Here is a 44,668-nt window from a genome sequence, read left to right as displayed (position 1 = left end):
GGGGGGAGCCGCACCATTGTGCGCGCCGCGCTGGCGCGGCTTGCGGCCGAGGGGCTGGTCGAACTGCGCCGTAATCGCGGCGCCGCGGTGGCGACGCCGAGCTGGAGCGAGGCAAGGGACATCTTCGATGTCCGGATCGGCCTCGAGCGTCTGGTGGTGGCGCGGCTCGCCGGCCGGCTGACGCGCGAGCAGATCAAGCAGCTCAAGCAACACGTCGACGCCGAAGAGGCGGCGCGCGGCAGCAACATGCCGCTGTCGATCCGGCTGGCGACGGACTTTCACATCAAGCTGGCCGAGATGACGGGCAATCCGGTGCTCGCGCGCTATGTCAGCGAAGTCGCCTCGCGCTGCGGGCTGATCCTGGCGCGCTACAGCCGGCCCCATTCGTCGGATTGCGCGGTGAGCGAGCATCGCGCGCTGATCGCGGCGTTGTCGTCCAATGACGTTCCGGCCGCGATGGAGCTGATGGATCATCATCTCGATGCGGTGGCCGATCGGGCGATGATCTTCGAACACCGACCGCCGGAACGCGACATCCAGGAGATCCTGGCGCCTTATGCGAAGGAGGCCGCGCAAGTGAAGGGCAAGAAGGCCGCGAAGAGGAGCTAACCCCGCTCCGCAGCGTCATTGCGAGGAGCGCAGCGACGAAGCAATCCAGCGCCGTGCACGGCGCTTCTGGATTGCTTCGCTTCGCTCGCAATGACGGGGAGAAGTGGTCGCGCTGTCTCGTCAGCCTTTGCGATGCTGTGAATTCGGCCGAAGCGCCTTCTACGCTTCGATCCCCTTCTGCGTCAGCAGCCGCTCGGCGCTGTCGTTCCAGACGTCCATCTTGACGATCTTGCCGCCGCGGACAACGAAGCGATCGACGTAGCGGTTACCTTCGAATGGCGTGCCGTCGGGCCATTCGCCGTACAGCGTGCCGGTGTTGTACACGACGGTCTCGCCGTCGCCGGGCGCGACGTCGGTGCGCTCCATCTTCTTCTTCACCCATTTGTAACGCATGGCGTTGAACGCCGTGGCGTCGCGCGGATGCGAAAACTTACGCCCGCCCGTGAAGGTGATGGCGACGTCCGCCGCCATGAAGGTCGCCGCCGTTTCCGGATCGGGGATCATCGAGGCGACCAGAAAGCGTTCGACCAGCGCGGCCGCCGCGTCGGTATCGTCGGCCGGCGAGGGCGTCGGGGCCGGTTGAGCGTGAGACATGAGGACTTCTCCATGGTCTGTATGATGGCCCAATCAAAGCAAACAGGGTGCCAAGATCGTATCCGTTCCAGTCCAGAATTGTATACGATCTGGGCGGCCGCTGTCTGCATGTTGAGCAGTCACGGGCCCTGAAGCTGCGATTTGACGGGCTTTCCCGAGAGTCTGCGGCGATTCCGCCCCGCCGCCTTCTGGCACACCGCTTGCTAGCTCTAGCCTGCATCCATTGGAGAGAGGGCCGTGAGCATGTTCGCATTGCCGAGAATTTCGCGCCGCTTGCTGATTGCCGCAGGCGCAACGTCGTTGGCGCTGGCCGCGGTGCCGGCATTCGCGCAGGAGACCGTGAAGGTCGGGCTGGTCGCGGCGATGTCCGGCCAATCGGCCAAGTCGGGCGAGGCAATCGTCCGCGGCCTGTCGCTGGCGATCGACGAGATCAACGCCAAGGGCGGCGTGCTCGGCAAGAAGGTCGAGCTGGTAGTGCGCGACGATGAAAGCAACCCTGCCAAAGGCGTGATCGCGGCGCGCGAGCTGGTGCAGCGCGAGAAGGTGGTGGCGTATTTCGGTGGCATCGATACGCCGGTGTCGATGGCGATCGTGCCGTTCGCTAACCAGTCCAAGGTTCCGTTCATCGGCGTCTGGACCGCGGGCACGCCGATCACCCGCAACGGCGCCGCCGAGAACTACGTATTCCGCGTCTCCGCCGTCGACGCGCTGGTCGACGTCGCGCTGGTCGACTACGCGGTCAAGAAGTATTCGGCCAAGAAGCCGGGGATGATCCTGATCAACAATCCCTGGGGCGAGTCCAACGAAGCCGGGCTGAAAGCCGCGCTGGCCGCCAAGAACATGCCGAACGCCGGTGTCGAGAAATTCGAAGGCGGCGACGTCGATTTGGTACCGCAGCTCACCCGGCTGAAGGACGCCGGAGCCGACGCGCTGTTCATGGTCGCCAACGTGGCGCCATCCGCACAGGTGGTGAAATCGCTCGACCGCATGGGCTGGAACGTGCCGGTGGTGTCGCATTGGGGGCCCGCTGGCGGCCGTTTCACCGAGCTGGCCGGCCCGAGCGCCGAGAAGGTGCACTTCATCCAGACCTTCAGCTTCTCCGGCAACCCCAGCCCGAAGGCGGCCGCGGTGCTCGATGCGCTGAAGGCGAAGTACCCGCAGATCAAATCGGCCGCCGATGTCACGCCCGCCGTCGGCATCGCCAACGCTTATGACGCCATGCATCTCACCGCGCTGGCGATCGCCAAGGCCGGCTCGACCGACGGCACCAAGATCCGCGACGGCTTCTACGAGATCGGCAGCTATGACGGCCTGATCAAGAGCTATGCGAAGCCCTTCACCAAGGACAACCACGACGCCCTGTCGCCCTCGGACTACATCTTCACCTACTTCAAGGGCGACGAAATCCTGCCGCTGACGAATTGAGTGGATGAAGGCTGACGTCACCCAAGTTCGTCATTCCGGGATGTCCCTGCGTCGGCGCAGCCGACGAAGGGGCAGGCCCGGAATCCATACTCCCTGTGGTTGAGTTGAGGCACAGCGTCGTGACGCCTGCGTTCAACACGAGCACAGGGGATATGGATTCCGGGCTCGCGCTTCGCGCGCCCCGGAATGACGAACGATAGTTTGTAGTTGCGACAACCCTTACGGACCCCCATGCTCGCTTCCGCCATCATCTCGGGTATCGGCCTCGGCAGCATGTACGGGCTGATCGCGCTTGGCTTTCACATCACCTATGTGGTGTCGAGCACCGTGAACTTCGCGCAGGGCTCGGCGATGATGCTGGGCGCCGTGCTGGGCTACACCTTCGGCATCCGCTATGGCTGGCCGATGCCGCTCGCGGTGCTGGCGGCGCTTGCCTGTTGTGCGCTGGTCGGGCTGGTGATCGAGCGCTTCCTGGTGCGGCCGTTCGTGGCGCGCGGCTCCAATGCCTGGCTGATGGCGACGGTCGCAGCCGGGATTGTGCTCGACAACATCGTGCTGTTCACCTTCGGCAAGGAGCCGCGTGGTTTTCCGTCGGCGCTGGCGAGCCAGCCGATCCGCATTTTTGGCGCCGGCGTCTACCCGCTGCAGTTGATCATTCCGCTGGTCGGGATCGGTTGCGCGCTGGCGCTGCATCTGCTGCTGCGCCACACGCGGCGAGGCAAGACGCTGCTCGCGGTGGTGCAGAACCCAGATGCGGCGCGGCTGATGGGCATCAACGTCAACCGCACCATCGCCATCTCGTTCATGGTCTCGACCGCGCTTGCCGGTCTCGCTGGCATTCTGATCGCGCCGTTGTTCAGCGTCAGCTCGGAGATGGGCACGCTGTTCGGCATCAAGGCGTTCGCCGTCGCGATCCTTGGCGGCATGGGCTCGGCCTGGGGCGTGGTGATGGCGGGGCTGGTCTACGGATTGATCGAAGCGCTCGTCACATCGTTCCTCGGCTCGGTCTATACCCAGATCGTGGTGTTCTCGGTCGTCATCCTGGCGCTGGCGCTGATGCCGAACGGGCTGTTCGGCCGCGCCGCGATCAACAAGGTCTGACCATGCAGCCGCGATCATCCTTGCGCGCCTACGCGATGCCCGCCGCGATCCTGCTGCTGACGCTGGCGGCTGCGCTCTACGCCGCGCGGGCCGACGGCTACGCGCCGTTCGTGCTGGCGATGGTGGCGCTGACTTGCGTGGTCGGCGTCGGCCTCAACATCCTGGTCGGCCTCACCGGGCAGATCTCGCTTGGCCATGTCGGCTTCTACGCGATCGGCGCCTATACGGTGGCGATCCTGACGCTGCAGGGACTGAGCTTCTGGCTGGCGCTGCCGCTGGCCGGACTGATCGCCGGCGCCATCGGCCTGCTGCTGTCGCTGCCAGCGCTGCGCGTCACCGGGCCGTATCTGGCGATGATCACCATCGCGTTCGCCTTCATCGTGCAGCATCTCAGCATCGAATGGCGCGGCGTCACCGGCGGCTCCAACGGGCTGATGGGCTTGCCGCCGCCCGCGATCGGCGGCCATGTCTTCACCGAACGCGAGATGGCGCTGCTGGCGATCGGCCTCGCCGGCGCAGCGACGTACTTTTTCTATCGGCTTGCCGGCTCGGCGTGGGGCAGGGCGATGGTCGCGGTGCGCGACGCCGAAGTTGCGGCGCGCTCGATCGGCCTCAATCCGGTCACCGTCAAGGCCGCGGCCTTCATGCTGTCGGCGGTGTTCACCGGGCTCGCTGGCGGCATCTTCGCGTCGCTGCTCGCCTTCGTGGCGCCGGACTCGTTTCCGTTCTCGCAGTCGATCCTGTTCCTGTTCGCCTGCGTAGTCGGCGGCGCCGGCTGGGTGTTCGGCCCGGCGGTTGGCGCTGCAATCACCGTGGTGCTGCCGGAACTGCTGTCGCAGCTCGCCGAGTATCGGCTGCTGTTCTTCGGCGCGTTGCTGCTGGCGGTGCTGTGGCTGGCGCCGGAAGGCGTGCTCGGCACGTTGGCAAGGCTGGTGCGGCGAACTGACCCGCGGCCGGCGACACCGGGCGATGTCGGCGCTTATTTGGCCGACGTGTCGAGCAAGCATGCGCTTGATGTCAGCCAGATCGGCATCAGCTTCGGCGGCATCAAGGCGGCTTCGAACGTATCGTTTGCGTCGCAGCCCGGGCAGGTCACCAGCGTGATCGGTCCGAACGGCGCCGGCAAGACCACCGTGCTCAACATGATCGGCGGCTTCTACAAGCCGGACAGCGGCAGCATCCGGCTCGGCGGCGATGAGCTCGCCGGCGCGCCGGCCTGGCGGGTGGCGCGCGCCGGCATCGGGCGCACCTATCAGACCACCAAGCTGTTCGACACCATGAGCGTGCTCGACAACGTGCTGATCGCGATGCGCGGCGGCCGGCTCGGCTCGATGGTGAGCACCGCTGCGACTGCCGCCGATGAGGCCGCAGCCGAGGCTTTGATCGCCTTCGTCGGCTATCGCGGCCCGCTCGCCGCCATCGCCGGCGACCTGCCGCATGTCGACCGGCGCCTCGTCGAGATCGCTCGCACGCTGGCGATGCGGCCGCGCGTGCTGCTGCTCGACGAGCCCGCCGCGGGCCTGATGGCGTCCGATAAAGACTCGCTAAGCGGGCTGCTCCGCCGCATCGCCGATCTCGGCATCGCCGTCATTCTGGTCGAGCACGACATGCGGCTGGTGATGGGCATCTCCGACCATATCGTGGTGCTGGACGCCGGCACGCCGATCGCCGCCGGCACGCCGGACATGATCCGCCGCGATCCGAAAGTGCTGGCCGCCTATCTCGGCGGCGCCGAGATGCGGGCGCGGGGCCGCGACGCGCCCTGGGACGGCTCGCGCGATGCGGTGCTGACCGCGATCAATCTCGTTGCCGGTTATGGCGCCGCGCCGGTGCTGTCCGACCTCAATCTCGAAGTCCGGCCCGGCGAGATGGTCGCGGTGATCGGCGCGAACGGCGCCGGCAAGTCGACGATGATGCGCGCGCTGGCCGGCCTGCTGCGGCCGGTCGACGGCGACGTGATTCTCGACAACGAGCGTATCGACAAGATCGCCGCGCACCGCATCGCCGCGCGCGGCCTCGCTCTGGTGCCGGAAGGCCGGCAGGTGTTTCCCGAGCTCAGCGTCTACGACAATCTCGAACTCGGCGCCAACACGCGTAGCAATGTCGACTACGCGGCCGAGATCGAGGCGGTGCTGAAGCGGTTTCCACGGCTGCGCGAGCGGCTGCACGGACGGGCAGGGCTTCTGTCCGGCGGCGAGCAGCAGATGCTGGCGATCGCGCGCGGCATGATGGCCAAGCCGCGCATCCTGCTGCTCGACGAGCCGTCGCTCGGCTTAGCGCCGGCGATGATCAACGAACTCTACGACGTGCTGGCCGATCTGCGCGACGAGGGCATCACCATTCTGCTGGTCGACCAGATCGCGGTGCTGGCGCTGGCGGTGGCCGACCGCGGCTATGTGATCGACAGCGGCAAGATCGTCCGAAACGACAGCGCCGCGGCGCTTGCCAGCGATCCCGAGGTCGAGGCCGCGTATCTCGGTCATGTGTCGTAGCGGGCAATTGCCTCGTGTCCCGGACGCGGTGCGGCATACTTATGCCGCTCCGCAGATCCGGGACCCCGGTGACTTTCAGGCCAACAAACCGGGACCCCGGATCTGCGACGTAAGACTTGGTCTTGCATCGCGTCCGGGGAACGGTTCGAACTAATCAAACTTCAGGGATAATTCGATGACGTTCGATCTCATTCTCCGCAACGCCGCCATCGTCGATCGCGAAGGCCGCGCCGATATCGGCATCAAGGCCGGGCGGTTTGCGGCGATCGAAGCGGGACTGCCGAACGACGGCGCGCCGGATCAGGATTGCGGCGGGCGTCTCGTCGTGCCGGGCTTTGTCGAGACCCACATCCATCTCGATAAATCCTGCCTGCTCGGCCGCTGCAATTGCGAGATGGGCACGCTGGACGAGGCGATCGCCGAGGTGGTGAAAGCCAAGAAGGCGTTCACCGAGGAGGACGTGTACCAGCGTGCGTCGCTGACACTGGAGAAGGCGATCAAGCACGGCACTAATCGAATTCGTACTCATGTCGAGGTCGATCCGCGCGTTGGCCTCACCAGCTTTCGCGCGCTGAAGCAGCTCAAGGCGGACTACGCCTGGGCGGTCGATCTGCAGCTCTGCGTGTTTCCGCAGGAGGGGCTGCTCGATGATCCGGGCTGCGACGAGGTGATGCTGCAGGCGTTGCGCGAGGGTGCCGACGTGGTCGGCGGCGCGCCCTATATGGATAAGGACTCGCACGGCCAGATCGATCGCATCTTCGCGATGGCCAAGGAGTTCGACATCGATATCGACTTCCATCTCGATTTCGGCCTCGATCCGGCGCATCTCGATCTCGATGAGGTTTGCCGCATGACGGACGCAACCGGATGGGGCGGCCGCGTTGCGATCGGCCACGTCACCAAGCTGTCAGCGATGCCGACCGCTGCGTTCGAGGCGGCTGCGGATCGCCTGGCCTCCGCCGGCGTCGCCGTCACCGTGCTGCCCGCGACCGACCTGTTTCTCACCGGCCGCGACAGCGATGCCAACGTGCCGCGCGGCGTGACGCCGGCGCACCGGCTGCGCGCGCGCGGCGTCAACGCCAACATCTCGACCAACAACGTGCTCAACCCGTTCACGCCGTTCGGCGACTGCTCGCTGATGCGGATGATCAATCTCTACGCCAACGTGACGCAGGTCGGCGCCACCGCCGAACTCGCCGGCTGCCTCGACATGGTAACGTCGGCCTCGGCGCGGCTGCTGAATCTGAAGGACTACGGCACCGCGATCGGCAACCCGGCCGATCTCGTCGTGCTGGACTGCGTCACCAAGGCCCAGGCGGTGTGCGAGATCGCGCAGCCGCTGTTCGGCCTCAAGCGCGGCGTGCGGACATTCGACAAACCCGCCGCGATGTTGCACAAGCCGAACTGATTTCGCCGCGGCGACACCACCAACACCGACGGAGACACGATGCCGGTCGACGACACGCTGGATGCGTTCTGTGCGCATGGACTGATCGAACGCCAGACGCAGCAGCACGGGCCGCTGGCCGGGCTGAATTTCGCCGTGAAGGATTTCTTCGACGTCGCCGGCGTGCCGACCGGCGCCGGCAGCCCGGAATGGCTGGCGACGCATCCGGTGCCCGCGCGCTCTGCGCCGGTGGTCGATCGGCTGCTCAAGGCCGGCGGCAAGATGGTCGGCAAAACTCACACCGACGAGATGGCGTGGAGTCTGAACGGCGAGAACGCTCATTACGGCACGCCGATCAATCCGGCCGCGCCGGGCCGCATCCCGGGCGGCTCGTCGAGTGGTTCGGCGGCGGCGACGGCCGGCAAGCTGGTCGACTTCGCGCTCGGCTCCGACACCGGCGGCTCGGTGCGGCTGCCGGCGAGCTATTGCGGCATCTATGGCATTCGCACGACGCACGGCCGTCTTCCGCTCGACGGCGCCGTGCCGCTGGCGCCGAGCTACGACACCGTGGGCTGGTTTGCGCGCAGCGCCGAGTTGATGGCGACGATCGGCAACGTGCTGCTCGACGACGTCCGCGCGCCGCGGCGGCCGTCGCGCGTGCTGATCGCGCAGGATCTGTTCGCCGCGATTGAGCCGCGCGTCGCCGAAGCGCTGCAGCCCGGCCTCAAACGGCTGACTGCGTTGCTCGGCACGCCGACGCCGGTCGATGTCGTCGGCGACGAACGGGCTGCGTGGCGCAACGCGTTTCGCGTGCTGCAGTCACGCGACGCCTGGGCGGCACATGGCGCGTGGGTGACCGAGGTGAAGCCGGCGTTCGGGCCCGGCGTGAAGGAGCGTTTTGCGGCTGCCGCAGTGATGGCGCCTGCCGAGATCGCCGACGCCGAAGCTCTGCGCCAGCGCATCACGGCGAAGATGCTGGGGCTGATCGAGGACGCGGTGCTGATCGCGCCGACCGCGCCCGGCATCGCGCCGCTGCGCAATTCCTCCGGCGATGCGCTCGAAGCCTTCCGCGCGCGCTCGATCGAGCTCTTGTGCCCCGCAGGCCATGCCGGCCTGCCGCAACTATCGCTGCCGCTGGCGACGCTCGACGGCTGTCCGCTCGGTCTGTCGTTGATCGGCGGCCGCGGCTGCGATGAGGATCTGCTGGCGATTGCCGCCGAACTCGAACGCGCAGGCTGACAGGCCTACGCCGGCGTGTGCCGCGCCTGGATGCGCGCCGCTGGATGCGGCGCGCCATGGCGGCTCCAGGAGTGCATCTGCCCGACCGACGCAGCTCCACATAGAGGGATCATTAACGCGGCGGTCCTAGTTTCGAGGTGCCTGGATCTAGTCGTGGAACACTGCCGGATCGCCGATGAGGGAAGACCCTGCTGCTTCGCAACTGTCGGACGAGGCACGCATACGACTCTATGATCGGGCTCTGCATGCCGCCGGCATCGGGGTTTGGGAATGCGACCTCGATACCGAGCGCCTGAGCTGGACCACTGGCGTCTACGACATCTTCGGCTATCCGGCGGGCAATCCGTTGCGACGCGCCGCCATCGTCGACCTCTACTTCGATGAGTCCCGGCGCAACATGGAGCTGGCGCGTGCCGAGGTGATCCGCAGCGGTCGCCCGGTCACCATCGATACCGAGATCAGAACCTGGCGCGGCGAAAGCCGCTGGATGCGTCTGTCGATCAACGCAGCGCGCGACGGCGGACGGCCGGTGCGGATCTTCGGCGCCAAACAGGACGTCACCTCCGACCGGCAAGCGATCGAGCGTCTCCGGCTCCAGGCCGAAACCGATCCTCTCACCGGGTTGGCCAATCGCGCGATCTTCCAGGCGCGCTACCGCGAGGTCGTGGGCGACAGCCTGAATCACGGCTTCGCCTCGGCGCTCGTTTTGATCGACCTCGACGGCTTCAAGGAACTCAACGATACGCTCGGCCATCTGGCCGGAGACGCATGCCTGTGCGAGGTCGCGCAACGTCTGCGGCGGGCCTTCCGCAATGCCGGCCTGGTCGGCCGGCTCGGCGGCGACGAGTTCGCCATCATCCTGCGGGCGCCGCGCAGTCCGACGCGGATCGCCGAGGTGTTGCAGCACACCATCTTGATGCTCAGCCGGCCGCTGTTCTGGAACGGCCATCGCATCGAGGTCAGCGCCTCGATCGGCGCCGCTTTGGTCGGCCGCCCGCATCGCAGGCGGATCGCCGACCTGTTCGAAGAAGCCGACCTCGCGCTCTACCAGGCCAAGGCCGCCGGCCGGAATCGCGTGCATCTGATCGGAGACGAGGCCCAGAGCCGGGCGGCGTAGCGCGGAACTGCCCGAGCTTCGCAACGATCCCTGCGTCCAGCGCCGGGCAGCCCACAGGCCATTTCGTCAGCACTGCAACCGGAGCGTCGGGCCGCTAGGCGTAGGATCGGAATGGCGCACCCGACACGATTCGAACGTGTGACCTTTGCCTTCGGAGGGCAACGCTCTATCCAGCTGAGCTACGGGTGCGTGCCCCGTTCCTGTAGCCGATTGGCGGCGGATCGGCAACGGGGACGAAAAACGATTGTTCTTCAAGGCGTACCCCGTGAGGCAAGGGTCGCGCGCTCGAATCGCGTCGGATATGCTGCGGAACGGGCGTCACAACGCGGCTGAGCCGGGGCTGCGGTGGTGCCACCTAGAAGGGGGCGGATGGAGTCTTCGCTGGCGCGCCAGTGCCGTAGCAGATCCTGGTCCTAAGAGCCCTCATACGCTCGTCTCAATAGGGGCTGCGCCCTGGCAAAGTCATCCATGTTTTTCAGAGACAGCTCGAGGTTGCCTGTGCCGAAATGTCCGATCTTGGTAACGTCACGAGAGAAGCCGTCTTCGAGATCTACAGTTTTAGGGTCCAGCCGTAGGTAGAGAGTGACCACCTTCACCTGCGGGTAAATTTCGGCGCAAGTGAAATTCTTCAGACGTTTGAACGCGATATAGAATTTCAGTTCCTTGACCTGGACGTCATCTCCTAATCCGATGAGATACTGACGAACGGCTTCAAAGAGGTCTCTCAGCTCTGGTGGGGATCGTTGAAGCTTATAGTCGATCCGAGAGTTAGCATAAGGATCCTCAGGCGCATTTTCGCGCTCGTTAGGCGGTTCGGGGCTTTCTGGTAAGTTTGCGGCCGGCACAGCTGATTTGGCCTGCTTCGGTGCGTGCACCAATTCAAGCATCAGCAGGCCGGTGTCGAAACGTCGGTAGCGGATCAGCTCGATGTTTCGCGCGATCTGTTTGACGGCGTGCTGATCGTAGCGCGTGAAGTCGCCGGCGATACAGATCAAACGCGGCGCGCTCCAGTCGACTTCGTTCGCGGTCTTGCTTCCCAGTTTTTCCATCACCAGCCACTGAAATTCCTTGCGATGGTCGAGCAGCCAATCGAGGTAGAACAGCCCTTGATTGATGACGTTCTCGTTCACCGCTCGCTTGAATTCGATGATGACGGGGCAATCGTCTTCATCGAGTCCGAGAGTGTCGATGCGGCCGCCGTGAACAGTTCCGGTGGAATGCTCGCTCGCTAGAAACCGAATGCCGAGTAGTTGCTCGAGATTGGCTTCAAAGAGATTCTGCAGTGATTTTTCGACTTGCAGGGCCTGACCGGGGACCTCGTGCACCAATTCATGGTCGATCCTGAAAAGCTTTACGTCACTCATAGCGGCTTCCAATTTCATGCTTTTGCGAAATTTGGGCTGTCGAAACCCTGCTACGCCACCGCGCTCTCGTTCAGCATTTCGATCTTCGAAAACAGTTGCGTCACCCGCTCGTCGCCGAACAGGTCGTCCGGTCCGGTCGGTGCCACGTATGTGAACGGCGGCTCGTAAAGCAAGCCCGGGTCCATGATCCCTTGGTCGGTCAGGTGCTCGACCACCATGTTGATGAATTCGATCTGCGCCGCGGAGGCGGTTCCGCTGTCGAGGAAATCGCCGAAGGCTTCCGTGACGGCGGCGCGGTCGAGGCCAATGAGCGAGCGGACGAAGCGACCGAAGCCTTGGCTGACGTCGCGGGCGCGTTCGATGTCGCCGGCCTCTCCGATGCCGGCGTCGAGCAGCATCTTCTCCAGCTCAGTCAGGTCGGTCGCAGTCAGCGGCTTGCCTTGGCGCAGCTTGTGGAGGGCGATGTGGTCCTCGTGGGCCTTCAGAAAATGCCGTGCCTTGCGCTTGAACTGGGCGAAGTCGACGGCGCCGACCTGCGGCAACTCGTGTTCGACACCATCGCCGATCTCGTCGGTGAAGTTGGAATACACCACCGCCTTCTTCGAGCGCTCGATGTGCTGCACCAGATCGCGCAGCCGCAGCCGCACCAATTCGAATAGTGGGACGGTGACGCCCTCCCACCACTGATCGGTCTGGATCTCCTCGATCAGCTCGGCGCGCTGGGCGATCGCCGGGATGCCGGTCTGCTCCTCCAGGGCCGACGCAATTTCGATAAGCTGCTTCTTCAAAGTGGCGAAGCGCTTGGAGCCCTTGAGCAGCGCCAGTTCGAGGCCGAACATCAGCAGGTCGAAGCGCTTGGCTTCTTCAACGCCGAGATCCTGCGCCGAAGGTAGCGGCGCAATGTCGGTGGTCAGCTCGGTGCGGGTCTGTTCGTCGAGCGTCGCCCAGCTTTCCGGCTTGGCGTATTTCTCGACCGTGCGGCGCAGCCGGCGAACGATGAAGTTGTCGAGGTTGAGCCCGCTCACCGCGTCCTGCAGCACATGCAGCGCGTCGGCGCGGATCTCGGTCTCGCTCGGCGGCGCATCGTCGCCGGCCTGATAGGGCGTCTGCGGCGCTTCGGCGAGTTCGCCGGCTTTCGCGTGCTTCTTGTCGAGCGCGCCGATCAGGTCGAGCCGGGCAGCGAACAGCCGTTCCGATAGCGATTTCGCCGCGCTCGCTTCCTTCAGCTCCGGATTGGCGCCGAAGAATTCGAGGTTCTGGCAGTAGTCGAAGACGCGGAAGAATTCCTTGTCCTGGCCGGGGCCGAACAAGTCCGGGCACAGCCGTGTGCCGCGGCCCATCATCTGCCAGAACTTGGTCTTGGAGCGCACCTGCTTGAAGAACACCAGATTGACCACCTCGGGCACGTCGATGCCGGTGTCGAGCATGTCGACCGAGATCGCGATGTGCGGATTGGCGGTCTTCTTGGAAAAATCGTCGATCAGCGTCTGCGCGTAGGCGCCGCTGTCATAGGTGATGACCCGGGCGAAATGCCCGGCGAGGTGCGGATAGGCGGCGTTGAAGCGCTTCTCGATGAACAGCGCATGCGCCTGGTTCTTCGCAAAAATGATGGTTTTGCCGAGCCGGTCGCCGCCCTCGACCTTGACGCCGTTTTGCATCAAGTGCGCGATCACCTTGTCGATGGTGTCCTGGTTGAACAGCCATTTATTGACCTCGGCGGCCTCGACGCTGTCGGGGATGTCCTCCTCGCCCCATTCCAGGCTGTCCCACTGATCCTTCTCGTCGTCGCTGAGATCGTCGTAGCGCAGGCCGTCGCGGACGAATTTCAGCGGCACCGAGATCGCCACCGGCGGCACCAGCACGCCTTCTTCGATCGCCTCGTCGAGCGAATAGGCGTCGGTCGGCACGCCGTCTTCGAGGTCGAACAGCGAGTAGGTGTTCTTGTCGATCTCGTCCTTCGGCGTCGCCGTCAGCCCGATCAGGAACGAGTCGAAATATTCAAAGATCGCGCGGTAGCGCTGATAGACCGAGCGGTGCGCCTCGTCGATCACGATCAGGTCGAAATGGCCGGGACCGAACTTGACGGTGCCGTCCTGCTTACCGTCGATCAGGTTCATCATCGTCGGATAGGTCGACAGGAACACCCTTCCGTCGCTGGTGCGCTGGGTGACGAGGTTGACCGGCGCCGAGTCCGGCAGATGCGCCTTGAAGGCGCCGGTGGCCTGGTTCACCAGCGCGATACGGTCGGCGAGGAACAGCACGCGCTTGACCCAGCCGGCGCGCATCAGCAGGTCGACCAGCGCGATCACCGTCCGGGTCTTGCCGGAGCCGGTCGCCATCACCAGCAGCGCTTTACGCTCGCCGTCCGCTTCAAAATGCTTGGCGATGGCGCGGATCGCGCGCTGCTGATACGGCCGCTTGTGGCCGGCGATACCCAAGTTGATCTTCGTCTCGGCGAGCTTGGCGCGGCCGGTCCGGCGCTGGATCAACAGCTCAAGTTCGTCACGCTTGTAGAAGCCACCGATCTGCCGCGGCGGGGTGCGGGTGTCGTCCCAGATCCAGTGCTCGTAGCCGTTGGAATAGAAGATCACCGGGCGCTGGCCGTAGCGCGCCTCCAGGCAATCGGCGTAGAGCTTGGCCTGCTGCTGGCCCTGGCGGGCGTCCTTGCGGGTGCGCTTGGCCTCGACCAGGCCGAGCGGTTTGCCGTCGGCGCCCCACAGCACGTAGTCGACGAAGCCGACGCCTTGCTCGTTCGGCATGCCCTCGACGCGGAATTCCAGATCGTCCGGATGGTCGAGCGTCCAGCCGGCTTCGCGCAGATAGTGGTCGATGAAGCGGTCGCGGGTCTCGGCCTCGTTGTAATCGTGGGCGTCCGGCGTCGCCTCGGCGGCCTTGCGGGCGCTCGCGACCTCGGCACGCAGCGCCTTCAATTCGTCGTCGAGGTTCTGCTTGTCGGCGAGTAGTTTGGTCAGTTCGCCGTTCTTGGCGTCGAGCGCGGCCTGCTGCGCCTTGATATGGCTGAACGCCTTCTTCAGCGCCTCGTCGCGGCGCGTCAGCACCGCGGCGTCGAAGGCGAGCTTCGGGTCGGGCTTGGCTTGTCGCGCATAAGTGCGGGCGAGCCAGAAGCAGACGTGAAACAGCTCCTTCACGGCGCCGGCGGCGTCGCCGGGTTTGATCGCCTTCTCCTCGTGCACCGCGCGGTTGCGCAGCGAATTGATGTATTTGGCCTTCGTGAACACCGCCTCGCCGGCGGCCTTCTTGAACGTCGGCTCGTGCAGCAGCGCCGCGATATTGTCCTGATACGGCAGCTTCAGCGCGGGGTCGCTGCGAAACGCCCACTTCACCGCGACCTCCACCGCCTTGCCGGCGAAGAACGCCGCCGCGGTCGGGTCACTCGCCGCATGCCGCTCCGCCGCCACCGCCGCCTCGTGCACGGTGGGGAATTCCAGGCTGAGGAAGGCGAAGTTGGACATTGGCGGGGCTTGCTTCAGGCCGCGTCGGCGATGGCGCGGATTTCGAGATGCACGCCGGTTTCGCTCTGCAGCACGCCGATGACGCCGAGCAGGTTTTCGGCGGTCGGGTTGCCGGACGGCCCGAACATCCTCATCAGGCTCTTCTGCGGCCGCCCGAGGGCGGCGCTCAGACGTTCGAAGCCGATGGTGGCGTTGATGTAGTCGCGGATCGCGGCCCGCCCGGCGTCGATCTCGCCGGCGAGCAGGGTCTGGATCGCCTCCTCGAATAGCGCTTTGCGAAACGCCGGGTCACGCGCCGCGCGGGCCTGCACGGTATCGCGGAAATCGCGGGTCAGCGGCATCGGTCAGCCTCTCTTGTCGGCCTTGCGGCTCTTGTAGTCGCGCCACCGCCGCAGCGCGGCGGCGATGTCTTTCTGTTGGCGTCGCTTGGTGCCGCCGCCGAGCAGGATCACCAGCACCCGGCCGTCCCAGCCAAAGTAAATTCGATAGCCAGGCCCGCGGTCGATCCTGAGTTCGGCGGCACCGTCTCCGATCGGCTTGACGTTGGAAATGTTGCCGTCGCCGAGGCGGCCGATGGCCGTCGTGACGACCGCCGCCGCCTGCGGATCGAGGCCGTCGAACCAGTGCCGGAACGGGCTTTCATCGTCCTCCGTGACGTATTCGACGATCCGGATCATATGGTGCCTTATACGTTACCATATTGCAACCCGTGGGCGAATTTTCAAGCGTGGTTTCACCGCCACCTCGACCGCCTTGCCGGCAAAGAACGCCGCGGCGGTTGGATCGGATGCCGCATGCCGCTCCGCCGCCACCGCCGCCTCGTGCACGGTGGGGAATTCGGCGGAGAGGAAGGCGAAGTTGGACATGCGAGTGTCCGATCAGAGCTGGCCGGAAAAGGCACGGTGTTGGAGAGAGAAGAAGAGCGCTTCTGACTTAGAAAGGCTGTTGCGCTGCTCCGCCTTCTGGGAAGTGAACTTGCTCGCAATACATGAGAATTTACGCTGCAAATCGGAAGGTGGGCACATAACAAGGACCTGTTCAAGTCGAGACTTGCTTACCAAGCCCTTCATTCCGCCAGTGGATGCGTTTTGAATGAGCCGCTTCCCTGCTCGGATCTGATGATACAAGAATAGAACGTCGATATCGGTCGATATAAGAGCATTGATCTGCTGATTGAAAGATACCTCCCTGTCAGTCAGGGCAGCATTCCCAATAGAGTTGGGGCTTCCTGCGATGCAGGTGATTAGGATGGAGCCGCGAGGGGCTATGCGAGCCTTGGATTTGGCCGCTTCGGATAGACGCTCGGCTGCCTCGCTGACATACTGCTCCTCTGGATTGATGTTGTCAGATTTGATCCATTCAATAAACGAGCCGAAGTTTTCTGAGTTCTCTCTTGGAGGCGTATTTCCTGTTACGACCTTGCATACGTGACTGATTGGTGCTTGCCGCCAAGACTTTGGATTAACGACTGGGTCACCGAATCGCTCCAGGAAGACGGATAGCAAAGCTTCATCGATCAACTCTATCGCCCGCTTGCGCTTGCGGCGCAGCGCATCCGCCTTGTCCAGGATCGCCGCGATCCGCCGCTGCTCGTCGAGCGGGGGGAGCGGCACAAAGACTGTCTCGACGAATGATCGACCTATCCCTCCGACAGTCGCGCCGCGAAAGTCCTTCAGAATTTCGTGCTTTCCACGCGGCGAGGCCAAGTAGCGAAAGATGTATTTGGAATCTGCTTCGTGAGGCTTAACAGATAGTCGGAAAACATGTTCATTTATCGCAGCTTCGTGGAAAGGAAAGTCGTCGTTTACGAAGCTTGTCTTTCCCGTTGTGGCGCCGTCTTTGACGATAAGGATGTCGCCTGGCGAAACACGGCCACCCGGGAGTTTTTCGTAGAATTCCTTTGGAATTCTCTTCGGATTTTTAAATGAAAAGGAGCCATCGTCAGCTAAGTGCTCGGCGCCAAGACTCATCACTTCGCCCGTATCAGCCGATGCGCCGCCCTTTGGCCGAGCGCCGCTTTCTAACTCCGCCACGAGTTGGCCGAGCGCGACATCAAAGTTCACAGCATCGCCTCCAGCTCATCCAGCCCGTCCGCGATCTCCTGCTCCAGCGCCTTCAATTCGGCGATGATCTCCTTCGGCGGGCGGTGCTCGGCGGCCTCATGCACCACCTCCTTGTAGCGGTTGAGCGACAAATCGTAGCCAGCCGCGGCGATCTCGGCTTTCGGCACGCAGAAGCTCTGCGCGGTGCGCGGGCGGTCGCGCTCGGCGGTGGCGCGCTGTTTCCAGCGCGTGGCGATGTCCGGCAGATTGTTCTTGCCGTGCTCGGCGGCGTCGAGTTTGGCGTTCGGGCCGATCTTCTCCGCCGGTAGCAGCGGATTTCGCTTGTCGTCGAGCGACAGGCCGTCGGCCTGGCAATCGTAGAACCAAACGTGATCGGTGCCGCCCGAATTGGTCTTGGTGAACAGCACGATCGCGGTCGAGACGCCGGCATAGGGCCGGAACACTCCGGACGGCAGCTTGACGATGCCGTCGAGCCGGTGGTTCTCGACCAGCATCTTGCGGATCGCCTTGTGGGCGGTCGAGGAGCCGAACAAAACCCCGTCCGGCACGATCACCGCCGCGCGCCCGCCGGGCTTCAAGAGCTTCAGGAATAGCGCCATGAACAACAGCTCGGTCTTCTTGGTCTTGACGACGCTGCGCAGGTCCTTCGCGGTGGTCTCGTAATCGAGCGAGCCGGCGAACGGCGGATTGGCGAGCACGAGGCTGTAGCGGTCGGCGTCGCCGCCGTGCTCCTGGCTGAGCGAATCCTTGTAGCGTATGTCGGGGTCTTCGACGCCGTGCAGCGTCATGTTCATCGAGCCGATCCGCAGCATGGTGCTGTCGAAATCGAAGCCGTGGAACATCTCCTGATTGAAATGGTCGCGCGTCTCGGCGTCGTGAAACAGTTTGGGATGGTTGTCGCGCAGATATTCGCCGGCCGAGACCAGGAAGCCGCAGGTGCCGCAGGCCGGATCGACGATCACGTCTTTCGGGGTCGGCGCAGTCATCTCGACCATCAGCGCGATGATGTGGCGCGGGGTGCGGAACTGGCCGTTCTGGCCGGCGGTGGCGATCTTCGCCAGCATGTATTCGTAGAGATCGCCCTTGGTGTCGCGATCCTCCATCGGGATATCGGCGAGCAGGTCGACCACCTTGGCCAGCAGCGCCGGCGTCGGAATGGTGAAGCGCGCGTCCTTCATATGGGTGGCGTGCGCGCTACCCTTCTCGCCCATGTCGCGCAGGAACGGGAAGACGTGTTCGGCGACAAGGTTAAACATCGTCGCCGGATCGCGGTTCTTCAGCCGCGACCAACGCAACTCCTCGTAAGCCACGCCGCCGCGACCGCCGCGACCGTCCTTGCCCTCGGGGAAGATCCGCCGCGCCATCGGCTTCTTCAGCCGGTTGGCCTTGTTCTCCTCGCGGGTATGCGCCTCGTCGAGCCCGCGGATGAACAGCAGATAGGTGATCTGCTCGATCACCTCGATCGGGTTGGCGATCCCGCCCGCCCAGAACGCATTCCAAACATTATCGATTTTCGACCGCAGCTCGCCCGTCAGCATTCCAATCCCCCGAGTCAGGGGAGGAATTTAGAGGGCGCCGAGCGGGGAGGGAAGACGCAGCAAAGGTCGTATGCAACCGGCAGGCGAAGCATGGCTTGCGGCCGGCTTTGGTTACGGCGTGCGCCGTGCGCTCTTCACTCCGCCGGCACGATCATCTTGCCGATCGGCCACAGCGCGATGCCGGCGAGTTTGAGGTGGGCCCAGGCGAATGGGATGCCGATGATGGTGACGGCGAGCAGGACGGCCGTGACCAGGTGGCCGAGCGCCAGCCACCAGCCGGCGAACACGAACCAGATGATGTTGCCGAGCACGCCCAGCGGCCCGGTGCCGAGGTCGTCGCGGCCGGTCACCATGTCGCGCGGCACCGCCATGTAGCCGAACGGAAACAGCGTGTAGGCGGCGATGCTGAAGGCGGCGCGGGCCCAGGGCAGACCGATGATGGTGATCGCCATGATCACCGCGGCCAGCGCCCAGCCGGCGGCCATCCAGAAGCCGCCCAGCGCGATCCACAAGATGTTCAGAAGCAACGAGACCGGCGACATCGGGCATTTCTCCAGGGCGGGAACTTGGGACGACTGTTGCCGAGTCGGGACCGCCCCGTCCACGACCTTGCGAGAGAGCCGAGGTGAAAAGCCGATTCGCTTTCACTGTGGGCGATTCAGTTTCTGCATGAGAGGACTTGTCCGGCCACCATATGGCTCCGTGGAACCTCACGGACCGGAACGGAACTGTCTTTGCGGCATTACAGTTCCCGTTGCCGTCTTCAAGGAGCCGTTTCTGAATGTCTGACGATAAGCCTCACCGCGAACGCGCCGTCGTGGATCGCGGGGATGCTATCGATCTCAACCATCAGAATCACGACATCTTCTTCGCGGCGGTCGAGACGACGCGGATGCCGATGATCGTCACCGACCCGCGTCAGCCGGACAATCCGATCATCTTCGCCAACCGCGCTTTCCTGGAGATGACCGGCTACGGGCTATCCGAGATCGTCGGCAACAACTGCCGCTTTCTGCAGGGGCCGGACACCGATCGCGACACCGTTGCGATCGTCCGCGAAGCGATCACCAACCGCCGCGATGTCGCGGTCGAGATACTCAACTATCGCAAGAACGGCGCAGCCTTCTGGAACGCGCTCTTCATCAGCCCGGTGTACAACCGCGACGGCGAGCTGGTGTACTTCTTCGCCTCGCAGCTCGACGTCTCGCGCCGCCGCGATGCCGAGACGTCGCTGGTGCAGGCGCAGAAGATGGAGGCGATCGGCCAGCTCACCGGCGGCATAGCTCACGATTTCAACAATCTGCTGCAGGTGATCATCGGCTATGCGGACACCCTGCAGTCCGCGACCGACACCATGGCGCCGCGCCACCAGCGCGCGGTCGACAACATCCGCTCGGCCGCGACCCGCGCGGCGACGCTGACGCAGCAATTGCTGTCATTCGCCCGCAAGCAGCGGCTCGACAGCCGGCCGATCAATCTCAACAACATGATCGAGGCGCTGGTGCAGCTCGCGCGCCGCACGTTCGGCGAGAATGTCGACGTGCAGGTCAAGACGCAGGCCGATCTATGGAATAGCCGCATCGACCAGACCCAGGCCGAAGTCGCGCTGCTCAATCTGTTCGTCAACGCCCGCGACGCGATGCCCAGCGGCGGCACTCTGACGATCCGCACCGAGAACAAGGAGATCGCCGAGGAGGACACGCTGCAGTTCGGCGTGCCGCGCGGCGGCCGCTACGTGATCCTGAAGGTGACGGACACCGGCAACGGGATTTCGCCCGATATCCTCAAGCGCGTCACCGAGCCGTTCTTCACGACGAAGGAGGAAGGCAAAGGCACCGGTCTTGGGCTCGCGATGGTGTACGGCTTCACGCGTCAGTCCGGCGGCAGCACGCATATCTACAGCGAAGTGGGACACGGCACGACCGTGCAGCTGTTGTTTCCCGCCACCACGCAAGATCTGCCCAAGCCGTCGATCCGCGCGCCGATGGCGATGGACCGCGCCGGCAGCGAGCGCATCCTGGTGGTCGAGGATCGCCCCGAAGTCGCCGAGCTGGCGCGCTCGATCCTGGAGGATTTCGGCTATCAAACCGAAATGGCCAGCAATGCCCGCGAGGCGCTCGAACTGCTCGATGCCGAAACGCGATTCGATCTGCTGTTCACCGACCTGGTGATGCCCGGCAGCATGAACGGCGCGGTGCTGGCGCGCGAGGCACTGAAGCGGCAGCCGAAGCTCAAGGTACTGCTGACCACCGGCTATTCCGAAGCCGTCGTGGAACAGCACGATGCCTCGTCGGAAGAATTCGACATCATCAACAAGCCCTACCGCCGCACGGACCTGATCCGCCGCGTCCGGCACCTGCTCGACGGACCGACCGGCGTCAGCTGACGACGAGTCGGATCGTGCGTTTGGATCTGGTGATGTGCGCGGATGACGAGCAGCTGCGCGACGGACGTGTTCCGAGCATCGCAAAATCGCCACCGTCGCGGCGAATTGCGGTCAAAGCCCTCGGCCAGATTCGCAAGCGGGACTTGGAAGGGAAACGACGCTTGCCTTACACCGTGACGGCCGTCCGCAACGACGAGAAGATGCAGAGCGTGCGCAGCAGCGCATTGATTGCGCTCGCCAAGGCGCGCGTGTGGGAGAGCGAGGGTTGGCGCGTCGCGATCGTCGATCCCGACGGACGCGAGCACGACGTCGCGCAACTCGACGAACTCACTTCATTCAAGCCGGAAAAACTGACGGCGCTATCGGCGTTCTTGACGAACGGCGAGTTGTCACGAACCGCGAAGGACGCGGCCGTCTCTGAGGCTGCTGCGGATAGGGCGTTGCAGCCGCAAGATATCCACGGTCCGTGGCGCGCGGAACCTCACGGCCCCTGGTTGACGGACGCGCGCGGCAAGGAGGCCGAGAAGGCGCTGGCGCTCGCGTCTTCCTGAGCGACGACGTGATTGCAATTCTCGCAGCGGAACACCGCCACGCGACGCCGCGGCGGTAGATTCGGAAGGCAACCGATCAGTTGCATCGGGCTCGAGCAAGCCGGGCACGCTGGCGTGCATTCACGACACTTATCGGACATCGCGGCCGCTCACAGGCTGGAGGCCGAATTTGCGGCCGACGGAAAGGCTGTCTAGCAGAGGGTTGTAAAATGTCCGCGACAGGATCGCCAGCAACTAGATCGCGGTGGTTACATCAACATTCATCCCTATGGTGCATGACTTGGTAGTTCGTGCATGTTCCCCACGTGATTCTACGTGGTAGTCCCACGAGAAATGCTTGCGATAATGCTTCTCGCTTAGCGCTCGGCGACCGCATCGCCCCAAGGCTGTGCAATTTCGGTCACACCTGAATTGGCGTCGCCGTCGCGAAGCACGACGCTGGGGCAGGCGAACTTCATCGGGACGGTCTGCACTCGCGCTTCCTCATAGGTGAAGCGCTGCGCCAGCGCCGCGCGCGTGGCGTCCGGCAGGCGAACGTCGCCGATCACGACCGCGCCTTCGCTGGCGTCGATCCGCGGCTGGTGGATCGCCGCGTCGAGATCCATGCCGTAGTCCATCACGAACGACAGGATCTGCGCCACCGCCGGCAGAATGCGGCGACCACCGGACGCGCCGAGCGCGAAGCGGCGGCCGTCCGCGGCCTGCGCGACGACGGGCGTGTAGTTGGTAAGGCAGCGCTTGCCGGGCGCGAGCGAGTTCGGCCGGCCGGGTTCGGGATCGAACCACATGACGCCGTTGTTCATCATGATGCCGGTCTGCGGCGTTTCGAATTTCGAGCCGAAGCTCGACAGCAGCGTCTGCGTCACCGCCGCCATGTTGCCGTCGCGATCGACCACGGAGAAATGCGTCGTGCAGGCCGGCGCCAGATGCTCGGCACCGAGCGCGCGGCGGCCGTCGGCGTCGCCCATGTCGCTCAATCGCTCCGCATAGGCCGATTGCAGCGCGCGCGCATAGGCGGCGTAGGCGTCGGCATCCGGACCGCTGCCCTGCGCCTTTAGATCGTCGCTTAGCACCCGCAGCGTATGGGCCAGCGTCGGCCCCGCAGTGAGTTCGGGCGTCGCATACACGGCGCCGCCGCGATACGGAATCCGCAGCGGCGCGCGGACATGGGCGCGGAACGCCGCCAGATCCTCGACCGTCAGCGATCCGCCGCTCGCTGCCATATCGGCGGCGATGCTACGCGCCAGCTCGCCCGCGTAGAAGTCGCGCGGCCCCTGTTCGGCGAGCTGCGCCATCGTCGCCTGCAGCCGCGCTTGCGGCATCCGGGTTTCCGACTGAATGCCCCACGGCGCCTGCGGCGGCAGGCCGTCGAGCAGATAGGATGCGGCGCTGGCCGAGTAGCGGCGCAGATCGGCAGCGGCGCTGCCGATCATCAGCGTCGTCCACCAATCGACCGCAAGGCCTTCGCCTGCCAGCGCGATACTCGGCGCAACCAGCTCTTTCCAGGGCATCCGAGCATGGCGGCGGTGCGCTTCCTCCATGCCGGCGACGACGCCCGGCACGGCGACCGAGCCGGGGCCGTGCAGGTTGCGGTCGTCCTTGACGCGCGGCCAGGGAAACAGATCGGAGGCCGCGCCGGCGCCGGTCAGCGGATAGTCCTCGGTGCGCAGGCTGCCGGGCGTGCACATGCCGTAGTCGATCACTTCGTATTTATCGTCGCGCGCCCGGTACAGCACCATCGCGCCACCGCCGCCGATGCCGCTCATCCACGGCTCCAGCACGCCGAGCGCAAAGGTGGTGGCGATCACCGCGTCGATGCAGTCGCCGCCCGCCGCCAGCACCTGCGCGCCCACTTCTGCCGCGCGTCGCGATTGCGCGGCGACGATGCCGCCCTTGGAGACGACCGCGGGCTTGCGGATCTGCTGCAGATTGCTGAACTGGTCGGCCATGTTGGACTGTGCTCTCGCTGCGTGGGAGATCGCCTGCGCGGACGCGCGGCGGTCGCATCAAACCACACGCGATCGCGGCGCCACAATCCTCCCGCACGCATGCGGGGTTGCGTGTCGTTCAGCCGGCTTCGCCGATGCGATAACCGATGCCGGGCTCGGTCAGGATGATCTGCGGATCGTCGGCACGGGCTTCGATCTTCTGCCGCAGCTGGCCGATATAGACGCGCAGATATTGCGTGTCCGAGGTGTGCGCCGGGCCCCACACCGCGGCGAGGATCTGCCGATGGGTGACGACGCGGCCGGCGTGCCGCACCAGGAAGGCCAGCAGTTCGAATTCCTTCGGCGTCAGCTTGATCTCGGCGCCGCCGCGGGTGACGCGATGACGCAGCACGTCGATCTCGATGCCGCCGACCGCCAGCGTCACCGGCTCGGATTTGCGCTGCATGCGGTGTCGCAGCGCGGCGCGCATCCGCGCCATCAGCTCGCCGGTGTTGAACGGCTTGTTGACGTAATCGTCGGCGCCGAGATCGAGCGACTCGATCTTCTCGGCCTCGCGCTCGCGCGCCGACAGCACCAGGATCGGCAGGTCCGACCAGGCGCGTACCTGCCGGATCACCTCCTTGCCGTCGCCGTCGGCGAGGCCGAGGTCGAGCAGCACGATGTCGGGGGCGTCGGCGGCGATCCGCTTGATCGCCTCGGCGACGGTCGCGGCGTGGGCGACGTCGTAGTTGTTGGCTTCCAGCGCGGGCTTCAGGAAGCGCAGGATCGCCGGTTCGTCGTCGACCACCAGCACGCGCGAATTCACGCTCATGATTCCGGCGTCTCCTGTGGGTTGTCGCGCATGAAGGTGAGCACGAACCGGGTGCCGTGCTGATCCGCGACGGGGCTCACCGCCGACACCGCGCCGCCATGCGCTTCCATGATTCCCTTGGTAATGGCCAGCCCCAGCCCGACGCCCTGGCCTCGATCCGAGGAGGGCGCCGTGTCGCCGGCGCTGCGCACGAAGCGCTCGAAGATGTGCGGCAGGTCGGTGGCGGCGATGCCGGGGCCGTCGTCGGTGATGCGCAGCCGCACCGCGAGGTCGCTCGCCTCGGCGTCGATGATGATGTGCGCGGCGGCCGGGGTATACGCCACCGCGTTGGCGACGATGTTGCCGAGCGCCTGCTCGACCAGCGCGGCGTCCGCTTGCACCAGCGGAATGTCGGCCGGCCAGGCGAGTTCGAGCCGCTGCGCCGCGCCGCGCCGCCGCGCCGCCTCGATCACGCGCGCGGCGATCTCGCGCAAATCGACCCAGTCGCGGCGCAGTTCGAGCGCGCCGGATTCGATCCGAGTGATCGACAGCAGATTGCGCACCATCTCGTCGAGGCCTTCGGCCTCCTCGCGGATGTTGGCGAGCAGGTCGCGCGTCGCCGCCTCGTCAAGCTTGTCGCCGTAGGTCGACAGGCTGGTGGCCGAGCCGAGGATCGACGATAGCGGCGTGCGGAAGTCGTGCGAGATCGAGGCGAGCAGCGTGTTGCGCACGCGCTCGGTCTCGGTCGCGGTGCGGGCGCTCACCATGTCGCGGGTCAGCGCGGCGCGCTCCAGCGCCGCGGCGGTTTGCTCGGTGAGCGTGTCGAGCAGCGCCTGCGCTTCGGCGTCGAGCGCCGGATTGTCCCTGTGCTGCATCACGCCGATCACGCCGTAGGTCGTGGTCCCGGTGCGCGCCGGCACGAAGCGCCACGGCACGATCGGCAGCGTGCCGGTCTCGAACCCTGCGGGCTCGTTGTGGGTGAAGGCCCAGCGCGCCGCGGTCGTCGCGGCTTCGTCGAGCGCATCTTCCGGTGGCCAGGCGGCGGCCAGCGCCAGATCATCGCCGCGCGGCAGCAGCACCATCACCGGCCGGCCGAGGCTGGCGTGGATCTCGCTCGCAGCACCCTCCGCAATGTCGTCGCTGGTGGCGAGGCCAGAGAGGCGGCGTGTGAATTCGTACAGCCGCCGCATCGCGCGGACGCGGCCGGCGGAAATCCGCGCCTGCTCGCGCAGCCGGCCCGCGAGCGTCGCGGCCACGAAGGCGACCACCAGATACACCAGCAGCGCCAGCAGCTCGTAAGGCTCGGCGATGGTGAAAGTGTAGAGCGGTGCGATGAAGAAGAAATTGTAGGCCAGGAACGACAGCACCGAGGCGAAGATCGCCGGCCACACGCCGGACTTCACGGCGCTGAACAGCACCGCCATCAGGAACACGACGGAGAGGTTGGCGGCCGGGATCATCTGGCCGACGCCCTTGCCGACCAGCACGGCCCCGGCGACCGCCACGGCGGCGTAGAGAAAATGCGCCGGCGTCGAGGCCTCGAAGCGCGCGGCGAGCGACCGTTTCGGACGCTCGCCGGTCTCCGTATGGGTCGGCACCAGATGGACAGCGATGTCGCTGGAGCGTTGCATCAGTTGCAGCGGCAGCGACCGCGACAGCAGCCGCCGCCAGGTGGTGTCGCGCGGCCGGCCGATCACCATCTGGGTGACGTTCTCGAACCGGGCGAAGCGCAGCAGTTCGTCCGGAATGTCGGCGCCTGTCAGCGTGTGGATCTCGGCGCCGAGACTCTCGGCCAGCTTCAGCGCCTCGTCGATCTGTTTTCGCGCAGCGGTGTCCGGGTTGATACCTGAGCGCTCCACCGTCACGGCGATCCATGGCGCGTCCATCAGGTCGGCGAGCCGCTTGGCGGTGCGCACCACGCCGGGCGAGCCGCTGTCCGGTCCGACGCAGGCGAGGATGCGCTCGCCCGCTGCCCACGGCCCTTCGATGGCGTGCGCCTGCATGCGCTCGACCAGCGCGGCGTCGACCCGCTCGGCGGCGCGGCGCATCGCCAGCTCGCGCAGCGCCGTCAGATTCTGCGGCTTGAAGAAGCTTTCGACGGCGCGCGCCGCGGTGTCCTGGACATAGACCTTGCCCTGGGCGAGTCGCTTCAACAGCTCGTCGGGCGGCAGGTCGACCAGCACGATCTCGTCGGCGCGGTCGAACGCCTTGTCGGGCACGGTCTCGCGCACCCGAATTTTGCTGATCCTCAGCACGACGTCGTTGAGGCTTTCGAGGTGCTGGATATTCAGCGTTGTCCAGACGTCGATGCCGGCGGCGAGCAGTTCGTCGATATCCTGCCAACGCTTGGGATGGCGGCTGCCGGGCACATTGGTGTGGGCGTATTCGTCGACCAGCAGCAGGCTGGGTCGCCGCGCCAGCGCGCCGTCGAGATCGAATTCGCGCATCACCCGGTTGCGATACACGATCGGGCGGCGCGGCAGCAATTCGAGGCCCTGCAGCAACTGCTCGGTCTCGAGGCGGCCGTGGGTCTCGATCAGTCCCGCCACGACGTCGCGGCCGCCGCTCAGTTCGCTGCGCGCCGCCGACAGCATCGCGTAGGTCTTGCCGACGCCGGGGGCGGCGCCGACGAAGATCTTCAGCCGGCCGCGCCCCTCCTTGCTGGCGAGCGCCAGCAAGGCATCGGGCGAGGCACGTGTGGTGACGGTCGAGGTCGACAAATCAGGAACCCTGCTTCGGAGCCCGCAGTCTATCCAGAGCGAGGTTTAATTTCAGTACGTTGACGCGCGGTTCGCCGAGCAGGCCGAGCTCGCGGCCGCTGCTCTGCTGCTCCACCAGGGCCCGCAGCGCGGCTTCCGGCAGGTTGCGCGCCTTGGCGACGCGCGGCACCTGGAACAGCGCCGCCTCCGGCGAGATGTCCGGGTCGAGGCCGCTGGCCGAGGTGGTGACCAGATCGACCGGCACCGGCTGGGCTGGATTCTCCTGCTTCAGCGCCGCGACGTCGTCCTTGAGCCGGTCCGCCAGCGCCTTGCTGGTCGGGCCGAGGTTGGAGCCCATCGAGTTGGCGGCGTTGTAGGGCGCCGGCACGGTCTTGGTCGCATCCTGCGGGTCGGGCGCGGTGGTGGCCGAGGGGCGGCCGTGGAAGTAGCTCGGCGCGGTGAACGACTGGCCGATCAGGGCGGAGCCGATCACCTGGCCGTCCTTCTCGATCAGGCTACCATTGGCCTGGCTCGGCAGCAGCACCTGGGCGAGGCCGGTCATGGCCAGCGGGTAGATCAGGCCGGTGAGGCAGGCGAGGGCCGCGAAGGACACGATCGCCGGGCGGATTTCTTTCAACATGACGTCACCTTTCAGGCGAGATGGAGCGCGGTCACCGCAAGATCGATGACCTTGATGCCGACGAACGGCAGCACCAGGCCGCCGAGGCCGTAGATCAGCAGATTGCGCCGTAGCAGCGCGGCTGCGCCGACCGGGCGATAGGTCACGCCCTTCAGCGCCAGCGGGATCAGCGCGATGATGATCAGCGCGTTGAAGATGATCGCCGACAGGATCGCGCTCTGCGGCGTCGACAGGCCCATCACGTTGAGGGCGCCGAGCTGCGGGTAGAACGCCACGAACATCGCCGGGATGATGGCGAAGTACTTGGCGACGTCGTTGGCGATCGAGAACGTGGTGAGTGCGCCGCGCGTCATCAGCAGCTGTTTGCCGATGCCGACGACCTCGATCAGCTTGGTCGGATCCGAGTCGAGATCGACCATATTGCCGGCCTCGCGCGCCGCCTGAGTGCCGCTCTGCATCGCGACGCCGACATCGGCCTGGGCGAGCGCCGGGGCGTCGTTGGTGCCGTCGCCGCACATCGCGATCAGCCGGCCGTTGGCCTGCTCGGTGCGGATGTAGCGCAGCTTGTCCTCGGGGGTGGCCTGGGCGATGAAATCGTCGACGCCGGCTTCCGAGGCGATCGAGGCGGCGGTCACCGGATTATCGCCGGTGATCATCACAGTCTTGATACCCATCCGGCGCAGCGCCGCGAAGCGCTCCTTGACGTCCGGCTTGACCACGTCCTTGAGGTGGATGACGCCGAGCAGCCGGCCGCCTTCGGCGAGGCCGAGCGGCGTGCCGCCGGCGCGGGCGATGCGATCGACCGCGGCGCGGAACGCCTGCGGTTCGGCGACATCGGCGCCGGAGGCGTCGCGGACGAACTTCAGGATCGAGTCGACCGCGCCCTTGCGCAGCCTGCGGGCGCCGAGATCGACACCGGAGAGCCGCGTCATTGCCGAGAAGGCGATAAAGCGGGCATCGGGCGGCGCGGCCTCCTGGCTGAGGCCGAACTTCTCCCGCGCCAGCGCGACGATCGAACGGCCCTCGGCGGTCTCGTCCGCCTGGCTCGCCAGCAGCGCCGCCTCGGCGGCTTCGGCTTCGGTCACGCCCGGCACCGGGATGATCTCCGAAGCGAGACGATTGCCGAACGTGATGGTGCCGGTCTTGTCGAGCAGCAGCGTGTCGATGTCGCCGGCGGCCTCGACGGCGCGGCCGGACATCGCCAGCACGTTGAAGCGCACCAGCCGGTCCATGCCGGCGATGCCGATCGCCGACAGCAGCGCGCCGATCGTGGTCGGGATCAGCGTCACGAACAGCGCCACCAGTACGATCACGGAGATCGAGCCGCCGGCGTAGCTGGCGAAGCTCGGGATCGTCACGGTGGCGAACACGAAGATGATGGTGAGCCCGACCAGCAGGATGTTGAGCGCGATCTCGTTCGGCGTCTTCTGCCGCTCGGCGCCTTCGACCAGCTTGATCATGCGGTCGAGAAACGACGAGCCGACCGCCGCGGTGATCTTTACGATGATGCGGTCCGAGATCACCGTGGTGCCGCCGGTCACCGCCGAGCGGTCGCCGCCGGATTCGCGGATCACCGGGGCGGACTCGCCGGTCACCGCCGCTTCGTTGACCGAGGCGATACCTTCGACGATGTCGCCGTCGCCCGGGATGATGTCGCCGGCTTCGCACAGCACCAGGTCGCCGACTTGCAGATGCTCGGCGGCGACGCCCTCGTACAACTCGTGATTATCGGACATCAGCAGCCGCTTGGCCACCGTCGAGGCCCGAGTGGCGCGCAGCGTGTCGGCCTGCGCCTTGCCGCGACCTTCGGCGACGGCTTCGGCGAAGTTGGCGAACAGCACCGTGAACCACAGCCAGATGGTGATCTGCAGTTCGAAGCCGATGTCGCCCTGGCCGGTGGCGAGGTCGCGGACGAGTAGCACGGTGGTGAGCGCAGTGACGATCTCGAGCACGAACATCACCGGGTTCTTGATCAGCGTGCGCGGGTCGAGCTTGACGAAGGCCTGGCCGATGGCGGGTAGCAGCACTGCCGGATCGAGCATGGTCGAGGCCTTGCTCCGCTTGCTTGTTTTCGAGGCTTGCATGGGTGGAACTCCGGATCAGTAAGCGGCGCCGTTCAGCATCGCGAGATGCTCGACAATCGGGCCGACAGCGAGTGCGGGGAAGAAGGTGAGGCCGCCGACGATCACGATGACGCCGACCAACAGGCCGACGAACAGCGGACCGCCCGTCGGGAAGGTGCCGCTGGTGGCGGCGACCTTCTTTTTGCCGGCGAGTGAGCCGGCGATCGCCATCGCCGGCACGATCATCCAGAACCGGCCGAAGAACATCGTCACCGCGCCGGTGAGATTGTAGAACGGCGTGTTGCCGGTAAGGCCACCGAACGCCGAGCCATTGTTGGCGGCCTGCGACGTGAAGGCGTACAGCACTTCCGAGAAGCCGTGCGGGCCGGCATTGGCCATCGACGCCACCGCCGGCGGATACACCACGGCGATCGCCGTGAAGCCGAGCATGAACAGCGGCAGCACCAGGATCGCCAGCATGGCCATCTTGACCTCGCGGGCCTCGATCTTCTTGCCGACATATTCGGGCGTGCGGCCGACCATCAGTCCGGCCAGGAAGATGGTGACGATGACGAACAGCAGCATGCCATAGAGGCCGGCGCCGACGCCGCCGATCACGATCTCGCCGAGCTCCATGTTGATGATGGGGATCATGCCGCCGAGCGCCGTGAAGCTGTCGTGCATGGCGTTGACGGCGCCGCAGGACGCCGCGGTGGTGACCACGGCGAACAGCGCCGAGGCAACGATGCCGAAGCGGACCTCTTTGCCCTCCATGTTGCCGCCGCTTAGGCCGAGCGACTGCAGGATCTGCGTGCCGTTGGCTTCGGCCCAGTAGCAGACCGCGACGCCGGCGATGAACAGCGCGCCCATCGCGGCGAGGATCGCCCAGCCCTGGCGCTGGTCGCCGACCATGCGGCCGAACACGTTGGTGAGCGCCGCGCCGAGCGCGAAGATCGACAGCATCTGCACGAAGTTCGACAGCGCGGTCGGGTTCTCGAAAGGATGCGCCGCGTTGGCGTTGAAGAAGCCGCCGCCATTGGTGCCGAGCATCTTGATGGCGACCTGCGAGGCCACCGGGCCGAGCGCGATCGACTGCTTGCCGCCTTCGAGCGTGGTGGCATCGACATAAGCGCCGAGCGTCTGCGGCATGCCCTGCCAGACCAGAAACAGCGTGAAGATCACGCTGAGCGGCAGCAGCACGTAGAGGGTGCAGCGGGTGACGTCGACCCAGAAATTGCCGACGGTCTTGGCCGAGGCACGGGCGAAGCCGCGGATCAGCGCCACCGCCAGCACGATGCCGGTCGCGGCCGACAGGAAGTTCTGCACCGTCAGACCGAGCATCTGCGACAGATTCGACATCGTCGTCTCGCCGCCGTAGTTCTGCCAGTTGGTGTTGGTGAGGAACGACACCACGGTGTTGAAGGTGAGGTCCGGCGCCACCGCGGACTGATCCGCCGGATTGAGCGGCAGCACGCTCTGCAGCCGCAGCAGCGCGTAGAGCAGCACGAAGCCGGCGGCGTGGAACAGCAGCATCGCGACCGTGTAGGTCAGCCAATGCTGTTCGCGCTCGCGATCGACGCCGCAGAGGCGATACAGCCCGGCCTCGACCGGGCGCAGTACGAAGGACAGCGGCGTGGTCTGGCCGTTGAAGACGCGGGTGAGATAAGCACCGAGCAACGGCGTCAGCGCTACGATGATGGCGCAGAACAGCGCGATCTGGGTCCAACCGATCAGGGTCATGGTGGCGCTCCTAGAACCGCTCGGGGCGCAGCAGCGCGTAAACCAGGTAGATCAGCAGCAACGCGCTGACCGACGCGGCGAACAAATAGTCGAACGTCATGGATGGCTCCTCAAATCCGTTCGCACGCATAGGCGTAGCCGATGGTGACGGCGAACAAGGCGAAGCCGGCGAGGAGCATGAGAAAGTCGAGCATCGAAGCCTCCTGTGATGGCTTCGATCCAGCTAGGCCTCGGCCCATAAGGAAGCGATGCGGAAACGGCGCCGCGGGCATAAAGCCGGCATAAAGACCCGGCTCCGCTTCATGAGACGGCAGGATGTCGTCAGGCGGCCCGGATGCCGCGGTGCTCGTCGAGCAGCGCGCGGAATTTGCGGGCGGGCACGGCCGGGCTGAACAGCCAGCCTTGCATCTGGGTGCAGCCGAGCGCGCGCAGGATATCGCGCTGCCGCTCGGTTTCGACGCCTTCCGCGGTCGTCGTCATGTTGCGCGATGCCGCGATGTTGACGACGGCCTCGATGATCGCCTTGGAGGTGTCGGTGCCGTCGACGCTGTCGACGAAGGTGCGGTCGATCTTGATCTTGTCGAACGGGAAGCGCTGCAGATAGCTCAGCGACGAGTAGCCGGTGCCGAAATCGTCGAGCGAGATCCGGACGCCGAGCGTGCGGAGCTGATTCAGCGTCGTCAGCGCCGCATCGTCGTCGTGGATCAGCACCGCCTCGGTGACTTCGAGTTCGAGCCGACGGGCCGGCAGGCCGGTCGATCCGAGCACCGAGGCGACCAGCAGCGCCAGCGTCTGCTGTCGGAATTGCACGGGTGAGATGTTGACGGCGAGCGTGATGTCGTCGTTCCACTGCGCCGCTTCGGCGCAGGCCGCCGCCAGGGTCCAGCCGCCGATCTCGTTGATCAGCCCGGTGTCCTCGGCGATCGGAATGAACTCGGCGGGCGAGATCAGGCCTCGGGTCGGGTGCCGCCACCGCAGCAAGGCCTCACAGCCGGTGATGGCATCGGTGCGCAGATCGACCACCGGCTGATAATGGATTTCGAATCCGCCACTGGAAATGGCGCGGCGCAGGTCGAATTCGAGATCGCGCCGGGCGCGCGCGACCGCGTCCATTTCGGGCTCGAAGAACCGAAATGTGCGCCGACCGCCGGCCTTGGCGCCGTACATTGCGAGGTCGGCGTTCTTGACGAGCTGGTCGATGTCCTCGCCGTCGCCCGGCGCGATCGCGATCCCGATCGACGCGTCGGTGGACAGATGATGGCCGAGGCACTGGTAGGGGGTTCGGATCGCCCGATGGATCTGTTCGGCCAGGATGGTGGCCCGATCGCTGTCGCCGGCGCTGGCGGCAATGATCGCGAACTCGTCGCCGCCGAGCCGGGCCACGAAGTCGCCTGTCCCGACGCAGCCGCGCAGCCGGACCGCGACCTGCTTCAGCAGTTCGTCGCCGACCGGATGCCCGAGCGTATCGTTGATGCTCTTGAACTCGTCGATGTCGATATACAGCAGCGCGAAGGTGGCGCCGCGCTGGCTGCGCTGCAGTTCGAGCTCCAGCCGCTGGCGGAACAGGCTGCGGTTCGGCAGGTCGGTGAGGCTGTCGTAGTGGGCCAGATAGGCGATCCGCTCGCTGTCGCGGATCCGCTCGGTGATGTCCTCGTGGGTGGAGACCCAGCCGCCGCCCGGCACCGGAACGCTGGAGATCTGGATCGATCGGTCGTCCGATCCGTGGATCGCGGCGGTCTTTTCCACCACCACCGTCTGGATGATCCGGCCGCAATATTCGTCGACATCGCCCTTGAACGAGCCGACCGCATGGCGATGGGCAACGACGTCGCGGAAGCTGCAACCCGGCTTCACGATATCCGGAGACAGCCCGTACATCTCGATGTAGCGCTGATTGCACACCACCAGGCGCGCCTGCGCGTCGAACAGCAGCAGGCCTTGCGACATGTTGTTGATCGCGGTGTTCAGCCGTTGCTTATCGACCGCCAGCCGCGCCTGCGTGGCCTGATAGTGCTTGCCGATCTGCCGGATGATCAGCAGCAGGATCACCGCGACCACCAGGGCCGACACGGTGGCGGCGCCGATCAGCAGCCGGGTCTGCTTGCGCCACGCCGCCAGCGCCTCGTCCGCGGTGGTGGCGGTGACGACCACGATCGGCAGACTGCGGAGCGCGTGGGACGAGACCAGGCGGGGCCGTCCATCGATCGGACTCTTCAGTTGCACGCTGACATTGGCGTCGAACAGTTTGGTCCGCTCGATCGATCCCGATCGGAGGTTGTGGCCGATCTTGTCGTCGGCATGCGGATAGCGCGCCATCAGCACGCCGTTTCGATGGTGGATCGAGATGGCGGAATCGCCCCCCAGCGACACCGATGCAAGAAAGTGCTCGATGTAGGAAGGCGTCAGCGAGCGGCTGACCACGCCGAGAAACACCCCGTCGGCATTGACCAGTCGCTGCGCCATCACGATCATCCAGCCGCCGGCGAGCGTGTTCTGGATCAGCTCGACGGTCACGCGTGGCGCTTTGCCGGATTTGTGCGCCTGGAAGTAATCGCGCTCCGCGATCGACATGTCCGGGACCGGCCAATGCGCCGAGCTGTTGATCAGCACGCCGCGATGGTCGAAGATCGCGAACTTCGAAATGTCCGGCCCGGGCTGGGCCTTGGCGCGGAGCATCTCGTGGGTCTCGAGCGTCGCCATCTGGCCGCTGAAGCTGTCCGGTGAGCTGAATTGGGACTGCCGGGCCATCGCCACGACGTCTGCCTGGGTCGTCAGAAAGTCTTCGAATTCGCGCTCGTAGTGGTGGGCGAGCAGCATCGCGGTGTTGGACAGCTCGCGCTCGCTGTTCTTCAGGGCTTTGCCGCGAAGGTCCCCGACCATCGCGGCGGTCACGACGGCGATCAGCGCGATCAACAGCCCGCCGCATCCCATCAGCAGCGCCACCGGGCGATGATGCAGGATGCTCCCGACCGTCGCGTTGTCGGCAATGCCAGACGAGGCGACGTCACCGGTATCGATGCGCGGGTTGATGTTCATACTCACAGGAATAACTACCAGTGATGGAAACAGAGTTAGCAATCACGGTAATCAAACCTTAAAGCCGATGCCGGAAAGCCGGCTCGGACCGACCCATCGTCAGGGGAGCGGGGGGCTATCCGCCCGGCGTCCGACCGTCGCGCCAAATAGCCAAGGCCGGCGCCCGGGAAGGCGCCGGCCTTGAAATTCTTCGCAATTCAGCGTCGGGCTGGACCGATCAGTTGATCCGGGAGCCGGGCTGAGGCGCGGTCGAATTGGTGTTGCGGTAGACTTCAAAGACCCCGAGTGCGATCGCCGCCAGATAGATAAACACGACGATGTTCCGCGGCAGCAGCATCGACACGGCGATCAGCGCCACTGCGATCGTGCACGCCTTCACCAGTTTCTGCTCGTCGACGAACAGGGCCTTGAAGCGGTCGAGGTTCTCGGGCTTCCACAGCGGCGGGGTCAGCGATTGCAGTCCGAACTTCTCCCACGCTCCCTTGAAGCCGAGTTCACGCGCCCACAGCAGGAACAGCGCGATCACGAAAGCCAACAGGGCGACCACGGCGCCCGGCGGGCCACCCGCGTAGCCGATCACGACGACGAGGGCGACGGCAAATGCAGCGAGCCAGAATTGCATGTGAGTTACCTATGTTCACCCGGGATTTCGGGTGCCTTTTCAGGTTCGTCCAATCAGCTTCGCCCACTCCGGTGCGCCCACGCGGATGTCGCACGGCCGAAGGGACAGATGACCAAGCACGCCAACGAGGACACGGTTTCGACCGCAGCCGCGGGATGCCGACGGAGCGACCGGCACGCGCCGATGCCAGTTTCTTCAAATAAAACAAACCAGAAACAGCCGCCAGTCAGGCGAATTGCTGACAGTCGCCGTCCGACGAAAGTCATTTGCCGACGCTGCGATCAGTAACGGCGTTGCCGTGGCGGGACCAGTCTGCATTGGCCGAATGGCATCGTCGCTCCTGCCGCCATCGGTATTCCTACGAGCCGGTAATTTAATCTCTGCGTAACGACGTTTCCCGAATAGTCGCCGCGACGGAGATCAGCACCATGATGACGCAGACACTGGAAACCACCGACGTGAAGGAAGCGCGGCGTTCGCGGATTGCGCAGTTCAGCGGCCGCGCGGCGACGCTGAAGGTCGGCGGCTCCTCCATCACCGGCATCGTTCGCGCGGTCAAGGAAGACAAGAGCGGCGAGATCCCGCGCTGGATCGTGACGGTGATCGAGAAGCCGCAGCGGGCCTAGCGCTGCAAAGAAGCCGGCGGAACAAACTGACAGGCGTTGCGGCCTGCCTGCCCACGGGCCCTCGCGAGTTCCGCCCGCGCTACGACGCGCAGATGCACCTCGTCGGGACCGTCCAGGAAGCGCATCGCTCGGCCCCAGGTCCATAGATATGACAGCGGCGTATCCGGCGTCAGGCCCATCGCGCCGAACACCTGCATGGCGCGGTCGACGATCCGGGTCTGCAGCCGCGCCGCCACCAGCTTGATCGCCGAGACATCGACCCGCGCCGCCGCATTGCCCTCGCGGTCCATGCGATGCGCGGCTTTCATCACCAGCAGCCGGGCCTGATCGATCTCCAGCCGCGATTCCGCGATCCAGTCCTGGATATTGGCGTAGTCGGCGAGATGCTTGCCGAACGTCTTGCGCTCCAGCGCCCGCTCGCACATCAGCTCGAGCGCTACCTCGCATTGCCCGATCGTCCGCATGCAGTGATGTACCCGGCCTGGTCCGAGCCGGTCCTGCGCCAGCCGGAAGCCTTTGCCTTCTTCCCCCAGCAGATTGCCGACGGGCACGCGGACGTCGCGAAACAGCAGCTCGCAATGTCCCTCGGGCGAATGGTGGTGCATGATCGGGATGTCGCGGACCACGCTCAGGCCGGGCGTGTCCATCGGCACCAGCAGCATCGAATGCCGCTCGGTCGAGGACGGGTCGAGGTGCTCGCCGGTCATCCCCATCACGATCGCCAGCCGGCAGTTGGGATGCGCGGCGCCGGTGATGAACCATTTGCGGCCGTTGACCACATAGTGGTCGCCGTCACGCGTGATGGTCGTTCGAATATTGCGGGCGTCGGACGACGCGGCATCGGGCTCGCTCATCGCGAAACACGAGCGGATCTCGCCGATCAGCAGCGGCTCCAGCCACTGCGCGCGCTGCTCCGGCGTGGCGGCGAGCTGCAGCAGCTCCATGTTGCCGGTGTCGGGCGCATTGCAGTTGAAGACTTCGGACGCCCAATGGATGCGGCCCATGATCTCGGCGAGCGGCGCGTATTCGAGATTGGTGAGACGCTGGCCGGGATCGTCGTCGCCGAGGCCGGGCAGAAACAGATTCCAAAGGTCCTCGGAAAACGCCCGAGACTTCAGTCGCTCGATCAGTTCCAGCGGATAGCGGCCCGCCGCGGTCTCACGATGCCAGGGAAGGTTCGCCGGCTCGACGTGAAAGCTCATGAAGTCGGAAAGCTGCGCGCGGAGTCGTTCGACCTTCTCGCTGTACTCGAAATCCATGCTGCGGCCTTCAGAGGGAAGCCGCAACGCGGCGCGAGGAGGGGAGCGGTCCTGATGCGTCGGCAGCCTCAGTTGCGCTTGAGGCTGAGGATGTACCGGACGATGTCGTCGGCATCGGCCGGCGAGATCACGACGTTCGGCATGTTGGTGTGGCTCGAGCGCAGAAACACCTTGAGCGACAGCTCGGTCGCGGACGGCATATCGGCGATGTGCTGAAACGCCGGTCCCTTGCCGCTCGTGCCTTCGCCGGGCTCGATGGCGTGGCATTCCTTGCACAAGCCCGCCGCCAGGCGATGCCCGGCCGCCACGGCGTCCGGCAAGGCGGTCGCCTCGGCGCGGTGCGGCTGGGGCATCAGCAGCACCGCGGTCAGGATCAGCGTTGTCGCGAGCGGCCGGAACGCGTCCCGCGACATCGGCCGATCAGTGCCGCGCGGTGGACGGCGCGGCCACATGGACGTCGTCGCCGAGTGCGTCGAGCGTCACCTTGTTGGCGCAGTAGGCCTGGTAGTGCTCGGCGAGCGAACCGTCGGCGATATCGTGATCGCATTCGGCCTTGTGGCGGCACAGCGCGCAGACGCGTTCGAGATCACGCAGCACCAGCGGCTGGGTGCGGGCGATCGCGTCCTCGTCGATGCCGAGCGCCTTGAGGAGCTGCGGCAGTTCCTCGACCTTGTGCGGGCCCTGGCGGACGAGCTCGTCGAGGTCCGACGAGGTGACACCGAGATCGTGCGCGATGCGGCTGAATTCCGCGGCATCGAATTGGCACATCTCGGTGACTTCGCGGCGATGCTTGAGCCAGGCGGCGAAGGTGTCGATCAGCCGATCGACGAAGGGATAGGGGCGGGTGTGGGCAGGCATGGCGCCCTCCAGAGATTGTCCGGGAGTGGCGCGACAATCGCCGATGATCCGCCGTGTCACATTGCGGTAGATCAAGCTGGGGATACCACAACGCAAAGGCCGCGAATTTAGCGGTTCGGCGCGATCACGGCCCGGAGAAACTACGAGGAGGTTTGCCCGGACATAGTCACTGCCGAGGCGGCACTACATGCGCCCGGCATTGGAGCGCGGCACGGACATTCGCGCGGGTTCGGTCTCGCGGCCGAGAGGTCGCGGGCGGCCGCCTCCGACGGAGTGGACGGCAGGCTTCAACTCCTCCAGGAAGATCGGCTTGGAGAAGTAGTAGCCCTGCGCGTAGCGGATCTTGGTGGCGGCCTGCAGATAGGCGAGCTCCTCGAACGTCTCCAGACCTTCGGCGATCACCGTCATGCCCAGCGCCTCGCTCAGCGATTCGATCGCCTTGAGGATGCCCTGGCTGCGCGGGCGTTTGTGGATGTCGGTGATGAAGGAACGGTCGATCTTGATCTCGTCGGCGGTGATGTCGGCCAGCGCCGACAGCGACGAGTAGCCGATGCCGAAATCGTCGATCGAGATGCCGACGCCGATCCGCCGCAGCAGCGGCAGGATCTCGCTCTGGAAGTGACTCTTGGCGACGAAGGCGTCTTCGGTGACTTCGACGACGAAGCGCGACGGGAAACCGGTGGCGGCGAGTGCCGCCGTGAACGACTGCATGAAGGCGACATTGCCGGCCTGCTTGGCGGCGACGTTGATACTGATGCTGGCGTCAGGGCCGAACGCGCCGTCGATCAGGTCGATCGACTTGGTGATCTCGGCGAGCACCAGGTGAGTCAGTTCGTCGATCAGGCCGAGCTCGACCGCGAGGTCCACGAAAGTGCCGGGCGCCTGGATCACGCCGTCGTCGTCGCGCAGCCGTACCAGGGCCTCGATCCCTTTGATCTCGCGGGTGCGGATATCGACCTTGGGCTGGAACGCGCAGCAGAACCGCTTGTCGAGAATCGCCTGGCGCAGCGCCTGCTCGATCGCCATCCGCTCCAGCGCCTCGCGCTCCATCGCCACATCGAACATCGCCGCCGCGCCTTTGGTGGCGCTCTTGACGCGGTACATCGCAATGTCGGCGTTCTGGCGCAGCGTGTCGAAGCTGCGTCCGTGCTCGGGATACAGGCTGATGCCGGTCGAAGCCGAGGCGAACACCTCGGTCCCGTCGATATAGAACGGCGCTTTCAGCCGCTGCAGCAGAAAGTCGATATGATCGGCGACTTCGTCCGGGCTCTGGATCGGATTGAGCAGCAGCAGGAATTCGTCGCCGCTGATGCGCGACAGCATGTCGGTGTCGCGCAATTCCAGGCCGAGGCGCTTGGCGACGCCGACCAGCAGCGCGTCGCCGACCGCGTGGCCGTAGTAATCGTTGATGTGCTTGAAGTTGTCGATGTCGAGAAACGCCAGCGCGAACCGGCTGGCGGAATCGTCCCGGCGCAACAGCGTATCGGCGCGGCGCTCGATCACGCTGCGGTTCGGCAGGCCGGTCAGTTCGTCGAAATAAGCGCGGCGGAAGAGTTTGTCCTCGACCGCTTTCTGCTCGGTGATGTCGAACGAACTCGACAGCAGCAGCCGACGGCTGCCGATCTCGACCGGACGATGCGCGGTGAGAAAGGTTCGTGCGGTGGGACCGTGGCCGATCTGCTCTTCGCCATTCGAAGTGCGGCCGGCCGCCAGCAGGGCGAGGCCTTCGACGCGGCGATGCTCGATCGCCGAATTGGTCGCGGTGCCAGGCCCCGCGAGCGGATGCGCCGCGACGTTCATCCGCGCGGCGGCGTCGTTGACGATCAGAAACTCACCACGCTCGTCCAGAACCGTAACGGCAGCCGGCAGCGTACGCAGAATGTCCTGCAGCGCCTGCGCGTCGAGCACATGCGCCTCCGCCGCGGGCGCCGCGGACTGGGCGCCGGCTGCGGGTTCCGCAAGGGACAGCGATCGGTGGGGCAAGGCGGCACTGGACATGGCAGCGGGAGCATGGCGAGGTCGGTTGTAGGTTTGGTTAAGTTACACCCGGAATTGACAGCCGAGAGGACCCCACTACCGAATTGGATTGCGGCGGTCGGATTTGTCATTAACAGAGAGTCAACGAACAAACCGGCGAGCGGCAGTGCGGCTCGCCCAACAGGGAGCGGCGCGATGGGACGGCTGAACGGCAAGGTAGCGGTGATCACCGGAGCGACCAGCGGCATTGGTCTGCGGACCGCCGAAGTCTTCGTCGCGGAAGGCGCCAAGGTAGTCATCGCCGGTCGGCGGGCATCGGAGGGCGAAGCGCTGGCGGAGCGGCTCGGCGACGCCTGCATCTTCCGCCAGACCGACGTCACCGAGGAAGATCAAATGAAGGCGCTGATCGCCCAGGCGGTCGACTCGTTCGGTCGGATCGACTGCCTGTTCAACAATGCCGGCGGCCCGGCGCAGACCGGCGGCATCGAGGGGCTGGAGGTCGATCGCTTCGACGCCGCGATGGCGACGCTGGTGCGCAGCGTCATGCTCGGTATGAAGCACGCCGCGCCGCATATGAAGAAGCAGGGCTCCGGCAGCATCATCAACAATGGCAGCATCGCCGGGCGGCTCGCCGGCTTCTCGTCGTCGCTGGTGTACGGCGCCGCCAAGGCGACGGTGATCCACTTCACCAAATGCGTGGCGATGGAGCTCGGTGAATCCGGCGTGCGCGTCAACAGCATCTCGCCGGGCGCGATCGCCACCGGAATTTTCGGCAAGGCGCTCGGCCTGACCACCGAGGCGGCAGAAAAGACCTCGGCAACGATGCGCGAGATCTACAAGACCGCGCAGCCGATCCAGCGGGCCGGCATTCCGGACGACATCGCGCACGCCGCGGTGTTCCTCGCCAGCGACGAGTCGAGCTTCATCAACGGGCATGATCTCGTCATCGACGGTGGCATCACCGGCGGCCGCAACTGGACCCAGCAGCAGCAGGGCTACGTCGCGCTGCGCAAGGCGTTCGACCACAGCGAGGGGTGAGGCGCCTCACCGTCATTGCGAGCGAAGCGAAGCAATCCAGCAATGTGCACTGAGCTGGATTGCTTCGTCGCTGCGCTCCTCGCAATGACGGGCTAAATGCAGGCGATTACTTCACCGCCGCCACATTCACCCGCAGCCCATCCTTTGGCTTCGGGATCGGCCACATCTGCCAGTTCGATGTGTAGTTCGCCGGCAGACTGACGCTGACGTTCTGCAGCAAATGCACGGCGAAGCACTTCGCCTGCATGTAGGCGAAGTGCAGGCCGAGGCACATATGGGCGCCGCCGCCGAACGGGATCCAGGCGAAGCGGTGGCGGCCGCGCTGGGCATCGTCGGTGAACCGCAGCGGATCGAACCGGTCCGGATCGGGCCAGATCTCCGGCATATGGTGGGTGAACAGCGGGTTCACCGCCACCATGGTCCCGACCGGGATCGTGTAGCCGCGGAACGTGAACTCGCGGGTGGCGCGGCGCGGCAGCGACGGCACCGGCGGCCGTAGCCGCATCGCTTCCTTGAAAGCCATCTCGGTCAGCGGCAGCGCGTCGAGCTGTTCGAAGCTGATCGCTTCGCCTGGCTTCAGCCCGAGCCCGGCGATCTCCTCGCGCAGCTTCTGCTGCCACTGCGGATTGTCGGCGAGCGCGGCCACGAAAGAGGTGAGCGACGAGGTCAGCGTGTCGTGCGCCGCCATCATCAGGAAGCTCATGTGATCGATGATGTCCTGCGTCGACAGCAGCGCGCCGTCATCATGGGTGGCGCGGCACAGTTGCGAGAACAGGTCGTCGCCGCCCTTGGCGCGGCGGATCGGGATCTGCTCGGAGAAGTACGCGACGATACGCTTGCGGCCGCGCACGCCGCGCGCCATCGCGGTGCCGGGCCACGGCTTGCGGATCGGCGCGACTGACGCCGCCACCATGTCGACGAAGGCGGCGTTGATTTCCTCGGTCTCGGCGCCGATCTCGGTGCCGAGAAAAGATGTCGCGGCGAGATCGAGTGTGAGCTGCTTCATCGCCGGATAGCACAGCATCTCGCCGGGCTTGCTTTGCCACTTGGCGACACGCCGGGCGATGCCGTCGTTGAGCACCGCCAGATAGGACTGCATCGGCCCCGCCTTGAAGGCGACCGACAGCGCGCGGCGATGCAGCCGGTGTTCGTCGAAATCGAGCATCATCAGGCCGCGCGGGAACAGCAAATTGAGGATCGGTCCCCAGCCATGGCTGGACGAGAACAGCTTGGTGTTGTCGAACAGCACGAACTCATTGGCTTCGGGGCCGAGCAGCGTGATCGAGGTCTCGCCGAGCACGCGGCTGCGATACACTGGCCCGTAGTTGCGGGCCATCATCTCGACCTGACCCTTCGGATCGGCGAGCACTTCGAAGGTGCGGCCGATCACTGGCCAGCCTTCGTCTCCGGGAATGTGAGCGAGCGCACTGCGCTTGGGCGGCGCCAGCCGGGCGACGAGCGATGAGTCCGCGACCTGGATCGACATGGGGTTTCCTCGGCGTTTCCTGCGGCCTGCGCGGAGGTGGTCCTCCGTCTTGCGGCCTTATTGCAGTTGAAAATAGGAGGCGTCAGATCGGCTTGGCAAGCGCTAACTCGGCGCGGGGCCGGTTACGAGGCCGCGGTCTGCGGGAGAATTGTGGCCCGCTCATCGGGAGCCAGAATGGCCATCGGTGCTGCGACGCCGCGCAGGGGAAACTCGCCCAATGCCTCCAGCGGTACACTGATGTGGCGTGCGGCCGCTGCGGTGATCAGGATGTTGCGGCCGATGGTTTTCTGCAGCGCCTCGACCCGGCTAGCCTCGTTCACCGCGGGGCCGATCACCGTGAAGTCGAGCCGGTCCGGCGCGCCGATATTGCCGAAGAACACTTCGCCTTCGTGCAGCGCGATGCCGGCGCGCAGCGGTCGCCAGCCTTCGACGGCGGCAAGGCCGGGCGGCGGCTCGCTGTTCAGCCGTGCCAGTCCGGCCTGCGCGGCTTGCGCTGCAGCGAGCGCCGCATTGCCGGCGGCGCAGCCGTCGTCGCCGAGCGGGAACACCGCCAGCAGCCCGTCGCCGATGAACTTCAGAACCTCGCCGCCCTGCGCCAGCACGCTGCCGACGAACACTTCAAAATACGCGTTCAGCACCGCGATGGTGTCCCAGCCGCTGAGCCGGTCGGACAGGTCGGTAAAGCCGCGCATGTCCGAGACCCAGATGATGGCGCGGATCGGCTCGCCGCTGCCGCGCTTGATGTCGCCGCTCAGCACCTTGGCGGCGGCGACCGGGCCGAGATACGCGCCGAGCGCGTTGGTGGAGATCCGCACCGCGATGTGGCGTTCGACATGCAGCGTGAACAGCACCAGCACCCGCTTGATTTCCGCCAGCTGCTCGTCGCTGAAGCCGCTGGCTTGCAGCGTCGACAGGGTGACGGCATGGCGGAAACCTTCACCGCCGAGCGGCAGCGCCAGGTACTCGGTGTAACCGCCGGCCGCGAGGTCGCGCATGATCGGGAATTCGGCCTGCGCGGCCGGGTCTTGCGGATTGCGGCGGAGCGCCACCCCATCCTCGAAGATCCGCCGCAGCGGGTTGAGCTTGAAAGCGTCGGTGTCGGCGGTCGATTGCTGGACCTGCACTTCGTCACACAGCCCGTCCGACGAGCGCCAGTTCCAGGCGAAGCCGAGCAGCTGCGGATGCAGCGTGCCAATATGCAGCGTGGCGCGGTCGATCGGCAGCCCGGCCGCATTCATCCGCCACATCAGCGCTTCGAAGGTCAGCAGCAACTCGCGCTCCCTTGCCGCCTCGAGCAGCAGCCAGCGCTGCAGCTCCTCGATTGTCGAGGTGGTGGGCGCGCAGCTGCGGCCGCGCTGGCTGCGCTGAACGATGGTCACGCCGGGCGGATAGACCCGCACGGCATTACGCGGCGCGGTGGGGTCGACGGCAGCTTCTGAAGTGGCAGGATTGGTCACTGCGACAATCTGCCCCGGGATCGCCTCGGCGGCAAGCCGCGACGCGCAGCCGCACGCGCCGATCTTGTTCGAAAGCAACGAGTTACCCATCTCACGGATGCGTTATCCGCATCCTCTGGGACGCGGGCGCAGGAGGAGGACCATGAGTTACTTCAAGACTGCGATGCTGCTCGCCGGGTTGACCGCGCTGTTCATGGGCGTCGGCTACCTGATCGGCGGCGCCAATGGCGCCCTGATCGCGCTGGTCGTCGCGGCGGCGATGAACATCTTCACCTATTGGAATTCCGACCGGATGGTGCTGTCGATGTACGGCGCCCAGGAGGTCGACGCGCGCACGGCGCCGGACCTGTACGCGATGGTGGCGGAGCTGGCCGGCCGCGCCGGCCTGCCGATGCCGCGGGTTTACATCATGGACAACCCGCAGCCCAACGCGTTCGCGACCGGCCGCAATCCGGAGAACGCCGCGGTGGCGGTGACCACGGGCCTGATGGGCCAGCTCAGCCGCGAGGAACTCGCCGGCGTGGTGGCGCATGAACTCGCGCATATCAAGCACCACGACACGCTGCTGATGACCATCACGGCGACCATCGCCGGTGCGATCTCGATGATCGCGCAGTTCGGTATGTTCTTCGGCGGCAACCGCAACAACAACGGCCCTGGTATTATCGGCTCGCTGGCGCTGATGATCCTCGCCCCGCTCGGCGCGATGCTGGTGCAGATGGCGATCAGCCGGACGCGCGAATACGCCGCCGACGAGATGGGCGCGCGGATCTGCGGACAGCCGATGTGGCTCGCCTCGGCGCTACGCCGGATCGAAGCCGCGGCGCATCAGGTCCCGAACGTCGACGCCGAGCGGGCGCCCGCGACCGCGCATATGTTCATCATCAACCCGCTGTCGGGGCAGGGCATGGACAATCTGTTCGCCACCCATCCCTCGACCGAAAACCGCGTCGCCGCGCTGCAGCGGCTCGCCGGCGAAATCGGCGGGGGCGGTGCGCGCCCGACCTCGTCGTTCACGCGCGGCCCTGCGGCGGGCCCGTGGAGCGGCCAGCCGCGCGGCAGCGGCGCCCCCCGCGGCCCGTGGAGCGG

At 65.7% G+C, this 44,668-nt stretch carries 36 protein-coding genes and 1 tRNA gene; 12 read left to right on the top strand and 25 right to left on the bottom strand.

The annotated features are described in order from the left end of the window. Nucleotides 1–609, top strand: a 609-nt coding sequence (locus tag IP86_RS08740) for a GntR family transcriptional regulator (RefSeq protein ID WP_054162134.1), incomplete at its 5' end; no start/stop codon positions are given. Between the two features lie 159 nt (nucleotides 610–768). On the opposite strand, the gene IP86_RS08735 is transcribed toward IP86_RS08740, so the two are convergent. Then, nucleotides 769–1,203 (bottom strand): nuclear transport factor 2 family protein, encoded by a 435-nt coding sequence (locus tag IP86_RS08735; RefSeq protein WP_054162130.1) that lies wholly within the window; start codon nucleotides 1,201–1,203, stop codon nucleotides 769–771. Between the two features lie 243 nt (nucleotides 1,204–1,446). Here IP86_RS08735 and IP86_RS08730 point away from each other — a divergent pair, with 243 nt between their 5' ends. From IP86_RS08730 to IP86_RS08705, 6 genes are all read left to right on the top strand, one after another. After that, complete coding sequence (locus IP86_RS08730; RefSeq protein WP_054162129.1) at nucleotides 1,447–2,628, top strand: ABC transporter substrate-binding protein; 1,182 nt, start codon at nucleotides 1,447–1,449, stop codon at nucleotides 2,626–2,628. 231 nt (nucleotides 2,629–2,859) lie between these two features. Then, nucleotides 2,860–3,729, top strand: a complete 870-nt coding sequence (locus IP86_RS08725; protein WP_054162128.1) for a branched-chain amino acid ABC transporter permease — start codon at nucleotides 2,860–2,862, stop codon at nucleotides 3,727–3,729. 2 nt (nucleotides 3,730–3,731) lie between these two features. Further along, complete coding sequence (locus IP86_RS08720) at nucleotides 3,732–6,221, top strand: branched-chain amino acid ABC transporter ATP-binding protein/permease (RefSeq protein WP_054162127.1); 2,490 nt, start codon at nucleotides 3,732–3,734, stop codon at nucleotides 6,219–6,221. A 175-nt stretch (nucleotides 6,222–6,396) separates the two neighbouring features. Next, the gene (locus IP86_RS08715; RefSeq protein ID WP_054162126.1) at nucleotides 6,397–7,629 is read left to right on the top strand and encodes an amidohydrolase family protein; all 1,233 of its coding nucleotides are present in this window, start codon (nucleotides 6,397–6,399) and stop codon (nucleotides 7,627–7,629) included. A gap of 39 nt (nucleotides 7,630–7,668) precedes the next feature. Then, nucleotides 7,669–8,847, top strand: a complete 1,179-nt coding sequence (locus IP86_RS08710) for an amidase (RefSeq protein WP_054162125.1) — start codon at nucleotides 7,669–7,671, stop codon at nucleotides 8,845–8,847. A gap of 175 nt (nucleotides 8,848–9,022) precedes the next feature. Next, nucleotides 9,023–9,964, top strand: a complete 942-nt coding sequence (locus IP86_RS08705; RefSeq protein ID WP_054162124.1) for a sensor domain-containing diguanylate cyclase — start codon at nucleotides 9,023–9,025, stop codon at nucleotides 9,962–9,964. Nucleotides 9,965–10,076: 112 nt separating this feature from the next. On the opposite strand, the gene IP86_RS08700 is transcribed toward IP86_RS08705, so the two are convergent. From IP86_RS08700 to IP86_RS08665, 9 genes are all read right to left on the bottom strand, one after another. Next, nucleotides 10,077–10,153: transfer RNA gene (locus IP86_RS08700), tRNA-Arg, on the bottom strand. 224 nt (nucleotides 10,154–10,377) lie between these two features. Continuing rightward, on the bottom strand, nucleotides 10,378–11,328 hold the full coding sequence (locus tag IP86_RS08695) for a DUF5655 domain-containing protein (protein WP_054162133.1): 951 nt from the start codon (nucleotides 11,326–11,328) through the stop codon (nucleotides 10,378–10,380). A gap of 50 nt (nucleotides 11,329–11,378) precedes the next feature. Further along, a complete protein-coding gene (locus tag IP86_RS08690; RefSeq protein ID WP_054162123.1) occupies nucleotides 11,379–14,801 on the bottom strand; it encodes a DEAD/DEAH box helicase family protein in 3,423 nt (1,140 codons plus the stop codon). Nucleotides 14,802–14,815: 14 nt separating this feature from the next. Beyond that, entirely contained in the window at nucleotides 14,816–15,142 is a 327-nt protein-coding gene (locus tag IP86_RS08685; protein WP_054162122.1) for a hypothetical protein, read from the bottom strand. A gap of 3 nt (nucleotides 15,143–15,145) precedes the next feature. Further along, the gene (locus IP86_RS08680; RefSeq protein WP_054162132.1) at nucleotides 15,146–15,475 is read right to left on the bottom strand and encodes a type II toxin-antitoxin system RelE/ParE family toxin; all 330 of its coding nucleotides are present in this window, start codon (nucleotides 15,473–15,475) and stop codon (nucleotides 15,146–15,148) included. A gap of 18 nt (nucleotides 15,476–15,493) precedes the next feature. Further along, nucleotides 15,494–15,667, bottom strand: coding sequence for a hypothetical protein (locus tag IP86_RS28615; RefSeq protein ID WP_156332443.1), 174 nt, complete (start codon nucleotides 15,665–15,667; stop codon nucleotides 15,494–15,496). A 12-nt stretch (nucleotides 15,668–15,679) separates the two neighbouring features. After that, complete coding sequence (locus IP86_RS29030; protein WP_054162121.1) at nucleotides 15,680–16,864, bottom strand: restriction endonuclease subunit S; 1,185 nt, start codon at nucleotides 16,862–16,864, stop codon at nucleotides 15,680–15,682. After that, nucleotides 16,861–18,402 carry a type I restriction-modification system subunit M gene (locus IP86_RS08670; protein WP_054162120.1) on the bottom strand — a complete coding sequence of 514 codons (1,542 nt, stop codon included), beginning with the start codon at nucleotides 18,400–18,402 and terminating at the stop codon, nucleotides 16,861–16,863. The genes IP86_RS29030 and IP86_RS08670 overlap by 4 nt, the downstream gene beginning before the upstream one ends. A gap of 134 nt (nucleotides 18,403–18,536) precedes the next feature. Further along, entirely contained in the window at nucleotides 18,537–18,944 is a 408-nt protein-coding gene (locus IP86_RS08665) for a YccF domain-containing protein (RefSeq protein WP_054162119.1), read from the bottom strand. A 239-nt stretch (nucleotides 18,945–19,183) separates the two neighbouring features. On the opposite strand from IP86_RS08665, the gene IP86_RS08660 reads away from it, so the two are divergent. Together IP86_RS08660 and IP86_RS28610 are read left to right on the top strand one after the other, a co-directional pair. Beyond that, nucleotides 19,184–20,788 carry a hybrid sensor histidine kinase/response regulator gene (locus IP86_RS08660; RefSeq protein WP_054162118.1) on the top strand — a complete coding sequence of 535 codons (1,605 nt, stop codon included), beginning with the start codon at nucleotides 19,184–19,186 and terminating at the stop codon, nucleotides 20,786–20,788. Nucleotides 20,789–20,802: 14 nt separating this feature from the next. Then, a complete protein-coding gene (locus IP86_RS28610; protein WP_156332442.1) occupies nucleotides 20,803–21,339 on the top strand; it encodes a hypothetical protein in 537 nt (178 codons plus the stop codon). 356 nt (nucleotides 21,340–21,695) lie between these two features. Here IP86_RS28610 and IP86_RS08650 read toward each other — a convergent pair whose 3' ends face one another. The 9 genes from IP86_RS08650 to IP86_RS08615 all read right to left on the bottom strand — a co-directional run bounded on the left by IP86_RS08650 (nucleotide 21,696) and on the right by IP86_RS08615 (nucleotide 34,878). Continuing rightward, a complete protein-coding gene (locus IP86_RS08650; protein WP_054162117.1) occupies nucleotides 21,696–23,288 on the bottom strand; it encodes a gamma-glutamyltransferase family protein in 1,593 nt (530 codons plus the stop codon). Nucleotides 23,289–23,406: 118 nt separating this feature from the next. Beyond that, the gene (locus IP86_RS08645) at nucleotides 23,407–24,099 is read right to left on the bottom strand and encodes a response regulator (RefSeq protein WP_054162116.1); all 693 of its coding nucleotides are present in this window, start codon (nucleotides 24,097–24,099) and stop codon (nucleotides 23,407–23,409) included. Next, nucleotides 24,096–26,798 (bottom strand): DUF4118 domain-containing protein, encoded by a 2,703-nt coding sequence (locus IP86_RS08640; RefSeq protein WP_054162115.1) that lies wholly within the window; start codon nucleotides 26,796–26,798, stop codon nucleotides 24,096–24,098. The genes IP86_RS08645 and IP86_RS08640 overlap by 4 nt, the downstream gene beginning before the upstream one ends. 1 nt (nucleotide 26,799) lies before the next feature. Next, a complete protein-coding gene (locus tag IP86_RS08635; protein ID WP_054162114.1) occupies nucleotides 26,800–27,417 on the bottom strand; it encodes a K(+)-transporting ATPase subunit C in 618 nt (205 codons plus the stop codon). 11 nt (nucleotides 27,418–27,428) lie between these two features. Further along, a complete protein-coding gene (gene kdpB, locus IP86_RS08630) occupies nucleotides 27,429–29,501 on the bottom strand; it encodes a potassium-transporting ATPase subunit KdpB (RefSeq protein WP_054162113.1) in 2,073 nt (690 codons plus the stop codon). Between the two features lie 15 nt (nucleotides 29,502–29,516). Continuing rightward, entirely contained in the window at nucleotides 29,517–31,220 is a 1,704-nt protein-coding gene (gene kdpA, locus IP86_RS08625) for a potassium-transporting ATPase subunit KdpA (RefSeq protein WP_054162112.1), read from the bottom strand. 10 nt (nucleotides 31,221–31,230) lie between these two features. Then, the gene (gene kdpF / locus IP86_RS28000) at nucleotides 31,231–31,320 is read right to left on the bottom strand and encodes a K(+)-transporting ATPase subunit F (protein ID WP_156332441.1); all 90 of its coding nucleotides are present in this window, start codon (nucleotides 31,318–31,320) and stop codon (nucleotides 31,231–31,233) included. Between the two features lie 221 nt (nucleotides 31,321–31,541). Next, the gene (locus IP86_RS08620; RefSeq protein WP_054162111.1) at nucleotides 31,542–34,256 is read right to left on the bottom strand and encodes a bifunctional diguanylate cyclase/phosphodiesterase; all 2,715 of its coding nucleotides are present in this window, start codon (nucleotides 34,254–34,256) and stop codon (nucleotides 31,542–31,544) included. Nucleotides 34,257–34,473: 217 nt separating this feature from the next. Next, entirely contained in the window at nucleotides 34,474–34,878 is a 405-nt protein-coding gene (locus IP86_RS08615) for a hypothetical protein (protein ID WP_054162110.1), read from the bottom strand. Between the two features lie 428 nt (nucleotides 34,879–35,306). Here IP86_RS08615 and IP86_RS08610 point away from each other — a divergent pair, with 428 nt between their 5' ends. Next, nucleotides 35,307–35,504 (top strand): hypothetical protein, encoded by a 198-nt coding sequence (locus tag IP86_RS08610; RefSeq protein WP_245290574.1) that lies wholly within the window; start codon nucleotides 35,307–35,309, stop codon nucleotides 35,502–35,504. Here IP86_RS08610 and IP86_RS08605 read toward each other — a convergent pair. From IP86_RS08605 to IP86_RS08590, 4 genes are all read right to left on the bottom strand, one after another. Continuing rightward, entirely contained in the window at nucleotides 35,501–36,763 is a 1,263-nt protein-coding gene (locus IP86_RS08605) for an acyl-CoA dehydrogenase family protein (RefSeq protein WP_054162109.1), read from the bottom strand. The two genes, IP86_RS08610 and IP86_RS08605, sit on opposite strands and share 4 nt — an antisense overlap. Before the next feature lie 68 nt (nucleotides 36,764–36,831). After that, complete coding sequence (locus tag IP86_RS08600; RefSeq protein WP_054162108.1) at nucleotides 36,832–37,176, bottom strand: c-type cytochrome; 345 nt, start codon at nucleotides 37,174–37,176, stop codon at nucleotides 36,832–36,834. Nucleotides 37,177–37,183: 7 nt separating this feature from the next. Continuing rightward, entirely contained in the window at nucleotides 37,184–37,621 is a 438-nt protein-coding gene (locus IP86_RS08595) for a hypothetical protein (protein WP_054162107.1), read from the bottom strand. 183 nt (nucleotides 37,622–37,804) lie between these two features. Next, nucleotides 37,805–39,619, bottom strand: a complete 1,815-nt coding sequence (locus tag IP86_RS08590) for a putative bifunctional diguanylate cyclase/phosphodiesterase (RefSeq protein ID WP_054162106.1) — start codon at nucleotides 39,617–39,619, stop codon at nucleotides 37,805–37,807. A gap of 174 nt (nucleotides 39,620–39,793) precedes the next feature. On the opposite strand from IP86_RS08590, the gene IP86_RS08585 reads away from it, so the two are divergent. After that, nucleotides 39,794–40,636 (top strand): SDR family NAD(P)-dependent oxidoreductase, encoded by an 843-nt coding sequence (locus IP86_RS08585; RefSeq protein WP_054162105.1) that lies wholly within the window; start codon nucleotides 39,794–39,796, stop codon nucleotides 40,634–40,636. 106 nt (nucleotides 40,637–40,742) lie between these two features. On the opposite strand, the gene IP86_RS08580 is transcribed toward IP86_RS08585, so the two are convergent. Beyond that, nucleotides 40,743–42,122: a cytochrome P450 gene (locus tag IP86_RS08580; RefSeq protein ID WP_054162104.1), complete on the bottom strand. Its 1,380-nt coding sequence runs from the start codon at nucleotides 42,120–42,122 to the stop codon at nucleotides 40,743–40,745. 122 nt (nucleotides 42,123–42,244) lie between these two features. Further along, complete coding sequence (locus IP86_RS08575) at nucleotides 42,245–43,579, bottom strand: adenylate/guanylate cyclase domain-containing protein (RefSeq protein ID WP_245290573.1); 1,335 nt, start codon at nucleotides 43,577–43,579, stop codon at nucleotides 42,245–42,247. A 142-nt stretch (nucleotides 43,580–43,721) separates the two neighbouring features. On the opposite strand from IP86_RS08575, the gene htpX reads away from it, so the two are divergent. Further along, nucleotides 43,722–44,668: zinc metalloprotease HtpX (gene htpX, locus IP86_RS08570; protein WP_054162102.1), on the top strand; the 947-nt coding region annotated here is incomplete at its 3' end.

Origin of the sequence: Rhodopseudomonas sp. AAP120 (genome assembly GCF_001295845.1) — a bacterium.
Lineage (GTDB): Bacteria > Pseudomonadota > Alphaproteobacteria > Rhizobiales > Xanthobacteraceae > Rhodopseudomonas.
The sequence above is the reverse complement of the archived record's forward strand: the minus strand, read 5'-3'. Positions and strand labels throughout refer to the sequence as shown.

Bases quoted from the DNA above. Each gene is read 5' to 3' on its own strand.
- IP86_RS08735 (WP_054162130.1), bottom strand. From the start codon at position 1,203: ATGTCTCACGCTCAACCGGCCCCGACGCCCTCGCCGGCCGACGATACC.
- IP86_RS08730 (WP_054162129.1), top strand. From the start codon at position 1,447: ATGTTCGCATTGCCGAGAATTTCGCGCCGCTTGCTGATTGCCGCAGGC.
- IP86_RS08725 (WP_054162128.1), top strand. From the start codon at position 2,860: ATGCTCGCTTCCGCCATCATCTCGGGTATCGGCCTCGGCAGCATGTAC.
- IP86_RS08720 (WP_054162127.1), top strand. From the start codon at position 3,732: ATGCAGCCGCGATCATCCTTGCGCGCCTACGCGATGCCCGCCGCGATC.
- IP86_RS08715 (WP_054162126.1), top strand. From the start codon at position 6,397: ATGACGTTCGATCTCATTCTCCGCAACGCCGCCATCGTCGATCGCGAA.
- IP86_RS08710 (WP_054162125.1), top strand. From the start codon at position 7,669: ATGCCGGTCGACGACACGCTGGATGCGTTCTGTGCGCATGGACTGATC.
- IP86_RS08705 (WP_054162124.1), top strand. From the start codon at position 9,023: ATGAGGGAAGACCCTGCTGCTTCGCAACTGTCGGACGAGGCACGCATA.
- IP86_RS08695 (WP_054162133.1), bottom strand. From the start codon at position 11,328: ATGAGTGACGTAAAGCTTTTCAGGATCGACCATGAATTGGTGCACGAG.
- IP86_RS08690 (WP_054162123.1), bottom strand. From the start codon at position 14,801: ATGTCCAACTTCGCCTTCCTCAGCCTGGAATTCCCCACCGTGCACGAG.
- IP86_RS08685 (WP_054162122.1), bottom strand. From the start codon at position 15,142: ATGCCGCTGACCCGCGATTTCCGCGATACCGTGCAGGCCCGCGCGGCG.
- IP86_RS28615 (WP_156332443.1), bottom strand. From the start codon at position 15,667: ATGTCCAACTTCGCCTTCCTCTCCGCCGAATTCCCCACCGTGCACGAG.
- IP86_RS08670 (WP_054162120.1), bottom strand. From the start codon at position 18,402: ATGCTGACGGGCGAGCTGCGGTCGAAAATCGATAATGTTTGGAATGCG.
- IP86_RS08665 (WP_054162119.1), bottom strand. From the start codon at position 18,944: ATGTCGCCGGTCTCGTTGCTTCTGAACATCTTGTGGATCGCGCTGGGC.
- IP86_RS08660 (WP_054162118.1), top strand. From the start codon at position 19,184: ATGTCTGACGATAAGCCTCACCGCGAACGCGCCGTCGTGGATCGCGGG.
- IP86_RS08650 (WP_054162117.1), bottom strand. From the start codon at position 23,288: ATGGCCGACCAGTTCAGCAATCTGCAGCAGATCCGCAAGCCCGCGGTC.
- IP86_RS08645 (WP_054162116.1), bottom strand. From the start codon at position 24,099: ATGAGCGTGAATTCGCGCGTGCTGGTGGTCGACGACGAACCGGCGATC.
- IP86_RS08635 (WP_054162114.1), bottom strand. From the start codon at position 27,417: ATGTTGAAAGAAATCCGCCCGGCGATCGTGTCCTTCGCGGCCCTCGCC.
- kdpB (WP_054162113.1), bottom strand. From the start codon at position 29,501: ATGCAAGCCTCGAAAACAAGCAAGCGGAGCAAGGCCTCGACCATGCTC.
- kdpA (WP_054162112.1), bottom strand. From the start codon at position 31,220: ATGACCCTGATCGGTTGGACCCAGATCGCGCTGTTCTGCGCCATCATC.
- kdpF (WP_156332441.1), bottom strand. From the start codon at position 31,320: ATGACGTTCGACTATTTGTTCGCCGCGTCGGTCAGCGCGTTGCTGCTG.
- IP86_RS08620 (WP_054162111.1), bottom strand. From the start codon at position 34,256: ATGAACATCAACCCGCGCATCGATACCGGTGACGTCGCCTCGTCTGGC.
- IP86_RS08615 (WP_054162110.1), bottom strand. From the start codon at position 34,878: ATGCAATTCTGGCTCGCTGCATTTGCCGTCGCCCTCGTCGTCGTGATC.
- IP86_RS08610 (WP_245290574.1), top strand. From the start codon at position 35,307: ATGATGACGCAGACACTGGAAACCACCGACGTGAAGGAAGCGCGGCGT.
- IP86_RS08605 (WP_054162109.1), bottom strand. From the start codon at position 36,763: ATGGATTTCGAGTACAGCGAGAAGGTCGAACGACTCCGCGCGCAGCTT.
- IP86_RS08600 (WP_054162108.1), bottom strand. From the start codon at position 37,176: ATGTCGCGGGACGCGTTCCGGCCGCTCGCGACAACGCTGATCCTGACC.
- IP86_RS08595 (WP_054162107.1), bottom strand. From the start codon at position 37,621: ATGCCTGCCCACACCCGCCCCTATCCCTTCGTCGATCGGCTGATCGAC.
- IP86_RS08590 (WP_054162106.1), bottom strand. From the start codon at position 39,619: ATGTCCAGTGCCGCCTTGCCCCACCGATCGCTGTCCCTTGCGGAACCC.
- IP86_RS08585 (WP_054162105.1), top strand. From the start codon at position 39,794: ATGGGACGGCTGAACGGCAAGGTAGCGGTGATCACCGGAGCGACCAGC.
- IP86_RS08580 (WP_054162104.1), bottom strand. From the start codon at position 42,122: ATGTCGATCCAGGTCGCGGACTCATCGCTCGTCGCCCGGCTGGCGCCG.